Genomic DNA, 57,671 nt, shown 5'->3' on the forward strand with positions numbered 1-57,671 from the left:
TGTATCCTGGCAGTGTAGATGATTTTCAAATATTAAATTAAGGGGATAAAAATGGATATTAAAAAAAATCTTGAAGAAGTTTTAAATAATATTGAACTTGCAGAAAAAAGATCTGTTACAGGAGAAAAAGTTAAACTTATTGCAGTTACAAAAACTCATGGAATTGATATAATAGAAAAAGCAATAGAACTTGGAGTAAAAGATATTGGTGAAAACAAAGTTCAGGAGCTTACTAAGAAGATAGAAGTTTTAAAAGATAAGGTAAATTATCATATGATTGGAAATCTTCAAAGTAATAAGGTAAAATTTATCTATAATAAAGTTAAATTAATTCATTCATTAGATAGATTAAGTCTTGCAAAGGAAATAGAAAAACGTGCAAGCCAGGATGACATTAAAGTTAATTGTCTTATCCAAATTAATATAGGAGACGAATCCACAAAAGGGGGCATTGAGCTTAGAGATACAGAAAAATTTGTTGAAAGTCTTTTGGAATTTAATCATATTAAAATTATGGGTTTAATGGCAATAGCACCTGATACTGATGATGAAAAATTATTAAGGACATGTTTTAAAAATATGTTTAACATTAAAGAAAAAATTAAAAGTAAAGGCTATGAAGGTCTTGAAATGAAATATTTGTCCATGGGCATGAGCAATGATTATGAAATTGCCATTGAAGAAGGAGCAAATATGGTTAGGGTTGGTTCAAAAATATTTGGAGCTAGAAATTATAATATTTAGGAGGAAATATGGCTGATTTTTTTGATAAGTTTAAAAAAGCTATAGGCTTTAGTGATGATTATGAATATGAAGATGAGTATGAAAACGAAGATGTTCAACCTGTAACAAGTGAGGACTCACAACAAGTTCAAAAACCCCAAAGACAAAGATCGAGAGCATCTCTTGGCGGAGCAGATCTTATTATTACCGTTCAAGAACCTCTTTCCTATGATGAATCTGCAAAAGTTGCAGACGATCTTATTAACAATAAAGCTGTTGTTCTTAACTTTGAACAACTTGACAATGATGTTAAGGGAAGAATTTTTGATTTTGTAAGCGGTGCTGTTTATGCACTTAATGGAAAAATGCAAAAAGTTAATAAGGACATATTCATCATAGCTCCGGAAAAAGTGGAAGTTGATGGAGTTAAAGAAGAACTTAAAAATCAAGGAATGTTTCCTTGGTAGAAGAAATATCTCTTGATTTTATCAAAGACTTAGAAATTAAAAATAAGTTAAAAAGAGTCGTTGATAAAATACAAATATGTTTAAAAAGTCATGAACCTGTAAGTACTGATTTTTTAGATCCATATGAGAGACAAATAGCAATTTCATTTATAAAAAAATATCCTCTATCTTATAAAATTGATGGAGGTTGTTTTGATGCAGAAAGATCGATTTTAATAATTTTTCCTGACTATTTAGAATATGAAGGAAATTTGACATACAAAATTCGTATTGATTACAAGGGTAATTTAAAACATAAAGATATCTTAGGTGCTATTTTATCCCAAGGCTTTTCAAGAAATAAACTTGGAGATATTTATGTTTACAATGATTATTCATATGTAATAGCTGCAAAAGAGATTGCAAATTATTTAGTTTATAATTTACAAAAAGTTGCCAATATTAGTGTAAGAGTTTCTCTAATTGATGACGTTTTAAAAATTGATAAGCAATTTACAGATTTTAATATTATATTATCTTCTAAAAGGTTGGATAATTTTATAAGTCAAGTTTTTAAAATAAGGAGAAATCTTGCTAAAGAATTAGTTGAAAAAAATATGGTAAAAGTTAATTTTCAACTTGTTGACAAAAGTTCATTTTTTTTAAATGAAGGAGACTTAATATCTGTTAGGCGATATGGCAGGGCATATCTTAATCAAATATTAAAAGAAACTAAAAAAGGCAATTTGCTTGTCAACATAAAAATTCCACAATAGGAGGAAAAATGCCGATATTTTTTTTGACACTACTTTTAATATTTATAGATCAAATTTCTAAATTTTTTGTGGTAAGTTTTTTAAAAGATACTCCACCTTTAGTTATAATAGAAAATTTTTTGAACTTTTTTTATCTTGAAAATAGAGGAGCTGCCTTTGGAATTTTCCAAGGGAACATGATTTTATTTTCAATAATAACAATTTTGGTTTTAGGATTTTTAATAATATTTTTAATAAAAAATTATAGAAAAAGTTCCATAGTTTTAAAAACTTCAATTGCTTTGATAATTGGTGGAGCTGTTGGAAATTTTATAGATAGAATAAGACTTAATTATGTAGTGGATTTTATAAGTTTTAAAATCTTTGGAAGGGATTTTGCAGTTTTTAATTTTGCAGACTGTTTCATAGTAATAGGTACATTTTTACTTATGCTAATGCTTATATTTCATGAAAATCCACCGTTAAAAAAGGTTGATGAAAATAAATGAAAAAAGAATTAAATATCCGGTCTTTTGATGTTGGCAATAGACTGGATATTTTTTTATCAGATAAAATTGAATATACAAGGTCACAAATAAAAAATTATATAAAAAATGGAAATATACTTGTGAATGGTAAAAAAGAAAAAGCTGGCTACTTATTAAAAGAAAATGATTTTATTTATGTAAACATTGAGGATGAAAATAATACATTAAAAGGTGAAGACATTCCTTTAAATATTAAGTATGAAGATGAAGATCTCTTGGTAATAAGTAAAGATCAAAATATGGTAGTTCATCCAGGTGCTGGAAATTCAAATAATACTTTAGTGAATGCTCTTATTTATAGGTATCCTCAAATAGTGAATGTTGGAGATGAAGAAAGACCGGGCATAGTTCATAGACTTGATAAGGACACATCAGGATTAATGATGGTCGCTAAGACTCAGAGAGCTTATGAGAGCCTCGTAAATCAATTTAAGGACTCATTGGTCGAGAAAAAATATTTAGCCATTGTAGAGGGCAAAATAGAGTCTGAAATCTATATTGATGAACCTATTGGCAGAGATCAAAGAAACAGGATAAAATTTACAGTAACAAACATTAATTCAAAAGAAGCAAGAACTTTATTAAAGCCTATAAAAATTTTTGACAATTACACCCTTGTTGATATTAAATTGGAAACTGGAAGGACTCATCAAATAAGAGTTCATATGAGATATATAGGGCATCCAATTCTTGGAGATTTAATTTATGGAAACAAAAATAAATTTAAAATTGACAAGCAAATGTTGCATTCCTATTCTTTAACCTTTAAGCATCCTTTTACAAATCAAAAGATAAAGATAATTGATGATTTTCCTGAAAGATTTGAAAATTTTTTGAATAGGTTTAAATCTTTCTAAATATTGATTTTTAGAAACTATTACTATAATATTTATTATAAATAGGAGGTCTTATGAAGATACTTTTTGATGGTCTTGGTGGAGATAATTCTCCTCAAGAAATTGTTAAAGGAGCAATCCTTGCAAAAAATGAACTTGGAATTGAAATTGCCATTATAGGTAATAAAGAAGAAATTAATAAAATTTTACTTGAAGAAAATGCTGAGGCTGAAGTAATACACGCCGATGAAAAAATTGAAAATGATGAACAACCAGCTTTTGCCATAAAAAATAAAAAAAATTCATCTATAGTTTTAGGTCTTAAAGCTTTGGCTATGGATAAATATGATGCTTTTGTAAGTGCAGGTTCTACAGGAGCTCTTTTAGCAGGAGGACTTTTTATAGTAAAAAGAATTCCAAATATAAAAAGAGCTGTAATACCTACGCCTATACCTACAATAAAGGGAAGTGTATGTGTTATTGATTCAGGTGCAAATATGGATACTGATCCGGAACTTCTTTTGCAATTTGCTAAAATGGGAAATGAATATGTTAAAACAGCTTTCTCTATAGAAAACCCCAGGATTGGTTTACTTAATGTTGGAACAGAAGCTGGAAAGGGGAATGAACTTACAAAAGAAACTTTTAAACTTTTAGCAAATACTAAACTTAATTTTGTAGGAAATGTTGAAGCAAGAGATATAGCCTTTGATGTTTGTGATGTATTAATTTGTGATGGATTTGTAGGAAATGTTTTATTAAAAACTACTGAAGGTATTGCAGGTTTTTATAATTATTTGCTTAAAGAAAAGGTTATAAAAAATATGTCTAAAGAAGGACAAGTTGAATTTGCAAAAAATTATGAACAAATAAAGAAACGCCTCGATTATAAAGAAATAGGTGGAGCTACACTTTTGGGTTTAAATAAAATTGTAGTAAAAGCTCATGGAAGTAGCAATGCAATGGCTATAAAAAATGCTGCAAAAAATGCTCTTGATTCATTTAATGGAAAAATAATAGAAAATATGAAAAATTGTTTTTAGGAGGATAAGATGAAAGATAGGATTTTAGAACTAATAGCTGAACAATTTGGACTTAATACTGATGAATTAACTGATGATATTGATTTAAGAAATGATTTAAATGCTGACTCGATAGATCTTGTTGAACTTGTAATGAGCCTTGAAGACGAGTTTGGTATTGAAGTAAATGATGAAGATTTAAAAAATATCAATACTATAGGCGATATAATTGAATACGCCAGCGAACTGGAAGAAAAATAATTGGATATAAATTGGAATTTAGATTATAAATTTAAAAATGAAAACTTATTAAAGACAGCTCTAACTCACAGCTCATACACCAATGAGCATTTAAGCGAAAAAATTAAAAATAATGAAAGACTTGAATTTTTAGGAGATGCTGTTCTTGACATGGTAATAGGGGAATATTTTTTTAAGGCTTACAATGTTGCTGAAGGCGATTTATCTCAAATGAGGGCTAAAGTTGTAAATGAAAGTTCTCTTGCTGAAATAGCTAAAGATATAAATTTAGGAGAGCATATTTTACTGGGAAAAGGTGAAATTAAAAGCAATGGTTATGAAAAAGATTCTATATTAGCAGATGCTTTTGAAGCTTTAATAGGCGCTATATATTTAGATTCAAATTTTGAACAAGTAAAAGATGTCATACTTAATATTTTTTCAGATATCTTAAAATTAGCTCACGAAAAAGAATTTTCTATGGATTACAAATCAAGGCTACAAGAAATATGCCAACTTTTAAAGCTTGATATTCACTATAACCTTGATAAAACAGAGGGACCTATTAATAATAGAACTTTTACCTCATCTGTAGTAATAGATGGAAAGTATTTTGGAACAGGTAAAGGAAACTCTATAAAGAAGTCTGAGCAAATGGCTGCAAAAGATGCCTTATCGAAGGGTGAAATTTATGTCTAATAAAAATATAATCCCTATTTTTGTTCCTCACTTAGGTTGTCCTCATGATTGTGTTTTTTGCAATCAAAATAAAATAGCTGGATTAAAGGATATTTCTGTAGAAAATGAAAGAAAAACTATACAGGAATATCTTTCTTATTTTAAAAACAAAAATGATATTCAAATAGCTTTTTATGGAGGAAGTTTTACTGCTATAGATTATAGTTTGCAAAATACCCTTTTAAAAGTAGCTTATGAATATATAGAAAATGGCTCAGTTAAATCTATAAGGCTTTCAACAAGACCAGATTCTATTAACGAAAAAATTTTAAATAATTTAAAAAAATACGGTGTAAAGACTATTGAGCTTGGAGTTCAAAGTTTAAATGAAGAGGTCTTAATATCTTCAGGAAGAGGACATAATGTCCAATGTGTATATGATTCTTCAAAACTTATTAAAGATTTTGGATTCGAATTAGGCTTGCAACAAATGATAGGCTTACCAAGAGATACGGAAGAAAGAGCTATTGAAACTGCAAAAAAATTTGTAGAAATTGGGCCTAATATTGTTAGAATTTATCCAACTCTTGTGGTAGAAGATACTTATCTTGAAAAATTATATAAAAGTGGAAAATATAAACCGCTTACATTGGAAGAGGCCGTCGATTTGTCAGCTAAACTTTTAAAAATTTATAATAGAAACAATATTAATGTAATTAGAATAGGTCTTCAGCCTACTGAAGAAATTAATTATAATGGGTCTATTGTTGCAGGTCCTTTTCATCCAGCTTTTAGACAGTTAGTTGAAAATAAAATAATAATTGATAAAATTTTAAAAACCCTAGAAAATAAAAAAATAAGAAATTTAGAAATTTTTTCAAACAATAAAAATATTTCAACTATAGCGGGACAAAACAAATCAGGTTCTAAAAAACTATATAAAGATCTAAAACTTAAAAGCTTAAAATTTGTAGATAACAAATCAAATGATATAATTTTTTTTGATAGAGACAGTTTGGAAAAAATAAATTTATTGGATTGGTAAGATGTATTTAAAATCATTATATATACAAGGGTTCAAGTCCTTTGCAGATAAAACAAAAATAGAATTTAATAAAAAAATTACCGGAGTTGTAGGTCCTAATGGAAGTGGTAAGAGTAATATCTCAGATGCAATAATGTGGGTTCTTGGAGAAACAAGCGTAAAGACTTTACGTGGAAGAAAAATGGAAGATGTTATTTTTTCTGGCACTAACAAGAGAAAACCCTTGGGATTTGCTGAGGTAACAATAGTATTTAATAATGAGGATAGGGCTCTTAACATTGATTTTAATGAGGTTTCAGTAACAAGGAAGATGTACAGATCCCTTGAAAGTGAATATTTAATTAACTCTAGTAAAGTACGTCTTAAAGACATAAAGGAATTATTTATGGATACCGGAATAGGTAAAGATGGATATTCTTTAATTGGTCAAGGGAAAATTGAATCTATACTTAGCACAAAACCTCAAGATAGACGTGCAATTTTTGAAGAGGCTTCAGGAATAAGTAAATATAAATCAAAAAAACTTGAGGCTGAAAATAAGTTAAAAAGAACAGAAGATAATATCATAAGATTGAGTGATATAATTTCAGAAATTGCTAGCCAAGAAGAAAATTTAAAAATCGAATCTGAAAAAGCAAAGTTATATAATTATTATTTTGAAAAGTTAAAGATACTCGATCTTAACATATCAAAAAGAGATTTAAAAAGACTTTTAAATTATCTTGAGGGCAAAAAAAATGACATTAAAAATTATGAAAAGCAAACTAAATCTTTTAGAGAAAGTTTGGGAAAAAGCCTAGTTAAAGAAAATGAATTTAAAAACCAAATTCAAACAATAAATGAAATTATTGAAGAAAAAAATTCTACAAATCTTGAAAATACAAGACAAGTTGAATCTTTAACAGGAAATATAAAACTTCTTAAAGAAAGAAATAGGGCATTAAACAATTCAATTTTAAGTGCAAATAACAACATAGATGAAATAAAAAGTGAAAACTCCAAATATGAACAATCTATAAATCTTTCAAAAGAAATTATTGATAAAGAAATTATAAAATTTAAAGAGTTAAACAATAGAATCCAAGACATAGATAAAAACATAAATGATTTAGAAAAAAAATATTCTATTAGTAATGAATCTGAAAAATCTTTAGAAGAAAATAGAATAAATTTACTTACAGAAATAACATCAATAACAAGAGATATTGATAATTTAGGAATGTTAATTGATGAAAAAAACTTAAGGATTGACGGCTTAAATGGAAATATTGATAAACTTGAAACTAATATAAAAGAAATTCTTAATTCTTTAGATGATTATAAGGAAAAGTTATCTTCAAACAAGTCTTTATTTAAAAAGTTAGAAGAAGAAAAAAATAAAAATGAAGGTAATTTTAACAATATAAATTTAAACTTAGATGCAATTTCTAAAAAATCTAATGAGCTAAAAAATGAGTATGAATCAGATATTTTAAAGAAAAAAACTCTTATTAATATCATTGAAAATTTTGACGGGTATTCTAAATCAGTAAAACAATTTATGAATTTTACAAAAAAGAGGAATTTATTTTCAAATTCTTTAATTGGACCTGTAGGAGAAAATTTAAGCTTAAAAAAGGAATATGAGATTGCCATAAGCGTGGCCTTAGGTGGAAACATTCAAAATATCATAGTAAAAGATGAAAAATCTGTAAAAAATATGATAGATCTTTTAAATGAAGAATCTTTAGGTAGGGTAACTTTTATGCCTATAGACAGAATAAAATCTTATAGTAATAATTTTGATTTAAGTCCTTTTAAAAACAGTGGAATATTGGGCTTTGCAGATCAGTTGATAACAACAAAAAAAGATTTACAAGAAATCTTTAAATTTCTATTAGGTAAAATAGTAATAGCAAAAGATTACAAATCTGCCTTAAATTTTTCAAATGAGGTAAATAAATCTTATAGGGTTGTTACCCTAAATGGAGAAAGTTTAAATATTGGAGGATCTATTACAGGCGGAAGTTCAAAAAATAATTCTTCTCTTTTATTTAGAACAAATGAGCTTAAACGAATAAATTTAAAAATTGAAAATTTAATAAATGAGATTAAAGAAGGAGAAATTAATATTAAAGATCTTTCAGATTCAGCAAGTAAATTGAGCCTTAAAATTTCAAAAGCTGAAGAGGATTTGCAAGAGATTTCAAACAATAACCAAAAATATGAAAATACAATTTTAAATTTAAAAAATATTTATGAAAATACAAAATACAATTGTGAGAGATATGAGCAAGAATTTAATGAACTTATAGACTCTATAAAAAATGATAAAGATAAAATCGAAAGTTTAAAAAAAGTAAGAGAAGTTAAAAATAAAGAACTAAATGAAATAAATGAGGATTTAAAAGATTATAGAAGCTCTCAGGATTCTCACAATAGTGAAATTAATAAAATAAAGGATTTAAAAGCAAATCTTTCAATTGAAGTGAATGAGATAAATTTAAATATTAAAATTAATAAAGAAAAAATAATTAATTTTGAAGATTTAATAAAGTCTGGAGAATTAAAGTTAAATAGTTTAAATGAAAATATATTTACTTATAATGAAAGTATTTGTGAAAACGAAAATAAAATAAAGGATTTAAACTTAGAACTTGCATCAAGTAGCAAGAAAACTAATTGTGATGTAAAGGAATTACAAAAGGCAAAAGAGGATTTAAAAGCTTTAGAAATTCAACTTAATGATCTTAAAAATTCAAATGATATTGTTAAAGAAAATATTTTTGAAAATGAAAAAAAATTAATTGGAATTAACAATGATATTGAAAGGGCAAAAAATGAATATGAAGATATATGTCTAAGAGTTAAGGAAAATTATGAAGTAGACATTAAAGACTTTGGAGAAGTTCAAATAGATTCTGTTCAAAAGGCAAGAGAAGACATTAAGGATTTAAAGATAAAAATAAAAGATCTTGGAAACGTAAATCTTTCTGCCATAGAAGAATATGAAGATGTATCAAAAAGACTTGAATTTAATATTAAACAAAGAGATGACTTATTAGATTCTAAAAAAGAGCTTAAAAAAATAATAAGTCAGTTGGAAGAATCTATGAGTAAAATTTTTAAAAATTCTTTTACACTTATAACAAAAAATTTTGATGATATTTTCAAAATATTGTTTAAAGGTGGACATGCTGAGCTCATAATTGAAGATGAAGAGGATTCTTTAAATTCAGGAATAGAAATAAAAGCTCAACCTCCAGGAAAGAGATTTCAAAGTTTATCTCTTTTATCAGGTGGAGAAAGAGCATTAACGGCAGTCGCCTTATTATTTGCTCTTTTAAAAGTAAGACCTGCACCATTTTGTATTTTAGATGAAATTGATGCAGCCTTAGATGATTCAAACATTAAAAGATATTGCGAATATTTAATGACATTAGATGACATACAATTTATTTTAATTACGCACAGAAAAATATCAATGCAAATTTGTGATATCCTATATGGTGTAACAATGGAAGAGTTGGGAGTTAGTAAAATTATAAGTACAGCATTAAAGGGGTAATTTATGTTTAAATGGATAAAGGATAAGTTTTCTAAAGATAATGAAAAAGAAAATTCTGAAGACTTAATCGAAGAAAACCTTGAAGAAATATCAGATGAAAATATAGATTTAGAAAATGATCATATGGAAAAAATTTCTGATGAAGAAAAAGAAAAAACGGTAATTCAAGATTTTGACACTCAGTTGGAAAAAGAAACTACTTCAGATGAAGAAATAGAAGAAAATTCTTATGGTTCTAAAAAAGATGAAATTATAGAAGAAGAAAAGCCGTCACTTTTTAAAAGATTAAAAAGTGGTTTATTAAAAACTCGTAAAGAAATGGGAGTTAAAATAAACACAATTCTTGGAGCCTATGTAAAAATTGATGATGATCTTTTAGAAGATTTGGAAGATATTTTAATATCAGCTGATATTGGAATGAATACAACTATGAAAATAATTGACAACTTGAGAGACACAATAATAAATGAAAAAATTAATGATCCAAGCTTAATAAAAGATTTATTAAAAGCTGAAACAAAAAAAATAATGATTACTGAAAAATCTTCTAACTTAAATATTTCTGAAAAATCAGTTATTTTAGTAGTTGGAGTTAATGGAGTAGGAAAAACTACAAGCATAGGTAAACTTTGTGCAAAATTTAGAAATGAAGGTAAAAGTGTTTTAATTGCTGCTGGAGATACTTTTAGGGCAGCTGCTATTGAACAATTGAAAGAGTGGGGCAACAGAGCAAATGTAGATGTTATTGCACAAAGCGAAGGGAGTGATCCTGCAGCTGTAATATTCGATGCGATAAAAGCTGCCAAGTCAAGAAATATAGATGTATTAATTTGTGATACTGCCGGCAGACTACACAACAAGTCTAATTTAATGAAAGAGCTTGAAAAAATTTCTAAAATAATAGACAGAGAGTATCCTGAAGCAACAAGAGAAACTCTTTTGGTTTTAGATGCTACAACGGGACAAAATGCAATGAATCAAGCAAAAACCTTTAAGGAAGCAACAGATATAAGTGGAATAATTTTAACTAAATTAGACGGAACTGCAAAGGGCGGAGTTGTAATAGCTCTTCAATCCGAACTTGATATACCAATAAAATTAATTGGTGTGGGAGAAGGGATAGATGATTTACAAAAATTTGATGTAGATTCATTTGTAGAGGCGATATTTGAATAAAATGATAACAAGACCTGTATACTTAGAAGTAAATTTAGATAATTTAAAACATAATTTAAATATAATAAAAAATCATGTTGATAAAAATTCAAAAATAATTGCAGTTGTAAAAGCAAATGCTTATGGATTTGGAATTCAAAAAATTTCTCAAACTTTAATAGAAGAGGGAATAGATTATTTTGCAGTAGCAACAATGAGTGAAGCCTTGGAAATAAGAAGAAATAATAAAGAAGTTCGAATAATGATTTTAGGCTACAACCATAAAGATTTATATAAAAGAGCTATTGAGAATAAAATTGAGCTAACTATTTTTAATATTCTTGATGCAAAAAATTTAAATGAAGTTGCTAAAAATTTGGGAAAATCAGCAGATATAAATTTGGCTTTTGAAACCGGCATGAACAGAATAGGCTTTATAAAAGAAGATTTAGAGTTATGTATAGAAGAAATTCAACAACTTAAAAATTTAAATATAGTTGGAGCTTTTTCACATTTTGCAGCGTCAGATTCTGACGATAACTATACAAGGTTACAATATAAAAAATTTATTGAAATGGTAAATTTATGTAAAGAACATAAATTGGAAATTCCTCTTAAACATATAAATAATTCTCACGGTATAATAAATTATAGAGAGTTTGATCTTGATGCAGTAAGACCTGGAATTATATTATATGGATCTTGCGAATTTTTACCTCATCCTAATGGTTTTGATTTAAAATATTTAGGAAGCATTAAATCAAAAATTGCAAACCTAAAAACAATTAATCCAGGAGAAAAAGTAAGTTATGGATTAACCTTTGAAGCTAAAAGAAAAACTAAAGTTGCAACAATACCAGTTGGATATGCGGATGGATTTATTAGAAATCTTTCTGGAAAGATTGAAGTTTTAATAAATGGCAAAAGGTGCAAACAAATAGGTAGAATTTGTATGGATCAAATGATGATTGATGTAACAGATGCTTCTTGTAAAGTTGATGATCAAGTTGTTTTGTTGGGAAAACAGGATAATGAAGAGATTACTATTGAAGAAATAGCTGAAAAAGCAGGAGAAATTGCAACTTCATATTCATGCCATTTTAGTAATAGACTCCCAAGAGTTTACATTAAAAATGGAAAAATTGATGAAGTTTATGACGAATTATATCTTTTATAAAAAGTAAAAATTTTAAAATCTATAGTTTTTTATGATTTTATAAAAACTATAGATTTTTTTATAAAAATTTTTAAAAAAAGTTGACAAACTATGCAAATAACCATATAATAACTAAGGTCAAGTAAAAAAGTTGACTCGATAAAAGGTGATTAAATGTTGGAAGATGTTTTTAAAATGAATATGCTTCTTGATTATTATGGAGATTTACTTTCTGAAAAGCAAAGAAAATCAATGAAGCTATATTATAATTTTGATTATTCCTTGAATGAAATTGCAGAAGACTTAAATATATCAAAACAAGCAGTTTCTGAAAATTTAAAAAGAGGAGAACAAAATTTAGAAGAATTTGAAGATAAATTACAACTTATTAAGTCAAGAAAATTTACTGAACAAAAAAATAAAAGGTTAAAAATTTTATTTGAGGAACTTAAAAAAAATTCTAAAGATATAGATTTAGTAACTTTAAATAAAATTTATGATGAACTTTTTAATGGGGAGGTAACTGATGGTATTTGAATCACTCTCTGATAAATTACAAGAAACTCTCTCAAAATTAAGAGGCAAAGGAAAACTTAGTGAAAAAGACATAGACCTTGCAATGAGAGAAGTTAAACTTGCTTTGTTAGAAGCAGACGTAAATTTTAAAGTAGTAAAAGACTTCATCAAAAATGTAAAGACAAGATCTTTAGGTGCGCAAGTTCTTGAAAGTTTAACTCCCGGTCAACAAGTAATTAAAATTGTAAATGAAGAGCTTACATCTTTAATGGGAAAAGGAGAATCAAAATTAGATTTTTCTAAGCATCCAAGTGTAATACTTATGGCAGGTCTCCAAGGTGCTGGTAAAACGACAACATCAGGGAAACTTGCCTACCAGATGAAAAAGCAAGGTAAAAGACCTCTTTTGGTTGCCTGTGACGTCTATAGGCCTGCTGCAATTAAACAATTGCAAGTTGTGGGTCAAAAAATAGAAGTTCCCGTTTTTACTATGGGAGATAAAATAAGTCCCGTTGATATTTCAAAAGCAGCTTTAGAACATGCAAAAAGAAATAATAATGATGTTTTAATTATAGATACGGCAGGAAGACTTCATATAGATGAATCTCTTATGCAGGAACTTCAAGATATAGCAAAAGCTACAGAACCTAATGAGATACTCTTAGTTCTTGATGCTATGACAGGACAAGATGCTGTAAATGTAACAAGTTCATTTGCAAATCAAATAGACTTAACGGGGGTTATTTTAACAAAGCTTGATGGGGATGCAAGAGGCGGTGCAGCTTTATCTCTTAGAGCAGTAACTGATATTCCTATAAAGTTTATTTCTATGGGAGAAAAAATGGATCAGTTAGAAATTTTTTATCCTGATAGAATGGCATCTAGAATTTTAGGAATGGGAGACGTTTTATCTTTAATCGAAAAAGCTCAAAGTGCAGTTGACCAAAAAAAAGCTCAAGAACTTGAACAAAAAATAAGAAATCAAAGTTTTACTTTTGATGATTTTTTAGACCAAATGAATCAAATGAAAAATTTAGGTCCAATTGAAGATTTACTTGCTATGGTACCTGGCATGAACAATAAAATGCTAAAGGGAATAAATGTGGATCAAAAAGATTTTTCAAGAGTTGAAGCTATTATAACTTCAATGACAAAGGAAGAAAGACAGAAACCGGATATCATAGATGTATCCAGAAAAAAAAGAATTGCTTTAGGATCAGGAGTTCAAGTAACAGAAGTAAACAAACTTTTGAAGCAGTTTAAAGAACTTAAAAAAATGATGAAGCAATTTTCAAGCATGGGCAACAAAATGAAAAAGGGAAAATTCAAAATGCCTTTTAAATTTTAATGTTGTATAAATTTGATTTTATTTCACGGGAGGTGAATTAATTGGCAGTTAAAATTAGACTAAGAAGAATGGGTTCAAAGAAAAATCCATTTTACAGAATAGTAGTAGCAGATTCAAGAGCGCCAAGAGACGGAAGATTCATTGAGGAGATAGGCTACTATAATCCACTTACAGAACCAAAAACTGTAGTAGTAAACAAAGAGTCAGTTAACAAATGGATTGGAAATGGTGCTAAACCCACTGATACTGTGGAAAGACTTTTTAAGGAAAATTCTGTTTATTCAATAGAAAAAAAAGTAGAAGAAAAAGTAGAAGTTAACCAAGAGGAAGCTTAATCCGAATGGAGGACCTATGGTTGAATTAGTTGAATATATTGCAAAATCCTTAGTAAGTAATCCTGACCAGGTTAAGGTAAAAGCTGAAAATAAAGACAATGAAATTAATATTTATCTTACAGTTGCAGAAGAAGACATGGGAAAGATTATTGGTAAACAAGGTAGAATTGCAAAGGCTATTAGAGCTATATTAAATGCTATATCTCTTAGAGAAAATATAAAGGTTAATCTACAAATTGAAGAATAATTTGATTATTGTAGGAAAAATTTTAAATACTCATGGAATCAAAGGTGTATTGAAAATAATGCCAATTACATCTGATATAAAAAGATTTTCCAAAACTGATTATCTAATAATAAAAGATGAAATGTATTCCATAGAAAGTGTCTTTTACAAAGATAAATTTGTTTTTATTAAATTTAAAGAATTTGATAATATAAATGATGTTTTAAAATTTAAGAATCAATTTGTTTATATTAAAGAAGAAGATAGGGTTAAGTTAAAAAAAGATACCTATTTTATTTCTGATTTAATCGGCTTAAATGTTTTTGATACTGAAAAAAATAAATTAGGAAAAATTATAAACATAATTGAAAATCCTGCAAATGACTTATATGAAATTGAGGATGAAAAAGGAAACACTCATTTAGTACCCTCAGTAAAAGAATTTGTTAAAGAGATTGATTTAAAAAGTGGAATTATTATTAAACCTATAAAGGGGATGTTTGAATGAAATTTTCAATACTCACCTTATTTCCTGAATTTGTAAACACTATGAAGGAATACAGCATATTAGGCAGGGCAATAGAAAATAATTTAATTTCACTGGAAGCTGTTAATATTAGAGAATTTGCAATTAACAAACATGGTCAAGTTGATGATTACTCTTACGGAGGAGGTCCGGGCATGGTTATGATGGCTGAACCTATTTATAAGAGTATTGAAAGTGTCAGAAAAGATAATTCTTATGTTGTCTATATGTCGCCACAAGGAAATGTTTTAAATCAAGAAAAAGTTAAAGAACTTTCAAAAAAAGAACATTTAGTTATTCTTTGTGGTCATTATGAAGGAATAGACAATAGAATTATAGAAAATTATATCGATGAAGAAATTTCTATTGGCGATTTCGTATTAACAGGTGGGGAATTACCTGCTATGATTTTAGTAGATTCAGTATCAAGACTTATTGATGGTGTTTTATCTTCGAGCGAGTCTTATGAAGATGAATCGCATTATAAAGGTCTTTTGGAATATCCTCAATACACAAGACCAAAAGAATTTATGGGATATAAAGTTCCTGATGTACTTTTAAGCGGAGATCATAAAAAAATTGAAAATTATAGACTTAGAGAATCTGTTTTGAATACTTTAAAAAAAAGACCAGATATGTTAAACAGGACTCTATCAGAAGAAGAAAAAAATATATTAAATGGAGAAGGGAGGTAACTTAAGTGGATATCATTAGAGCAATAGAACAAGAGCAATTAAGATCAGATTTACCGAATTTTAATGTGGGTGATACACTTCAAGTTCACTACAGAATTATAGAAGGTTCAAGAGAAAGAATCCAAGTTTTTGAAGGAACTGTTATAAAAATTCAAGGACAAGGCGTTAGAAGAACTTTTACAGTTAGAAGAATTTCTTACGGTAGTGGTGTAGAAAGGACTTTTGTACTTAACTCACCAAGAATTTCTAAACTTGTTGTTTCAAGAAAAGGTAAAGTAAGACGTGCTAAACTATTCTATCTTAGAGATAGACAAGGCAAAGCAGCTAAAGTTAAAGAAAAAGTTAATTTTTAATGAAATAGGGCTCTTAAGTCCTATTTTTTCTTTTTGTATTTACTTTTATGTTGTATAATTTAGTAAATAACAAAATGAGGTAAAAAATGAAAAAAATATTAATAAGTTTATTATTTATAATAATAATTCTTGCTGGGGGCTTTTTTTATTTATTTAGTAAAAAAGGATCAAGGCAAACAAGCACAAAATATAATGATTTTTCATTTATTTGTGAAGCAGATGATGTTGATAAATCAGACTTTGATAGAATAGATGGACAATTTTATCTATCTCTTGATTTTATTAAAGATAAAATTGATAAAGATGTTTTTTATGATGAAAACGAAAAAGTAATAACATTTACAAATTCTAAAGGAACAAAAAGAATACAAATAGATTCTGACAAAGCAATCTTTAATAATAAAGAAATATTATTAAGAGATCCTGCAATTATAAAAAATTCAAAAGTATATGTTCCAATAGAAGCTTTTATTTATGATTACCCTTTGGACTTAAGATATATTGAAGAACTTAAACTTTTAATTATGGATTATAAAAATGTAAAGCATCCTTTAGGAAAACTTAAAGGATCCGGAACTAATATGAGAGAAGATGCTTCTATGCAATCACCTATAGTTAAAAATTTAAAGGGTGATGAAGAAATAATTGTTTTTGGAGAAGATAAAGACTGGTATAAAGTAAGAATTAAAGATGGATATGCCGGATATATAAATAAAAGTTTGCTTGAAGTTGATTTTAATGGAGATAAATTTTCAAGTGAAGTTGATGTAAAAAAAGAGGCCAAAAGGCCTCTTAATTTAACTTGGGATTACACATACGGACCTCAATCTCAAATAAGCATAAATAATATTACTTATATCCCTGGGGTAAATACTATATGCCCTACATGGTTTTCATTAAAAAATGAAAATGGAGATTTAATAGATAGGGGAAACATAGATTATGTAAATAACTATAAAAATCTAGGAATTGATGTTTGGGGTTATTTAGATAATTCTTTTGATGCTGAAATCACAAACAAAGCCTTAAGCTCAACTACCACAAGAGAAAAAATTATATCAGGAACAATGGAGCTTTTAAATAAATATGGACTTAAGGGTTTAAATATAGATTTTGAACACCTAACTACAAAGGAAAGAGATTTACTTAATCAATTTTTAAAAGAGCTTTATGCTATTTGCAGGGTTAATAAAATAACTTTAAGTGTAGATGTTACACCACAAATTTCAAAAGATGTTAATAAAGAAGTTTATGATAGAAAAGTAATTGCCAATAATTGTGATTATGTCATGCTAATGGCTTATGATCAACACTGGAGTAGCTCTGACAAGGCAGGAAGTGTTGCTGAATATAAATGGGTAGAGGGAAATATAAACAACTTATTAAGGCAAATTCCAGGTGATAAATTTATACTTTGTGTTCCTTTCTACACAAGGGTGTGGTCTATTGATAAAAACAATAAAGTGTCATCCCAAAGTATAGGAATGAAAGAAGTTCAAAATATAATTTCAAGTAAGAATTTAAAAAGTACATTTGATGATGTAGCAAAACAAAATTATGTTGAATATACAGACGGTGATTTAACAAAAAAAATTTGGATTGAAGATGAGTATTCACTTACTCACAAAGCATCTTTAATTAATAAATATAATTTAGCAGGTCTTGCTTCATGGAGAAAAGGCTTTGAAGCTCCTTATATATGGTCTGTAATTAAAGATTCTCTTAAATATTAATATTTGACAAATTTTTTTACTTTAAATATAATAAAAACAGTTTTGAAAGAGGGTGTTTATAATTTTAGCTGAAACACATAAAATCATTGCTGAAAAAATTTATGAAAATGTTCAAAAGAGATATAATCTTAATTTAGATTTAGATAAATTAAAATGGGGAAGCATAGCACCAGATTACCTTCCTTATTATAAACTTCATAGACACTATTATGATGAGAGCATAGAATTTATTGTAAATGAAATTATTTCTTTAATATACATCTCAAGGTATGTTGATCTTTATGAAATGAAACCTGTTTTTAGAAAGTATTTTAGCAAAAAATTAGGAATTATTTCTCATTATATTTGTGATTTTACTTGTTTGCCTCATGCAAATAGAATTACATTTACAAAAAATATGCGTCAACACATAAAATATGAGAATGATTTAAATGAATTTGCAAAAATATTTAAATTTAATAAATCTGAAATCAATATTTATAATATTAAAATTGAAGATGAAGTCACTTTAAGAGAACAAATAGTTTCTTATATTGAAAATGCTATTAGTCTATATAAATCTAAGGAATCTTCTTATTCAAAAGATTTAAATTTTGGACTTTCTTTAAGTAACTTTATTGTAGACTTCATATTAGAAAGTGTATTCTCCTATTGCGGAGAAATTGAAGTTCAACTTGTATAGAATCTTTCACCTTTTTGGTGAAAGTTTTTTATTTTAAATACGGAGGACATATGAGAAGCAATTCAAATGCAACAAAATTAGATTTAAAAGAAACTCAATTAGCAATTAAAACATTAAAAGATTATTTTCAACAAGAACTTGCAAATACTTTAAATCTTGCAAGAGTTTCCGCACCTTTAATGGTAAGGCCGGAAACTGGACTTAATGATAATTTAAGTGGCGTTGAAAAACCTGTAAATTTTAAAGTAAATCAAGGCAAAATAAATGTGGAAATTGTTCAATCTTTAGCAAAATGGAAAAGAAATGCCTTAAAAGAATATGGATTTCATGTATATGAAGGTCTTTATACAGACATGAATGCCATAAGACCTGATGAAACTTTAGATAAAATTCATTCAATTTATGTTGACCAATGGGATTGGGAAAAAATTATTAAAGTTGAAGATAGAAATAAAAATTATTTAAGATTGGTTGTAAAAGAAATATTTGAAGTTTTTAAGATAACTGAAAATTATATTAACCATGTTTATCCATACATTTTGAAGAAAAAGTTACCTGAAGACATATTTTTTATTACTTCACAAGAATTGGAAGATATGTATCCTAATCTTAGCCCTAAAGAAAGAGAAAATGCTATAACTAAAGAAAAAAAAGCTGTTTTTATTGAAGAAATAGGAAATTTTTTGAAATCTGGAAATAAGCATGACGATAGAAGTCCTGATTATGATGATTGGTCTTTAAATGGGGATATTTTATTTTGGAACGAAGTTTTAGGAAGCGCTCTTGAACTTTCCAGTATGGGAATAAGAGTTTCAAAAGAGTCTTTACTTGACCAACTAAAAAAAGATAATAAAATGGAAAGAATTGAAATGCCTTACCACCAAGATATTCTAAATGGAAGACTACCTTATACAATAGGCGGAGGCATAGGTCAATCAAGGCTTTGTATGTTTTTCTTAGAAAAAGAGCATATTGGTGAAGTTCAAGCAGGAATATGGGACGGAGATACAAAAAATTTTGCAAAAGAAAATGGAATTGTATTACTATAAATTTTAAGGAAGATCTTAATATTAAATTTACTTTTCCTAAACAATTACCCCCTTGTTTGTTGTATAATAATAAATACGATAAACAATGGGGGATTTCATTTTGGCAAATAATGCTGCAAGAATAAGGCAAAAAAACAGGTCATACTGCTTCAATAACATAAAAAATTTTTTAATAGATAAATTTTTGTTAGATAATGATGTTGATTCAATAAATATTTTGCTAAACATGTATAATATAGAGAATTCAATAAGTCTTATTGCACCTTCTTACATATCAATAAAAAATTTGAAAAAAGATTTAATTCATTTTTTTAGATATAAGGTTGATAGTGAACTTATGGTAAATAATATTTCAAGTCTTATCCATGACGATATAAATAGATTTGAACTTTCGATTTATCTTGAAGGATACAGGGGTGGCTTTTGCAATAAAGAGTTTACAAATAAACTTGAATGTTTGGCTTTTAAATACCTTGATATCCAAAAAATTTATAATTTAAAAAAACTTTTCAATTATGAATTTTCAAATGAAGAAATTTTGAACTTAAAAAAATATGTTGATAAAGAATTAAATAGGGATTCTGACTTAAAAAAACAAATTAAAAATTTAATTTATAAATTTGATGCCAACCTATTAAAAAAGAAAATTTATGTTCTTAATTCTTATTTAGATAGACAGATAATGATAAATATTAATTCAAACGAAAGTAAATTTATTGATTCTGAAAAACCACTTAATCATGAAGAACTTATGGGCTTAAATAGAAAAATAGTAAAATTTTTATTTAAAGATGCACTTAAGGTTTATAAGATAGGATTTTGGGACGGAGTTAATGATAGAGTTTTAAAAAGATACAAATAACTAAGTTTTAAAACTTAGTTATTTTTTTAAGGTGATTATGAGAATATTAGGAATAGATCCGGGACTTGCTCTCGTAGGTTATGGTATAGTTGATTTTGTTGGAAATACATATAAAGTTCTTGATTACGGAGTTATAGAAACAATTGCAGGAGTTCCATTTCCATCAAGATTAACAGAGATTTATAAAGATTTAAATGGCTTGCTTGAAAAATATAAGCCTGATGATATAGCTTTTGAAGAGTTGTTTTTTAATAAAAATGTAAAGACTGCAATAAAGGTTGCTCAAGCAAGAGGTGTAGAGGTTTTATGTGCAAAATTATTTAGAAAAGAAGTTTACGAATACACTCCTCTTCAAATTAAACAGGCTATAGTAGGATATGGAAGAGCTGAAAAAAAGCAGGTTCAGGAAATGGTAAAAATAATTTTAAATTTAAAGGAAATACCTAAGCCGGACGATGCAGCAGATGCTTTAGCAGTTTGTATTACTCATGGAAGTTCTCTTAAATTTAAAGAAAATTTTATTATGAGGTAAATATGATAGAATTAATAATAGGAAAAATTGAAGAAATAAACGAAAATTCAATATTAGTTGTCAATCAGGGAATCGGATACTGTATATTTCTTAATGGCAGAGAATCTAAAAATTTAGCTATTCATGAGGACATAAAAATTTATACAAGTATGATTGTAAGAGAGGATGATATTTCTCTTTATGGATTTTTATCAAAAGATGAGAGGAAGATTTTTAAACTTTTAATAACAGTATCTGGCATAGGACCTAAAGTTGCTATGGGAATAATGAGTGAGCTTACTCAAAATGATTTAAGAAATGCAATCTTAACTTCTGATATAAATAAGTTACAAAGTGCACCTGGAGTAGGTAAAAAAACAGCTCAAAGAATAATTCTCGAATTAAAAGATAAAATATCTAAAATTAATTTTGAAAATCCTTTAGAATCTTTTATAAGTAATGAGAATGATTTTGATATCACAAGCTCAGATAATGAAGTTGTTGAAGCTCTTGTTAGTCTTGGTTATAATAATAATGAGGTTAGAAATGCCTTAAGGCGTATAGATGCTAATTTGCCTATAGAGATTCAAATTAAAGAAGCTCTTAAGATTATAGGAAGGTAATTATGGAAGATAGACTTGTGGAACCTAGCTTTTCTCCAACAGAAGACCAAACAGAAATAGGTATTAGACCGAAATGGCTTAATGAATATATTGGTCAAGAAAAAGCTAAAGAAAAATTAAAAATTTTTATTGAAGCTGCAAAAAATAGGAAAGAGTCTTTGGATCATTGTCTTTTAAACGGGCCTCCTGGACTTGGTAAAACAACTTTAGCAAATATAATAGCAAATGAAATGGGTGTCAACATTAAGGTTACAAGTGGCCCTGCAATTGAACGCCAGGGAGATTTAGCAAGTATTCTTACAAACCTTAATGAAGATGATGTTTTATTTATAGATGAAATCCATAGAATTAATAAATCTGTTGAGGAAATATTATATCCGGCTATGGAAGATTATGTCCTTGATATAATAATAGGTAAAGGACCCAGTGCAAGATCTATAAGGCTTGATCTTTCAAAATTTACTTTAATAGGAGCAACAACAAGGGCTGGACAACTTTCAAATCCCCTTCGTGACAGATTTGGCGTAATATTAAATTTAGACCTATATGATATTGAAAGTTTAACAAAAATTATTATGAGATCTGCCGACATTTTAAATATAGGGATTGAACCAGAAGGTGCAAAAAAAATTGCAATTAGAAGCAGAGGAACACCAAGAATTGCAAACAGACTTTTAAAAAGAGTAAGAGATTATGCTGAAGTTAAAGAAGATGGAGTTATAACTGAGAAAGTTGCGGAAAGAGGTTTAAATCTATTGGAAATAGATAGATACGGTCTTGATGCATTAGACAGAAAAATAATTCAAGTTATGATAGAAAATTATGGAGGAAGACCTGTAGGCATTGATGCGATAGCTGCATCGGTTGGGGAAGAAAAAATCACTATTGAAGATGCTTATGAACCATATCTTCTTCAAATCGGCTTTATTAACAGGACTCCAAGAGGAAGAGTTCCGACAGAACTTGCCTACAAACACTTTAACATTCCTTATAATAATGATAATGAACAGGAGAAGTTTTTATGAAAAAATTAATTTTTATTTTATCTATTTTATTTTTATTTCAGTTTACATATGCTGAAGAAAATACTTTTTTAAATGTTAAAATAGGTAAAAGCTATAAGCAAAATTCTAAAGTGGAATTAAAAACTGATGGATTATTTTCTCTTGATTATGATGAAAATACAAAGACCCCATTAAACACTAAAGCTTTAATTGTTGTTTATGATGGAACTTCTATAAATGTTTTTAAAGGAAATACAATTATAGTTAAGGATTTTCCTCAAAAAGGAGAAATTTTAATAAGCTCAGATAAGCCAATTAAAATTGGAAAAAGATCTTATAGGGGAAAAATATCTTTTCGTATAAATAATAAGAATTTAGATATCATAAATAATGTAGAAATTGAAGATTATTTAAAGGGAGTAGTGCCAAAAGAATTATCTGCAGAATATCCTTTAGAGGCTTTAAAAGCTCAAGCAATTACATCAAGAAGCTTTGCGATTGCAAATATAAATAAAAATAAGTCTAAAGGCTATAATCTTGATGATACCACATCATGCCAAGTTTATTTCGGCTTTGGAGCGGAAAAGGAAAGAAGCAATAAAGCTGTTGATGAAACTAAGGGAATGTACGCCATGTATGATGGAAAGGTTGCCAATACAATTTTTGGAGCATCTTCAGGTGGACGAACTGCTGAAGTTTCAGAAGTTTGGGGTGGAAAGCAAATTCCATATTTAATAAGTTTTGATGATTCTCAATTTTCATCACATCCATGGACAGTTACGATAAATAAAAATGATTTGAATAAAAAACTTGGAAAAGAAGTTTATTCATTAAGTATAAAAGATTTTGATTCTTCAGGTAGAGTTAAATCTTTATTAATAAATAATTCAGATGAAATGAAAGGCACAAAATTTAGAAACCTACTTGGAAATGTTAAATTTAAATCTACTTTATTTACCATTGAAGATGCCGGGGATTCTTTTGTATTTAAGGGTCAAGGCTACGGACATGGAGTAGGTTTAAGTCAATATGGAGCTGTTCAAATGGCAAAACAAGGCTATAAGGCAGAAGAAATTATGAAATATTATTTTAAAGGTGTAGAGATTATAAAATGAGTTTAAAAACAAGTGATTTTTATTATGATTTGCCAAAAGAATTAATTGCGCAACATCCTCTCGAAGACAGATCGTCTTCGAGACTTTTGATTGCAAATAGATATGACAAAAATTTAAAAGAAGATATTTTTAAAAATATTATTAATTATTTAAATAAAGGAGATGTTTTAGTAATTAATAATACAAAAGTAATTCCGGCAAGGATTCATGGTCATAGAAAGGATAAAGAAGAAAACATAGAAATTCTTCTTTTAACAAGAAAAGGGGACATATGGGAATGTCTTGTCAAGCCTGGTAAAAAGGTTAAAATTGGAACGGAAATAATTTTTAGTGATAAACTTAAAGCAGAAGTTATAGATATAAGTGAAGATGGAAATAGATTTATTAAATTTATCTATGAAGGAATATTTGAAGAAATATTAGATCAACTTGGAGAAATGCCTCTTCCACCGTATATTAAAGAAAAACTTGATGATCAAACAAGATACAATACTGTTTATTCAAAGATAGAAGGTTCGGCAGCAGCTCCTACAGCAGGATTACATTTTACTAAGGAACTTTTGGAACAGATAAAAAATAAGGGCGTTAAAATTGCACCAATAACACTTCATGTTGGCCTTGGAACTTTTAGACCTGTAAAAGTTGAAGATGTTGAAAAACACCATATGCACTCTGAATATTATATGGTATCAGAGGAATCTGCAAGTATAATAAATGATGCTAAAAAAAATGGAAATAAAATTATTGCGGTTGGAACAACTTCAATGAGAACTCTTGAGAGTGTTGCTGATAAAAATGGAATGCTAAAGGAAACAAGGGGTTGGACTGATATATTTATTTATCCTGGTTACGAATTCAAGTGTGTTGATTCTTTAATAACTAATTTTCATTTGCCTGAATCAACTTTGTTAATGCTTGTAAGTGCTTTTTCATCAAAAGATATAATTTTTAATGCTTATGAATATGCAATAAAAAATAAATTTAGGTTTTTTAGCTTTGGAGACGCTATGTTTTTAAGGGGGAAAGATGTTTAAATATGAATTATTAGCTCATTCATCTGAATGTAAAGCAAGAGTCGGAAGGATAACTACAGATCATGGAACTATAGAAACTCCCATATTTATGCCCGTAGGCACAAGAGCCACAGTAAAAACAATGACTCCTGAAGAAGTAAAAGAATTAGGTGCCCAAATAATTTTATCCAATACCTATCATTTATTTTTAAGACCTGGGAAAGATATTATTAACAAAGCTGGCGGTCTCCACAAATTCATGAATTGGGATAAGCCTATTCTAACTGACAGCGGAGGATTTCAAGTATTTTCTTTAAGTAAAAGACGTAAAATAACAGAGGAAGGCGTTGAATTCAGGTCTCACATAGATGGCTCAAAACAGTTTATATCTCCTGAAATTTCTATAGATATGCAAAATACTCTTGGTTCAGATATTATAATGGCTTTTGATGAATGTGCACCTTATCCTGCAAACAGATCATATATTGAGCATTCAATGATGAGAACTAGTCGTTGGGCTAAAAGATGTAAAGAATTTCATAAAAATACTGATAAACAAGCTTTATTTGGAATTGTACAAGGTGGAATGTATAAGGATTTAAGAGAAATATCAGCGAAAAGTTTAGTAGATTTAGATTTTCCAGGATATGCAGTTGGAGGGTTAAGCGTTGGTGAACCTGAAGACTTAATGATAGATGTTTTAAATTTTACAACTGATTATTTGCCAGAAAATAAGCCAAGATATTTAATGGGAGTAGGAAGCCCAGACTATTTATTTGAAGCAGTACAATATGGAATAGATATGGCTGATTGTGTTCTTCCAACAAGAATTGCAAGAAATGGAACTGCAATGACATCAAAGGGAAAAATTGTAATTAAAAACGCTAAATATAAAGAAGATTTTACACCCCTTGATCATGATTGTGATTGTTATACTTGTAAAAATTATTCAAGAGCTTATATAAGACATTTATTTAATGTAAATGAGATTCTTGCATATAGACTTGTAACTATTCACAATCTACATTTTCTTTTAAATTTAATGAAGGGAATAAGAAAGTCTATTATTGATGATAGATTTATGGAATTTAAAAATAACTTTTATAAAAATTATGGATATGAAAAATAAGTGTCAAATAAATGACACTTATTTTTTTTCTAATTTTTTAATTCTATAGTGAACATGATAGTATTTAATATTAAATCCTTCTGAATTTAGGAGCTTTGCAATTTGCCTTGCACCCATACCTAAACTTCGATAATGTAAAATCCTTTCTTGTAAAAAATCTTCATGATTTTTTAATTTTACAATTTTTTTATACTTTTCTTTATAAATCTCAATTAATTTTTTTTCCATTAAATCTAAAATAAATTTTTCTGAATTATCAATATTATCAATAAAAATTTTTGCAAGAGGAAGACATTCATCTTGGGGACCTGGTAAATTTAAAATTGTAGAATTTTGTGTTTTATTTAAACTTATTTTTGAAAACAAATGTCCGTTATCTCCATAAATTTCTCTAAAATTATCTTTAAATTTATTTCCAATAGCAGATTGGACGAAATCCTTACTGAACAAATTATTATACCTATGTCCGCCTCCTGTACCACCTATAAAAATAATAAAATCATAATTTTCATTTAAAACAGAATTTAAAGTATTAGAAATAACCATTTCATCATCAACTAGGGGCTGGAGTTTTTTTATTGTAGAGTCCGGAAATCTTTCTATTATAAGCTTTGAAATTTCAGGAGTATTATTGTCAGAAATGGTACCGTCTAAAATTTCATTTCCTGTAGGAATAAGCAAAAAATTATAAGTTTTATAAAAAGTCTTACCCTTATATTTATTTAAAATTTCTTCCACTCTATTGTAGATTTCTTCAGCTTTTAATTTAAGCTCGTCTTCATCCATATCCAACATTCTAATGATTAGTCCTTTGTCACTAACTCCTATTATTTCAAGATGTGCATTTAATTTTAAACTTAATTCACGTTTAAAATTATCAACCTTTAAATTTTTTATAAGTAAATTTGGAAAAGAAATAATATCATCCTTGATTAAATAATTCATAAATCCCCCTTTCTTGTTATAAATTATACCAAATGTTATAATTTATTATAAGGAGTTGATTGATATAAAAGCTGAAGAATTTTTAAAAAAAGTACAAGATGGTGAAATATCTCTTGAAGAAGGTCTTAAATATTTGCAAAACTTACCTTATCAAGAGCTTAATTACGCCAAGCTTGATTTTCATAGAGAAGTTCGAAATGGTTTTGGTGAAGTTATTTTTTGCCAGGGAAAAGAAGATAAGCATCTATTAGGTATTTTTGAAAATTTTGCTAATAGAGATTCAAATGTCTTAGGGACAAGGGCAAATAAACACCAATACGAACTTATAAAAGAGATTCTACCTGAAATTCAATTTTATGAAGATGCAAAAATATTGAAAATAGAAAAAAATCCAATAAAAAAGATTGGCAATGTTTTAATAGTTACGGGAGGAACTGCTGACATACCTTTTGCTGAAGAAGCAGCTTTTACAGCAGAATATTTTGGATCAAAAGTTAATAGATTATATGATGTTGGAATCTCAGGTCTTCATAGACTTTTAAAAAATCTTGATACATTAAGAAGCGCAAATGTAATAGTAGCAGTTGCCGGAATGGAAGGGGCTCTTCCTGGAGTTGTTGCGGGTCTGGTTGAAGTTCCTGTTATAGCTTTACCAACATCTGTTGGATATGGATCTAATTTTAAAGGCCTCTCAGCCCTTCTCACAATGCTTAATTCTTGTGCTGAAGGTATTAATGTAGTCAATATAGATAACGGATTCGGAGCAGGCTATAACGCAGCTCAAATAAATAGATTAATAGGTGATGAACGTTGACACTTAAAGAAAAAGAAAAGCATTTAGAAGAGATTTTAAAAAAATATAAAAAAATTGTAGTTGCTTTTTCAGGTGGTGTTGATTCAAGTTTTTTACTTGCTAAAGGAATAGAAACCCTGGGAAGTCAAAATGTATTAGCTGTAAATTTAATTTCTTCCATGCAACCTAAACGTGAAGAAGATTATGCAAAACATTTTGCTGAAAAATATAAGGCTAATATTATTTATTTAAAAGCTGATGAATATTCTATTAAGGAATTTGTAGAAAATTCAAAAGATAGATGTTATTTTTGTAAACATGCCATATTTACAAAAATAATAGAAGAGGCTCAAAAAAAAGACTTTAATATTATATGCGACGGAACAAATTATGATGATTTAGATGATTATAGACCGGGACTTCGTGCCTTAAAAGAATTAGATGTAAAAAGTCCTTTAAAAGAAGCTGAACTTACTAAAAATGACATTAGGGAGCTTTCTAAAGAAATGAACATAGAAACTTGGAAAAAACCATCAGCTGCTTGTTTGGCTTCAAGAGTTCCATATGGAACGAAAATAAGTCTTGAAATAATGAAAAAAGTTGAATTGTCAGAGGAATTTTTAAGGCAACTTGGATTTATCAATCATAGAGTTCGATATCACGGAAATATTGCAAGAATTGAGATAAATTTAGAGCAAATAAATTTGCTTTTAGAAAATAGAGAAAAAATTATTAAAAAGTTTAAAGAGATAGGATTTTTATATGTAACAATGGATTTAAGCGGTTATACAATGGGCTCACAAAATTTGGCCATAGGAGGATAATATGGATTTATATCTTGAATGTTTTTCAGGAATTAGCGGAAATATGTTTATAGGAGCTATGATAGACATAGGAGTTCCTTTTGATTATTTAAAAAAAGAATTAAATAAATTAAACTTAGGAGAATATGACCTAATATGCGAAAGAAGAATAAAAAATGGCATTGATGCAAACTATTTTAATGTAATTTTACCTGAAGAAAAATCTGACCATCATCACGAACATGACCACGACCACGAAAATGAGCATCATAATGAACATATTCATGATCATAATCACGACCAAGACCACAATCACGAACATAACCACCATGATCACGATCATCATGGTTTTCATAGAAATCTTTCTCAAATTACAGAAATTATAGATAATTCAAGCCTTAGCAGTTTTGTAAAAGAAAAAGCAAAAGAAATATTTTTACACATTGCAAAAGCAGAAGCTAAAATTCATGGTAAAGGCATAAATGAAGTCCACTTCCATGAAGTTGGGGCAATTGATTCCATAATTGATGCTTGTGGAGCAGCTTTGTGTATAGAATATTTAAAAATAGAAAAAATTTATGCTGGAACAGTTTATACAGGAAATGGATTTGTAAATATAGCCCACGGTAAATTTCCTGTGCCGGTTCCTGCTACTCTTGAGATACTTTCCAACACAAACCTCACTACAGCTAAGAGCAGCGTCATAGGAGAGCTTGTAACTCCAACAGGTGCTGCAATATTAAAAACTTTTTCTGAGCCATTTAAGGGCAATTTGAAGACTTTTAAAACAGGATATGGTTCAGGAAGCAAAGATTTTGAAATTCCTAATGTATTAAGAGCCTCATTAATAGAAATTTCAGAAAATGAAAAGAATATTTCGTGTAAAAAAATAATTGAAACAAATATTGATGATTCTACAGGAGAGGAACTTGGTTTTGCAAGTGAGAAATTATTTGAAATAGGTGCTTTGGATGTTTGGTATTCACCAATATATATGAAAAAAAATAGACCAGCATATAAACTTTCTTGTTTAGTTGATCCAGAATTAGTTGAAAAAGCTGCTTATATAATTTTAAAATACACAAGTTCTATAGGTGTAAGAATTTTAGAAGCTCAAAGAATTGAAATGAAAAGAGATTTTTCAAAAATTGCAGTTAAAGATGGAGAAATTACAGTAAAACATTTATCCTATAAAGATATAAGTAAAAAAAGTTTTGAATATGAAGATTTAAAGAAAATTTCAATAAAAACAGGAAAATCTATACGAAAAATTAAAGAAGAAATATAAAAAAAGACCTCACATGGGGTCTTTTTTTAATGGACATTTTAAAATCTTCTATATAAACCAACTATTAAGCCAAGTATTTGTAATTCTCTTGTGTAAATAGGACTCATTGTATCATTTTCCGGCTGAAGCCTATATCTATCTTCCTCTTTGTAAAAAGTTTTTATAGTAGCCTCATCTCCAAGTAAAGCTAAAACCATATCTCCGTTATTGGCATAACTCCTCTTTTCTATAATTACATAATCTCCATCAAGAATTCCTGCATTTATCATACTTTCTCCACGAACTTTTAAAATAAATAAATCTCTGTCCTTAGCAAAATCAATAGGCAGGGGATAGGTATCTTCTATATTTTCAAAAGCTAAAATAGGGGCTCCTGCAGTAACAGTTCCTACAATGGGAATATCAACGGTTTTTTTCTTTTGTAAAAATAGGTCTGATGATGAATCTAATATTTCTATAGCTCTTGGTTTTGTAGGATCTCTTCTTATGTAGCCTAAAAGTTCCAATTTTTCAAGACTTGAATGAACAGTAGACGTACTTTTAATAGAACACCCTTGGCAAATTTCTCTAACAGTTGGGGGATAGCCTTTGCTTTCTAAAATTTTTTTAATAAACAAGAGTATGTTTACTTGTCGTTGGTTTAAATCTTCGTACATAAATGTCCTCCTTAATAATTTACTTTATTATAACAAAAAAAAACATATATTTCAAACATGTGTTTATTTTTTCTTGACAAAGAACATATTTTCGTTTATCATTAATTCAGAACAATTGTTCAGAACATGTATTCAAAACATATATTCTAAACAAACATTCTTATTTATAAAATTTTGAGGTGTTAAAATGAAAACGAATAAAAAAATAAAATTGAAAAAAAGAATTTATATTAAGAAATTTAGAGTAATATTTTTCTTATTTTTAGCATTTTTCTTTACAAGTGGACTTAAATTATATAAGACACCAATTCAAGATCAAACAATAAAATATGAAATATATACAGTAAAAGAAAATGATACTTTATGGAAGATTGCATCAATTTATATTGGAGATGATTGTGACAAAAGAAATTATATAGATAAGGTTGAAGAAATAAATAATTTAGGAAATAATATTCATCCTGGACAAGAATTAAAAATGCCAGTTATAATAAAATAAAATCAAAAAAACAGCTACAGATCAATTGTTAGTTAATTGTTGGCTGTATTGTTAGCTGTTATTAAAAACAATAAATCCTATATCGTACTTCACAAAATTATTATTTTGTGAAGTATTTTATTTTTTTAAATCCCTCTATTCTTCTAAGGCTTTGTGATATAATTATTTTAAATTATTTTGGAGGATTTATTATTCATTATGGAAAAAAATAGAAAAGTATATGGATTTTCTACAGCCGTTGCCATGGTTGTAGGTATTGTTGTAGGATCTGGCATATTTTTTAAAGCGGACAATATTTTATTGGCAACTGGCGGAAATATAAAAACTGGAATTTTAGTACTATGCATTGGAGCTTTGGGAATTATTTTTGGTTCATTAACTTTAAGTGAACTTGCAATACGTACAAATTCAAGTGGAGGTTTTGTAAGCTATTTTGAGAAATATATAAGTAAAAAATTTGGATCAGGCTTCGGATTTTTTCAAACTTTCATATACTTACCTTCAGTTACTGCAGTTCTTGCTTATGCAACTGTCATGTTTGCGTGCATTACTTTTGAGGTTAATTTAAGTTATGAGGTTAAAATATTTTTAGGATTTATTTTATTAATACTAATAACTCTCCTTAATACTTACAATAGAAAATTAGGCGGTAATATACAATTTATTTCAACTATTATAAAATTGATTCCTATTTTTGCTATTGCTATTTACGGTTTATTTTATAAGGGTGATTATCCCCAAGTACCAAGCCAATATACTCTTATAAGTCCTAAGAATATAGGCTATAAATGGATTGCAAGTTTAGCTCCTATCGCCTTTTCTTTTGACGGATGGCCTATAGTTACAGCTATAGTTCCAGAGCTTAAAAATCCAAAAAGGACAATGCCCTTAGTATTAATATTATCTCCCATACTTATTTTATTATCTTATCTATTATATTTTTTAGGAATTATAAATATTTTAGGACCAACTTACATTATGAGTCTACAAGATGATTCAGTCTATACGGCTTTTAATATTATGCTTGGACCAATAGGAGCAAAATTTTTAATACTTTTAGTAACAATAGCTATATTTGGTGTAATAAATGGTGTAATTTTAGGTGGAATAAGAATGCCTCAAGCTTTAGCGGAAAAAGGAATTGCTTTTGATGAAAGTGTGTCAAAGATTGACGAAAAGCTTCAAGTTTCTAAAAAAAGTGCTTTAATATACTTTTTAATTTCTACTTTTTGGCTTATAGCTTACTATATAACTTCAAAATTTCAACTCTTAGGTGGAAGTGATGTTTCCGAAATTGCCATTGTATTTTCTTATGTAACCTATATTGTTTTATATTTAAAAGTTATGAAACTTTATAAAGACGGCGAAATAAAAAGTTCTTTTAAAGGCATAATTGCACCTATTTTTGCTATAATAGGTTCTTTAATTATTTTAATAGGAGGAATTGTAGCAAGTCCTTTCTATGTTATTTTATACATTTTTATATCCATCTTTATATTCTATTTAGGCTATAGGAAAATTAAAGATGAATGAAGTTTTAAATAAGTGTTTAATATTAATGCTCACAATTTTTACCGGATATTCTATAAAAAGATTTAAAATTTATAGTCCTGAAACAAATGCCGGTATAAACGATCTTTGTTTTTCACTTTTGTTCCCTCTTACTATTTTGATGAGCTTTTATCAAAAGGACATGAATATAGTAAGTATATCTTTTATATTATTTACAATTTTTTTATTTGCAATTAATTTATTTTATAGTATTTTTCTTGCAAATATTTTAGTAAAAGAAAATATAGGAATGTGGATTGTAAGTGCTAATGCTATTTTTAGAGGTAATTTTATAATAATGGGCATACCTATTATTTCTTCCTTAGTTGGAGAAAAAGGTTTGGTCTTAACAGGAATAGCGATAGGCCTTTCTCAAATATTTTATAATTTTGCATCGGTTCTATTTTATTCAAAATTAGATAACACAAAAATAAGTTTAAAAAAAATAATAAGCAATATTTTTAAAAATAATATGATGCTTGGAGGAATTTTAGGAGTTTTTCTTATGATATTTAAGATAAACTTAGGCATATTTGCAGACTTATTTAGAAATGTAGGCAGTATATCCTCTTCCCTTGCCCTTATGTGTATGGGATATAATTTAGGCTTTATAGATATTAAAAAATATTTAAAATCTGCTTTGATAATCTCTTTTTTTAAGTTAGTTCTATTCCCTACTATTGTTCTTGTACTTCTTAAATTTTTTAAATTTCCCTTGGAAGAATCAATAGTTTCTTTAGTTCTTTTTGGAGCTCCTGTTGCAGTTAACACTTTTACTTATGCTAAAAGATATAACACTCAGGTGCAATTAGCAGAATATTATATAATTATAAGTACTCTACTTTTTATATTTACAATTCAATTATTTTTAAGATTTGTAATTTAAAAAATAATAAATTTGTCAATATTTGTCAATATAACCGCTTAATTAGCGGTTCATTTATTTTCAATAAAAAAATAACCGCTGATTTTGCGGTTATTTAAAATTCTATTTTTATGTTCTCCAAAAATTCTTTATTAGTTTTAAATTTTCCTAAATTATCTAAAAGATACTCAGTTATTTTTAATTTTTGTTCATCGCTAGTTGCCCGTCTTATATCTATGGAAAAATCATATTCTTTTTTATTAAGCAACAATTCTTCTTTTCTCGTACCCGATTTAAAGATATCAACGGCAGGAAATATTCTTTTTTCAGATAACATTCTATCTAAATGAATTTCCATATTTCCTGTCCCCTTAAACTCTTCATAAATTATATCATCCATCCTTGAGCCTGTATCCACAAGAGCTGTTGCAAGTATTGTAAGGCTACCGCCCTCTTCTATATTTCTTGCCGCACCGAAAAATCTTTTTGGATTATGAAAAGACAAAGGATCAATTCCTCCAGAAAGAGTTTTTCCACTTGGTGGTGTAATGAGGTTATACGCCCTTGTAAGGCGCGTTAATGAATCGACTAATATAACTACATCTCTTTTTAGTTCTACAAGCCTCTTAGCCCGTTCTATGACCATCTCAGCTACTTTTGTGTGGTTCCTACTAAGTTCATCAAAGGTAGAAAATACAACCTCTCCTTTTACTGATCTTTTCATATCAGTTACTTCTTCTGGTCTCTCATCAATTAAAAGAACAATTAAATCAACATCCTTGCAGTTAGTTGATATTGCACTTGCAATTTTTTTCAAGAGAGTTGTTTTTCCAGATTTAGGTTGAGATACAATTAGACCCCTCTGCCCTTTTCCTATAGGTGCTATTAAATCTATAAGCCTTGTTGCCAGTTCTTCAGGTTTTGTTTCCAAACTTATTTTTTCTTTAGGATATATTGGAGTTAAATTATCAAAGGAAGGTCTATTTATTATATCTTTAGCTTTTAAGTCATTTACTTTATTAATGTAGATTAGAGCATTAAAATTTTCTCCATCTTTTGATGGACGTAAAATTCCTTGAATTTTATCTCCTGTCCTAAGTCTAAATTTTCTAATTTGAGATGGAGATACATATATATCATTTTCGCTGGGCAAATAATTTTCAGTTCTTAAAAATCCGTATCCATCAGGAAGTTGATCTAAAATACCTGTGACATAATTTATTTTTTCAAGTTTTTCTATTTCTTCTGTTGCATTGTCAGATAGATCTTTTGTATCAAGTTTATCTATTTCTTCAACTTTATTAGAAATTTTATGTTTGTTTTTATGCAAATATTTTATCAAATCTTCTTTACTTAATGTGTTTGGATTTTCAAGTCCACATTCTATTGCAAGAGTTTTTAAATCATCCATTGATAATTTTTCTAAATCATCATTTTCCCTTAGATTTTCACTCCAAGAATTGTCTGAAATTTCAAGTATTTTTATTATTAATTCATTTTTCTTATATTTATACGGAGATGTAATTTCCAAATTTTTTGCTATGTCTCTAAGATCTGAACTATTTAAATTTTCCAATTTGTCTTTAGAATATGAAATTTTCGGTATTTGTCCATCTTCAATAAATTTTATATAGTCCTCTTTCTCATAAAACTTATTATCTATAAGACCCATAGAAAGAGCAATTTTTCTTAAATCTTCAATTGTTTTATTTGATAATAATTTTGAAGTAGAATTTTCTTTATTCATATTATTTTGCGTATTCTGGTTTTGTGTTTAAATTGTGAATACTCTTAATAAATCTTACTGTACCGCTGGGAAGTCTTGTAACAAGAGTTTCAGTTGTAGCTTTATTATCTTTTAAAAATTTAACACCTTGTAAAATTTCTCCAAAAGAAACACCTGTAGCTGAAAAAATAACATCATTACCCTTTACAAGATCATCTATATGGTAAATCTTTTCAAGGTCATTGTGAAAAGACTTACATCTTTCCATTTGTTCTTCATCAGAAGGAACAAGTTTACCTTGAAAATCTCCTCCTAAACATTTAAGAGCAGCAGCTGCAATAACTCCCTCAGGAGCTCCTCCAATACCCATAATCATATCTACTCCAGAATCTTCAAAACAAGTTTCTATAGCAGTTAAAATATCTCCATCACTTACCATTTTTATTCTTGCGCCTGTTTTTCTGATTTCTTCTACAAGTTTGTCATGTCTTTCTCTTTTTAAAACAGAAACTGTAATTTCTTCTATGTTTTTATTAAGAGCTTTTGCAACTCTTTTTATGTTGTTTTCAGTTGTATCTTCAAGATCTATACATCCTTTGGCTCCTGGACCACATGCTATTTTATCCATATAAATATCAGGAGCATGAAGTAAGCATCCTCTTGGAGCTGCAGCAAGAACTGCAATTGAGTTATTCATTCCATTTGCAATTGATGTAGTTCCATCAAGAGGATCTACTGCAATATCAATTTCATCAGAGCCAGGAACCTTAGTCCCAACTTCTTCTCCTATATAGAGCATAGGAGCTTCATCCATTTCTCCTTCCCCTATTACTACTATACCATTTACATCAACTGTATCAAAAAGCTTTCTCATAGCTTCTACTGCTGCACCATCTGCATCATTTTTCTTACCCTTACCTAACCATTGAGCAGCAGATAGAGCTGCAGCTTCAGTAGCTCTTGCTAAATTTAATGCTAAATTTCTGTTCATTAAAAATCTCCTTTTGTTTTAACATTACTAAAATCATTTAAAAATTTATCCAACCCATTATCAGTTAATGGATGTTTAACCATTTGTTTAAAAACCTTATAGGGAACTGTGGCAATATCACATCCTGCAAGCAGTGAATCAAGTATATTGTTAGGTGTTCTTATACTTGCAGCTATAATTTCTGTTTTTATATCATAAATTTCAAAAATCTTTGATATATTTCCTATAAGGTCTTTACTATTTACACCAATATCATCCAATCTTCCTAAAAAAGGACTTATATAAGTTGCTCCTGCTCTTGCCGCAAGAATTGCTTGAGAAACGCTGAAAACAAGAGTAACATTAGTTTTTATTCCCTTTTTAGATAAAAAGCTAACAGCCTTCAAACCTTCTTCAGTCATTGGAATTTTAATAATTACATTATCTCCTATATCTTTTAATTTCATTGCTTCATTAATCATTCCCTGACTATCTGTTGATATTACTTCTGCAGATACAGGTCCTGAAACGATTTTTGCAATTTCTGAAATTACATCTTCAAAAACTTTACCTTCTTTAGCGATTAAAGTTGGATTTGTTGTAACTCCACTTAAAATTCCCCAAGAATTTATTTCCTTAATCTCATCTATATTTGCTGTGTCAATAAAAAATTTCAAAACGCATCAACTACCTTTTCATTTAATAATACTACTGCATGGCTTGCTATGCCCTCTCCTCTTCCTATATAACCAAGTTTTTCAGTTGTAGTTGCCTTTACAGATACATTGTTAACATTCATCTCAAGGGCACTACTTATTTTACTTCTCATATCATCTATATAGGGTGCAAGTTTAGGATTCTCAGCTACTATAACAGAATCTATATTTTCAATAAAATAACCCTTACTTTCCATTATATCTTTTACTCTATTTAAGAGTATAAAAGAATCTATATCCTTGTATTTAGGATCCGTATCAGGAAATTCATGACCTATATCATAATGTCCCAATGCACCTAAAATTGCATCCATTATAGCATGTATTAAAACATCTGCGTCAGAATGTCCTTCCAGTCCTTTTTCATATGGTATTTTTATACCTCCAAGTATAAGATTTCTACCTTCAACTAATTTGTGTACATCAATTCCAATTCCGATTTTCATGTTTACTTCCTTTCTTGACTTTCTGATTTAGCAATTGCTTCTGCAATAATTAAATCTTCTTGAGTTGTAATCTTTATATTTTTATAATCACTAGGTATTATTTTAACCTTGACTCCTATTTTTTCAACAAGAGCACAATCATCAGTTGCAGTATATCCTTCTTCTTCTGCAATCTTATATGCTTTCAACAATAAATCTGTTTTAAAAACTTGAGGAGTTTGTATAGCAAAAAGCTCATCTCTTTTAGGAGTATAGTCTACATAGCTCCCATTTTTTGAAACTTTAACAGTATCTTTTACAGGTACTCCCAAAACTGAGGCTCCTGTAAAAAATACATTTTCTATTGCTTCTCTAATTTTTTCTTCACTTACAAAGGGCCTAACTCCATCATGAGTCAAAACAATGCTTGTTTCTTTAGGTATATTTTTTAAGCCATTTAAAATGGAGTCACTTCTTTCTTTTCCCCCATATACAATTTTAAAATCTTTTTTTAATTTATTTTTATTTAAAATAAAACTCAAATAAGGGATGTCACTTTCTTTAATTAAGATTAAAATAAAATCAACATATGCACAATTATCAAATTTTTTTAAAGTATGAGCTAATATAGGCAAATCATTTATAGATAAAAATTGCTTATTTAAGCTTTTTTTCATTCTTCTACCCATACCGGCAGCTGCTATTATTGCAGTAACAAAATTTTCATTATACATAAATTTTTAATTACACTCCCAAATCCAATGCATACTTCATAATAGTTCCTGCAATTGGGGCTGCTATTTTTCCACCATGGTCTTCTACATCTTCTAAAACAACAGCTACTGCTATTTTAGGATTTTTTGCAGGAGCAAATCCTATAAACCAGGCATAATTTTCAGTTCCTTCTGTAGATTTTTGTGCAGTACCAGTTTTACCTGCAATTTTATATCCTCTTCTATAAGCGGCAGAACCTGTCCCATTGCTTACAACACTTAACATATATTCTTTTAATTCGTTTGCTGTATCTTCAGAAATTGCTGAAGATAAAACTTTAGGTTCTGCATTTAATAAATTTTCACCATCAGATGTATTAACTTGAGAAACTAAATAGGGCTTCATAATATTTCCGTTATTTGCTATTCCGGCCGCAACCATACACATTTCAAGCGGAGTAGCTTGAACATTTCCCTGCCCTATTCCTGAAGAAGCAAGGTCCGTTTTAGATATATTATTATAATCAAAAATAGATTCATGAAATGGTAAATCAAATTTAAAATTTTGATTAAACATAAATTTATCTGCACTTTTTCCAAGATGTTCAGACCCCAAATCAACAGATTTTTTAACAAAATAAGTATTTATAGAATTTACTAAAGCAGTTTTTAAATTTACATTTCCGTAAGCATTATCTTTTCCACCGGCATTTGTATAAACTCTACCATCAATTTCTTGCGTACCTTCATCTTTGTAATTTTGATCTAATTTATTTTCTATAATTGATGCAGCAGTTATCACCTTAAAAGTTGAACCAGGTGGATATTTTGTCCAAAGAGCCCTATTATATTGAGCTCCCCTATTTTGTTCTATAAGAGCCTTATTATCCTGAGCAATTGATTGAGAATTAAAATCAGGCAAAGATACCATAGCTAATATTTCTCCAGTATTAGGTCTTATAGCAACAAGAGCACCAGCAGCTCCAGTTTCATTTAGTAAATCTCTTGCTTTTTGCTGAATGTCTGAATTTGTAGTCAGCACAACATTATTCCCTATATTTAATTGAATATCAGGGTTGAAAAAAGATTTTAAACTTTTTAAAGCTTTTGAGCTTTCTCTTCCTAATAGATATTTATCATAACTCTTTTCAATCCCTGTCTTTCCCATGATTTTATCAGAGTAGCCAATTATGTGTGAATAAGTTATTGGATAGTTATAGTGTCTTTGATACTTACCCTCTTTTCCATCTGAATAAGCAAGGATATTTCCCTTTGAATCCAAAATTGATCCACGTAATATTTTATTTTCATCAATAGTTTCTCTCCTATTTGCAGGGTTATCAATAATTTTTTGAGCTTTAAATACAGTAAAATAACTCAAATAAACAATTAGAGATAAAAACATGCAAATAAGGCCTACTAAAACAATTATAATTTTATTTTTATCTTTTAACATTTTCCTCACTCATATTTATAAGTTAAATCTTCACTTGCCACTTGTAAAATTCCAAGAGAAATAAAACTTGTAACCATAGATGAACCACCATAGGAAACAAATGGTAAAGTTATACCAGTCATTGGAATAAATTTAATAAAACCGCCTATATTTAAAAAACTTTGAATTCCAAAAAGGCAAGCAACGCAAATTGCTAAGATTCTATAAAACAAATACTCTTGATTAAGGGCGATTTTCATTCCCCTATAAGTCAAAAGCATATTTAGCATTATTATCCCTATACCTATAAAAATTCCCATTTCTTCACAAATTACAGGAAAAATTGCATCACTTACGGGCACAGGAACAAGCTCAGGATATCCTCTTCCTATTCCTGATCCGAAAAACCCTCCTTCTGCTATAGCAAATAGAGATTGAACAATTTGTCTTGCATCATTATAAGGATCGGTCCAAGGATCTAACCAAACAGAAACCCTTAATCTTACATGGGAAAATTTCAAATATCCTATAGTGGCTCCAAGTAAAATTAAAAACAAATTTATAAAAAACATATTTTTATTATCTTCATAAATAAAAAGAGTTACAGTATAAATAGTTAAAAACACAACACTCATACCTAAATCTCTTTCAATAAATAAAACTCCTATAAACAAATAAGTGACAAACATAAGAAGTAAAGGAGGGTTTTTAAATTTTTTAAGATTGTTGGAATATCTGAATTTAGTATAGTAACTTGCAAGTAAAAACATCATCAAAATTTTTGCAAATTCCGATGGTTGAATTGAAAAACTTCCAAATCTTATCCAGTTATATGCTCCCTTTTCTCTACCTCTTTTAAAAATAAGGCTATAAACTAAAGTTGAAATAAGTAATATAAAAATTCCTATAGCATATAGCTTTGTGTAGTCATCTAAATTCTTAAAAGCTCTAAGACAAAAATAGGTAACATAAAAAGCTGTGAGTCCAACTAAAATCCATACAAGTTGTAAAAGACCCAAAGACGGATTTATCCTATAAATAGTAACAAGTCCAAGAGAAAGAAGCATGGAAACAATTAAAAATATATAATTATCTCCAGAAGATATTTTTCCAAGAATAAAATTTGAAATGTATATAATTAAGACGAGGCCAAGAAAAAGTATACAAATATAAGTGTCTACATGTTTATTGTTCTTAAAAAACAATAATAAAAAGGCTAAAAGTTCAAAAATAAGTAAAAGATCTCGAGGCCTTCTAAATTTAGTAATATAATTTAACATTCAGATCTACTGCCCCCTAGTATCTACATAAATAAATTGGATTAAACCTATTCCGATTTTATCTCCATTTTGAAGTTCGATTATATCTTCAATTTTTTCGCCATTTAAAAAAGTTCCATTTGCAGAATTTAAATCTTCTATAAAATAAGAACCCTTATCCTCGAAAATTTGAAGATGAAATTTACTTACAAATTTATCTTTAATGCAAATTGTATTTTTAGATGATCTTCCCATTGTCAATTTTTTATTTAGGACATAATATTCTTGCATTTTGAAATCTAAAGAATCCAATCTGTTTACAACTTTTAAATAAGCGGAATCTATATTAGCTCCCTTTGAGCCCATAGACTTAATGTCCAAGTACATAAGCCTTATAATACTAAAAATAAAAAGATAAATTATAAGTATGAATACATATTTTAGTACTTGTGAAACTATCTCAAACATTTAACACCCCTTAAAATTACTATTCATATATTATCACAAAACTTAAAATTGGTATAGAGTTTTACTACTTTATGGAACTTATGCTAAACTATCTATGAGGTAAAAAATGATTATTAAAAAAATTGATTATGATAAAAAAGAAAAATTATATACAGTTTATTTTGAAAATAAAAATATAGAAGTAAGACAGGGAACTTTAATTAAATTTAATCTCTATGTGGGAAAAGAATTAGACAGAGATATGACAGAAGAATTTAAATATTTTGATCAGTATGATACTGCAAAAAATCTTGCTCTTAGATATTTAAAAAACATGAAATCAGAATATCAGGTTCGCTTCTACTTGAAAACTAAAGATTTTGAAGAAAATATAATAGACCAAGTTATAGATTATTTATACTCCATAAAATATTTGGACGACTTGGATTACGCAAGAGCTTACAGCTTGGATAGACAAAATATTTATAAATATGGAAAAAATAAAATTATTTTTAAATTAAGGGAAAAACAAATCCCAGAAAAATTTATAGATATTGCCCTTATGGAATTATCTGAAGATGTTGAAATAGAAAATTTAAGAAAATCCATAGCTGTAAAGAAAAAGACTTTGAAAAGTACTGACAAAAATTACTACTACAAGCTAGTAAATTCTATGTTTAATAAAGGATTTGATATAGATTTAATAAAAAAAGTTTTAAGGGAAGATTTTGATGAATAATTATTTTGTCTACATGGTAAGATGCAGTGATGATTCAATCTATACAGGCATTACAAATGATTTAGAAAAAAGAATGAAAATGCATAATCTAAAAAAAGGTGCAAAATACACAAGATCAAGAACTCCTGTAAAATTAATTTATTTTGAAAAATGTCTTGATAGGTCTCAAGCTTTAAAAAGAGAAATCGCCATTAAAAATTTAAAAAGAGATGAAAAAATAAAATTAGCACGTAAATTCACGTGCTAATTACTTAATATACCTAAAATAAGAGCCAATAATAAAGACACTATTCCGGCAGAAATAAATATAATAAAAATTAAAATATTATTTAAGCTATTTGATTCAAAAAGCCTTCCCATAACTGAAAAAATAGAAAAAAGTCCAATAAATGTAAAAACAAGACCTGGAAGATATTTTACAAATTTTAGTTTTCTTGCAATAAAATTTATTACAAGAGTTATTATAATAGCTGCAACTATTATTAAAAGTGCTATGGTCATATATTCTGAATTATTTTTTAATATATCAATTAGCTCAGTGACTAATTTGCTCATGGTTTCCTCCCAAAGATTTAATATATTTTTCCCAAATATTTGTGTAGTTTCCAATACTCCACTCAGTCATTACAACTCTTCCATTTTTAATTTCCAGGGAATATATAGGCTTGATATTTATCTTGCCCTTTTCAATATTATAAGCTTTTATGAAATTATTTTCCAAGGTAATTAAAATTTTATTGTTAGGAGATGTGAAGGCATCTTTAACATTTGGTAAACTGTTTTTAATACTTATCATTGGAATAGATAAAACTTCATGTTTTATAATATTTTTCGGTAAAATAGTATTTACATCAAAATCAACATACTTTTCGGATTCGTCAAAATTTATTCTTCCGAACAATTTCCAATATCCATTATCTCTTTTTAATGCAATATTTGCAATATCAATTGTAGCTTTAATATCTTCTCTTTCAATTGTTTTTAAATGATCTTTAAAAATCTTAAGCCCGTTTTTTGCAATATCATCTAAATCTATTTTAGTAAGATTTCCAACATTTTCAAATTTAAAAGTTGAAAATTTTTTATTTTTATCTTTATCAAGACTTTCATATGAAAAATAATCTCCGGTAATAAAAGATAATTCTTTTGAACTTGATTTATTATTATCTTTATAAATTGCTTCATTGGTTTCATTTGAAATAAATTTTAATATATCATTTCCATCTTCATTTTCTATTTTAAGTTTTAAAAATTCATTATTTTTCGGAAAAATTAAATAATTAAGACTATCTACCGACTGTAATTTATTTCCTTGAATATTAAAATAAAGGGTTTTATATTGATTTTCATCAACTTTTAATCCAAGTAAAAATCCATTTTGAGATTCTTTACTTTCTTTAGCTGTCTCAGACCCTCCAAGTAATGCAACTATTTTTTGAAAATCTTCTTCTGAAATATCATCTTTGACTAAAGAAAGTTTTAAAAATGTATTTCCCATACCATTAAAAATAAGATAAACATTTTCAGAATTTTCATACAAGATTTCACAAAAAAGCTCATTTTTTTCATAGACATCAATTATATTTACCATATCTTCTTTGATACCAAGTTTTTCTGCATCGAGATTATATTTACTATTTAAAAATTTGTTAGATTTAACTAAACTTGTTTTATAAGTTGGGTCTTTTATATAATAATCCCCTATTACAGCACCAGATACAGTAAAGGCACTTTCTTTTCCTATATAATTTTTAATTCCGAAGCTATCTTCCAATTTATCATTTCCAAAAATAATTTTAGAAATTGTCCACTTTCCCTTAATTGGAGATTCGGTTAAAGTGGGTGGAACTATTTTATTCGAAGTTTCTTCCATGAAAGAACAAGATGTAAGAATAAAAAATGAAAGTATAATTAAAATAAATTTTTTCATATTGTCTGTCCTTCTTTAATTATTGGAATCGTTACCTTTACTACCGTACCAAGATTTAATTCGGAAAAGATCTCCAGTTTTCCACCATGTAGTTTTGCAATTTCATCTGATATGGAGAGACCTAATCCGCTATGGGATTTAGAATGTTTTCCTTTATAAAACTTTTCTTTTACATGTAGCAACTCTTCTTTTGACATTCCTAAACCATTATCTGAAACTGAAATTAAAAAATTATCTTCTTCAAGTTTTGTTTCCAACTTTACCCAGCCATTTTCTGAGGTAAATTTTATGGCATTGTCAATTAAATTTATTATTATTTGTCTGATTCTATTTTCATCACCTATTGTAAGAACAGGTTCGCTATATAAATCACTTATAAATTCAATTTTATTAAGTTCTGCTCTTATTCCCATTTGTTTTTGAACTTCTATACAAGTTTGACTTATATTAAAAGGTTCTTTTTCAAGCTTTATTCTTCCTGAAATATATCTTGAAAAATCTAAAAGCTCTTCAACCATCTTTGAAAGCCTATCAGATTCTTTCTCGATAATATTAAGTCCATCATAAATTAGTTCCTTATTTAATGGGTCTGAATCTTTTAAAACTACAGCCCATCCTTTTATGGATGTTAATGGAGTTCTAAGCTCATGAGAAATTGAAGAAATAAAATCATTTTTAATTTTATCCTTGTTTACAATTTCTTCTCCTAATTTATTTATGGAGTTTGAAAGTTCTTCCAATTCATCATTAGTATGAATATTTGCCCTTGATTTATACTGACCGTCCGTCAGTTTATTTGCTACTGCAGTTACTTCATTAATCGAATTAGTTATTGATTTGCTAAAAATCAAACTGAAAAGACCGGCTATAATAACAATAAGAGCACTTACGGCTATTATGATAAAAAGGCATCTTACTATAGCCTTATTGGCAATTTCCAAAGATGCTAAATGACGAATATACCCGTTTATTTTATCTCCTTTATAAATTGCACTTGTAACTGCTATTACCATTTCATTTGTTGAATTGGACTTTCCAATCCAAGTTCCTATGCTTTCATTTTTCGCATTTCGTATATCGGGAGTTGAAATTTTTTCGTTAGATATTACCCCTATTGTGTCATATAAAAGTCTTCCATTTTCATCAATTATCTGAACTTCAGAATCATTTTCATAAATAGTTAATTCGCCTTCTTCAGTAACTATTTCTAAAAGGCTTTTATCAGAATAATTTTTATAGAAAAAATCCATGCTTATTTTGATTCTATTAATTAAAGTATTTTCAATAGATTTATAATAAAACTCTCTTATGCCAAATATAAGCAAGGCATCAGTTATAATTATAATTGTAATTAGTATAAGTAAAAATGATTGAGTTATTCTTTTTCCTAAACTTTTTTTCATTCCTCATTTTTCCATCTGTATCCAAGTCCCCAAACGGTTTCTATATATTTTGGTTTTGCTGGATTTTCTTCTATTTTTGACCTTAATCTTCTTATATTTACATCTACTATTTTAGAGTCTCCAACAAAATCATCTCCCCAAACCATATTTAAAATTTCATTTCTTTTCATTGCACGTCCTGGATACTCCATAAAATTTTTAACAATTTGAAATTCTGTTGGGGTTAACTCTATTTCTTTATCTTCTTTATAAAATTTTCTTGAATATACATCCATTTTAAAAGGATGATCATAAATGATTTTTGAATTTGCAGTTTCATCAGGGTTTACACGACGTTCCAAGGATTTTATTCTTAAAGTAAGTTCTGTAGGATTAAATGGCTTTGTCATATAATCATCAGTTCCATATTGTAAGCCCATAATTTTATCATAATCCTCTGCCTTTGCAGTAAGCATAATAATTCCTAAATCCGGAAATTCTTTTCTTAAAGTATTGCAAACCTCAAAGCCGTCAATTCCAGGTAACATTACATCAAGAACAACAATTTGAGGATTTTCTCTTCTTGCTATTTCAATTCCAATTTCTCCGGATTCAGCTTCATAAACATTATAGCCTTCTCTTTCAAGATTTATTTTTACAAATTTCCTTATTGATTCTTCATCTTCTACAAGTAAAATTTTTGTTTTCATAATATCACCCTCTTCATTAATTATAGAGAAATAAAATTAAAAACTCAAACATTTGTATTGATTTAACTTATTTGTTGAAATTAAATTTTTATTAAAGTATTATAAATTCATGGATTATAAAAAAATTGATAAAAAATTGACAAAAAATATATGGAATCTCGCTTATCCTTCAATGATTTCATTTTTACTTGAAACTCTCTATGATCTTGTTGATATGATTTGGATAGGAAAAATTTCAAAAACAGCCCTTGCGGGAGTTACAATATTTACTACGGTATTTTGGCTATTCACCTTTTTTAACGAACTTATTGGTGCAAGCAGCGTTTCTTTAATTTCACAATATCACGGTAAAAAAGATTATGATAGAACAAGAATTGTTTCCGAACAAACCATAAGTTTCAAAATGATTATGGGAATTTTATCAGGATTTCTGCTTTTTATTTTTTTAAAACCAATTCTCGGATTGTATTCTAAAAACCCTGATACAATTAAGTGCGCAATGGATTATGGTTATTTAAGGATTTTTTTCATTCCTTTTATGTTTGCATCTTATTCTATAAATACTATTTTCAGATGCCATGGAGATTCAAAAACTCCAATGCAAATAATGACTATAGCAACTATTTTTAATATTATATTGGATCCTATTCTTATGTTTGAAAAAGTCCCCTTCATTGGAATTAAAGGTTTTAATTTAGGTGTATTCGGAGCTGCTCTTGCCACAGTATTATCTACAATTTTAACTGTTATTATTGGAGGATATTTTCTTTATAGCAATAAAAATAATATAAAAGTATCTTTAAAAGGACTTTTAAAAATGAATAGAGATATTGATAAAAAACTTTTAACTATAGGATTTCCCAGTGCAGTAGAAAACTTCACAAGAAGCTTATTTTTGGCTGTATTAATGAAATTTATAGCCCACTACGGAGATGCCGAAATAACAGTTATAGGAATTATATCAAAACTTATGATGTTTGCCTTTATGCCCCTTGAAGGATTTATGATGGGAGGCAGTGTTGTTGTAGGACATTTAATCGGAGAAAAAAATATTGATTATGCTAAAAGAGCCGCTGATATTTCTGCAAGGTTAAATGCTTATATTATGTCTGTTTTTACTTTTTTATTTATAATTTTTTCAAAGCAAGCATTTATGCTTTTCAGTCATGATCAAAATATTTTAAATATAGGAGTTTCTATCGCCCCTTATGTAAGTATAAGTCTTCCTCTTGAGGCATACTCTTTGGGCAAGAGTGTTGCTTTTATGGGATCTGGTTATACTAAACCTCTTTTAATAGCAACCCTTGTACCTCAGTGGTTAATTCAACTTCCATTTGCGGCTTTCGTAACCTATGGATTAAATTTACCATTTAAATTTATAACTTTTTCCTATCCCTTATATGATTTAACTTTTTTAATAATTATTTTATATTTTTATAAAAAAGATACTTGGAAAACAAATAAAGTTACCTATTAAAATAACCATTCTAAATTTAGAATGGCTATTTTTTATTTGTATTGAATTTTCTATTTGCTTATATAATTTGGAGATTCTCTTGTGATAGTAATATTGTGTGGATGATTTTCTTGTAATGTTGCAGGAGTGATTTTCATAAACTTTGTATTAGTCTTTAGTGCATTTATATCCTTAGCACCTACATATCCCATTCCTGAGCGCAGTCCGCCCATAAGTTGATATATTACCTCTCCAACCTTGCCTTTAAATGGCACACGACCTTCTACACCTTCAGGCACTAGTTTTTTAGTATTGTTTTGGAAATATCTGTCCTTACTGCCTGCATTCATAGCACCTATGGAACCCATTCCTCTGTAAGTTTTAAATCTTCTTCCTTCAACGAAGATTTCTTCTCCTGGTGATTCGTCTGTTCCGGCAAAAAGTGACCCTATCATCACTACATCTCCACCAGCAGCTATTGCTTTTGTAATATCTCCTGAATATTTTATACCTCCATCTGCAATAATTGGTATATTAAATTCACGAGCAGCTTTAGCAGCTTCGAGAATAGCTGTAATTTGTGGAACTCCAACACCTGATACGACTCTTGTAGTACAAATTGATCCAGGTCCTATACCGATTTTTACACAATCAGCTCCAGCTTTTATTAAATCAACTGTTCCCTGATAAGTTGCAACATTTCCAACAATTAATTGTATTTCAGGATAGGCTTTTTTTATTTTTTTTACAGTTTCTAAAACACCTTGTGATTGACCATGAGCTGTGTCAATAACAATTACATCTATTTTAGATTGAACAAGTGCCTTTACCCTATCTAAAACGTCTTTTGTAACTCCTACGGCAGCACCCGCAAGAAGTCTTCCTGTTTTATCTCTTGCTGAATTTGGATATTGTTCAATTTTTTCTATATCTTTTATTGTTATTAAGCCTGTTAATTTATTTTCCTTATCAACTAGTGGAAGTTTTTCAATTTTATATTTTTTTAAGATTTTAAGTGCCTCGTCCATAGTAATATGTTCGTTGCCTGTTATTAAATGATCTTTAGTCATAACTTCCTCTATAGGCTTTTCCATATTATCTTCAAATCTGATATCTCTATTTGTTATTATTCCAATAAGTTTTCCATTTTCTTCAACAATTGGAACTCCACTTATTTTATAGTGACTCATTATATCAGAAGCATCTTGTATGGTATGATTTCTTGAAAGGTAAAATGGGTCTGTTATAACACCATGTTCACTTCTTTTTACCTTGTCCACCTCAATAGCTTGTTCTTCAATAGACATGTTTTTGTGAATAATACCTATTCCGCCTTCACGTGCCATTGCTATTGCCATTTGTGATTCAGTTACAGTATCCATACCTGCACTTATAAGTGGTATGTTTAACTGAATTTCATTTGTAAGTTTTGTTTTTAAGTCTACTTCATTTGGAAGAACCTTTGAAAAACTTGGCATTAATAAAATGTCATCAAAAGTTAAACCCTCTCCAATATATTCCATCACTACCTCCTAATTTAAAACATTATTTATTACTGAAAATTTTACTACAAATTTAGCTTCATGTTCAACCAAACTTACACCTTCAGGCAAATTTAATTTTACATCAGCTATACCATCTTCAATATCACTTAAACTTATAGGTTTAGTGGATATCTCAGATATTTTATTTAAAACCGCAGTATTTCCCTTTATGGAAACTGCATTTGGCTCTATAGTTACACCATTTTCCGATACCTTATTAGAAAATCCATAAGTTTTAAGTTTAACCGGTACAGTTTTTGTCATTAAAACAGGAACTTCTACATCAATAGTATTCGGATTTATTTTTATATTGTTTAATTCTTCTCCGTTCTTATCATAGGCAACTACTTTAACAGGAAGAACAGTTGATTCGTCTCTATTTGCTATATTTACAAGAGCTGTAAGTTTTTCTATATTTTCAACAAAAGTTTTTGCGCCGCTTACTTCAACATCAAATGATTTTTTTATTTTTCCTAAAATAAAATCTTCTTTAAGATTGCCTTCTGTTACTATTTCAACAGTCATTTTCTTTTTGATATTTTCATCAATTTTAAAAACAACACTTTTAGGATCAAATCTATCAACTGATATTCCAGGATCCAAAGTATTTATAACAATTGGAACTGTGTGCTCCCCTGCGTTATATCCGGATAAATCTACTCTTGCAATTATAGCTTCTCTCCTTAAATTTCTCATAGCCGAATTTTTACCTTTTACAATTACATTGGTAGTTACTTCAGTTGGAGAAATTAAAGCTAAATTATTTTCTCTTAGAGATGCTATATTCTCAATCCTTACATTAATATTTCTTTCCATATCAGTTCTTTCAGGGTCAACTTCATTAATAACATAAGACCAAAGAAGCAATGCAAAAATTACTGAAAATAATTTTAACATAAAATTTTTGCTTATAGAATTTTTTATAAAATTATCTTTCATCTTCTTCTACCTTACTTTCATTACCTTTAATAAAGTTAAATACTTTAGAGTTTTCTATATCAGAAGTGTATAAATCTGTTAAAACTTTTTTAAGAGTTTCAATGTCCAAGTAACGAGAGATTTGACCATTTTGAGCTATAGATATCGAGCCTGTTTCTTCACTTACTATTAGGGAAAGTGCATCACTTCTTTCTGTAACTCCTATGCCTGCCCTATGCCTTGTTCCAAGTTCCTTAGATAAAGTGTTATTATCCGTTAAAGGTAAAAAACAAGCAGCGGCTTTAATTCTGTCGTTTTTTATTATTACCGCTCCGTCATGAAGAGGAGTATTTGGGATAAAAATATTAATTATAATTCCGCTTGATACAAGAGAATCGAGACGTGTTCCAGTATCTGCAATATCTTCAAGACCTGTCTTTTTTTCAAAAACTATTAAAGCGCCTATTTTTTGTCTGCTTAAAGAAGCTACAGCATCACAAATTTCATTTACTGTATTTGAAACATTTGTAAATGAGTTTTGTATGGTATTTTTTATAGACGATGTTCTTCCTAAAAATTCAAGACCCTTTCTAAGTTCAGGCTGAAAAACTATTAATACTGCTATAAGGCCAAAATTCATTATATTGGAAAAAATCCACTTTACTGTATAAAGTTGAAGGGCATCGCTTAATTTTGTAACTATAAGTAAAACAACTATTCCTTTACTTAATTGCTCAGCTCTTGTTCCCTTTATTATGTTCATTACATAATAAAACAGTATTGCTACTATTATAATATCTATTATGTCCCTAAATCTTATTAAGTTAAAAAAATTTAAAAGTGGATTCATTTTTCACTCTCCTCTATAAATAAAATATACAAAAAACTTGAAATGGATATTAAAATATCTCCAAAACTTATTACTCTTGAATAAATATAAGTTTTTGGAATTGGAATTATATCAGACAATATAAAAAGTTTTGAATTTTCAAAAAAACCATGACTTAAAGAATATCCATTTTTTATTAAATCAAATTTTTCATCAGATAAGGCTATTTTGGCAGCAGCCATATCAACTGGCATTTTCCCGTTAAAGGAAAAAACAATAGTATTTAAAATTATTCCTAAGGCCAGTATTTTAATAAAATTATTTTTCTGTAAAAAACAAAATATAATAAGAAATATATTTGCTGTTAAATTTAAGATAAAATAATTTTTTATAAAAAATTTATTATTTAAAAAATTTATTCCTATAAAAATGCTAAGACTTAAAAATAGAAGCAAGTAATATTTAAATTTAACTTTATAAAGAAAGTCAAAGTTTTTGGTTTTTATAAATTTTAAAATTATTGCAAGAAATATTAGTTCAATCGACATTTTCTCTCCATAAAAAAAATAAAAAGAGATATTACTATCTCTTTTTAATATAACACATTGGTAGATTTTGAACAATTATTTATAGAATTTTAATAATTGTTTAATTAAAAGTACATTAGTTAAAGGACCCACTCCCCCTGGAACAGGGCTTATTGCTTTTGCCTTATCCACAACATTATCAAAGTCTATATCTCCGCATAATTTTCCACTTTTATTTCTACTAAAACCTATATCTATTATTACGCTATTTTCCGTAAAATATTCCATGTTCAACATTTCAGCTCTACCCATTGCTGTAAAAACAAAATCTGCATTTTTACATTTTTCCTTTAAATTTTTTGTTTTTGAATGGGCGATAGTAACAGTTGCACCTTTTGATAAAAGTAACATGGTTAGAGGTTTACCCACTACTGTTGATTTATTAATTATAAGACAATCTTTACCTTCTAAATCAAATCCATAATAATCAAGCAAAAAAGATGCCGCCAAAGGAGATAAAGGCATAAATCCATTAGTTTCTCCAATATAAAGTTTTGCTTTATTTAAAGGGTTCATACAGTCAATATCTTTTTGAGGGCTAATTGTGTTATTTATTAAATCTTCATCTAAGGATTTTGGCAAGGGTCTGAATATTAAGATCCCACCGATTCTATGATCATTGTTAAGTTCTAAAATTTTATTTTTTATAATTTCAGTTGTTTCATCTCTTTTAAATTTATAAATATCAAGTTTAATATCTAACTTTTCACAATTTTTTCTTAGCATATTTTCATAAGATATATCAGCAACCTCATCTCCTAATCTTATTATTGCTAAAGTAGGTATAATATTTTTATTTTTAAGATTTTCAACATCTGCCTTTATTTCAGATCTTATTAAATCTGCAAGTTCTTTTCCTTTTAATATCATATCTTCTCCTAAAAAAAACTTCCCTTCAAAGGGAAGCTTTTAGATTATTTTGTTACATCGTTTAAATCGATGTTTATTAAATCTCCAATTGTTGTATTGAAATCATCTTGTTTAATTTCAGGTGCTTTATTTTCCTCGCTTTTTTCAAAATGTCTTTCTTTAACTCTTTCTTTTGGTTTTTCTTCTTTAACTTCTACCGGTTTTTCTTTTTTTTCTGGTTCAGGTAGAAGGGCTTTTATAGAAAGTGATATTTTTTTATTTTCTTCATCTATATCTGTAACTTTAACCGTTACTTCATCACCTATATTCAATACATCTGATGGTTTTTCTATATGTTCTCTTGCAATTTGAGAAACATGAAGAAGTCCATCAACGCCGGATTCAAGTCTTACAAAAGCTCCAAAATCAAGAAGGTTTACAACGTGTCCATTAACTGTATCTCCAACTTCTACAGTTGAAACAAAAACATCCCACGGTCTCTTAGTAGTTTGTTTTAATCCAAGAGCGATTCTATTTTTATCTTCATCAAGGTTTAAAACTTGAACTTCTACAACTTGTCCGGGAGAAACAATGTCTGCTGGATGTTTTACTCTATTCCAGGAAAGTTCTGAAATATGAATTAAACCATCAACTCCTCCAACATCTACAAAAGCTCCAAAATTAGTTAATCTTTGAACAGTTCCTTTTATTACATCGCCTTCATGAAGATTTTCATATACAGCTTTTCTTTTAGCTTCAAATTCTTCATTTTCTACATTTTTTCTTGAAAGAACAACTTTTCTTTTAGCTTTGTCGAAATCTATAATTTCGCATTCAAAGTCTTGACCTATGAATTTTGAAAGATCCTTTTGGAATCTAATTGAAGCATGTGATGCAGGAATAAAAGCATTAACTCCATCAAGATCAGCAGTTAATCCTCCTTTTACAACTGATTTTACAGTTGCATTAACATGTTCTTTGTTTTCAAATTTTTCACCAATTTCGTCCCAGATTTTCATGTTTTCTACTCTTCTATATGAGAGAACAACATTTCCGTCGCCATCATCCATTTTTACAACACAAACTTGAATGTGATCGCCGGGTTTAAACAAATCAGATGGTTTTACATCAGGATTAGATGATAGTTCTTCCTTTGAAATAATTCCATCAGATCTGTACCCGATATTTACCATTATTTCATTGTCGGTAACGTATAATACTTCTCCTTCTACAATTTCGCCTCTTCTAACTCTTTTAAAAGAATTTTCGATAGCCTCCATCATTTCATTGTTGTCATAATTTTCCATACTACTAACAGCCTCCTTGATTACTGAATCCGGAGTCGATGCTCCGGCAGTAATACCTATTTTATTAAAATTTTTTAAAATACTTAAATCAATGTCTTTTATTGTCTCTATCAGATAAACATATTTGCAATTAATCTCAGACACTTGAGCAAGTTTTTTTGTATTAGATGAATTTTTACCACCTAATATAATCATAGCGTCAACTTTTTTAGATAATTCAACAGCTTCATCCTGTCTTGTTTTAGTCGCACTACATATAGTATTATAAACTATAATATCGTCATTTAAAATAGATTTTATCATATTTATTGCATTTTCGAAAAAATTTTGATTACTTGTAGTTTGACTTACTATAAAAGTAGGTTTATTTTTTATATATTTTATATCTTCTAAGGTTTCAATAATTATAGCTTTATCATCTGCGTAAGAATTTATCCCTATTACTTCCGGATGATTTTTCGATCCTATAATTACAATTTGGTAATTATCTTTATGATCTTCCACAAGCTTATAGACATATTTAACTTTTGGACAAACACAATCTATCACTTGGTTTTCACTTTTTATTTTATCTAATAATTTTTTATGGATTCCGTGGCTTCTTATAATAACTTTTTTGTTTGTTATATTTTCATTATAAGGTTTAACCCCAATTTTTTTTAAATTTTCTACAACAATAGGATTGTGAACAAGATCTCCAATGCAATAAGTTTCTTCATCTGAATCTTCAAAAGCCATTTTCACTGCCCTTTTAACTCCAAAACAAAACCCTGCACTTTTAGCTAATATGATTTCCATTTAATCTCCAAAATATACTTTTTTCATTAAATCAACAGAAAGCTCTCTATAGCCTTCATTGGACAGCTTTGGCATCTCTTTAAAGCTTATAGGTTTTCTTACTTTAATTTTCATTTGCTTAAAAAGTTTATAATCTCCTTCAATATAAATTGGCACTACAATTGAGCCTGTTTTTTGAGCAATCATTCCAGTTCCCGATTTAATCATTGACTCATCAAATTTTTTTACTCTAGTTCCCTCAGGAAATATTCCTAAAACTTCGTTATTTTTTAATATTCTTAAAGATTTTTTTACAGCGTCTATATCTGCAGATTTTCTATTTACAGGAAATGCCCCTAAAGAATCTAAAAAAAATGCAAGAAATTTATTTTTCCAAAGCTCTTCTTTCCCCATCCAGTGAATTTTTCTATTTTTAACATAACTTGTTAAGAAAATGGGATCCCATAAAGATTTATGATTTCCAACTATTATAAGAGAACCTTGGTCTGGAATATTTTCTATTCCTATTATTTCTGGATAATACACTATGTTGTGAATAAATCTTGCAACCACTCTTAAGATATTATAAAGCATTATTACTCCTTACTATCTTTATTATTTTGTCAATAACATTTTCTATACTCATATAAGATGTGTCAATATATTTTGCATCTTTTACTAAAGTTAACGGTGAATTTTTTCTTGTTTTATCATTTTTATCTCTTTTTATTATGTCTTCTTCAATATTTTTTAAATCTGCTGAAATTCCTTTTTCCTTTAATTGTTCATATCTTCTTTTGGCTCTTATTTCAGGTGAAGCATCAACATAAAATTTATTATTTGCATTTGGTAAAACTACAGAACCTATGTCACGGCCTTCCATTACAACAGATTTTGATTTTGATAAATTTCTTTGAATGTCTACTAATTTTTCACGAACAGAATTATTTTTAGATATCTCCGATGCAAGTTTTGAAATTTCTTCAGTCCTTATAAAATTTGAAATGTCTTTTTCATTTAAAAAAATTTTTCCTTTTTTATAATCAATATTTATATTGTTAAGATTTTTTATAAGTTGATCAAGAGATAAATTATTTTCTTTTTTATAAAGAGCCACTGCTCTATACATAGCTCCTGTATCAATATATTCAATATCCAACTTTTCAGCTATAAGTTTTGCTATTGTGCTTTTGCCGCTTCCTGCCGGTCCGTCAATTGCTATAGAAATCATTTTTCCTCCAAAAAAATCACTAACAAAGTTAGTGATGTTATTTAACAATTATAATTTAAAAAAATTTTTTAATCAAGATAATCCACCTGCAACAAACCCAGTAGACCAAGCTATTTGTAAATTAAATCCTCCTGTCAAAGCATCAATATCTAAAACTTCTCCGCAAAAGTAAAGTCCATCAACAATGTTGCTTTCCATGCTTTTAGGATTTATTGATTTTAAATCCACTCCGCCTCTTGTTACAATTCCTGTATCTAAATCATAAAGATCATCATATTCAATTTTAAAATTTTTTATTTCTTCTACAAGTTTTTGTCTTATTTCTTTTTTTAATTCACTTGTAATTATATCTTTTAAATTTGCTCTATCTGCAACTATTGGAATTAAAGATTTAGGTAAGAGTTTATCTAAGGAATTTTTTGCCATCTTCCCCGTATTTTCGTTAAAATCTCTTAAAATTCTAAGATCCAATTTTTCATAATCAAGACCTGGTTTTAAATCTATATACATTTTTATTTTATCTTTTCCTGAAATAAATGCTGAAGCTGAAAGAACTAATGGCCCTGTTATTCCAAAATGCGTAAACATCATTTCCCCTATTTCAGTATATATAATTTTTTTATTTCTTTTTACAGTAAGCCTTACATTTTTTAATGAAAGACCCTGCAAACTCTCTTCTACATTTTTTAGTTTTATTCCAACCAAAGATGGATATATTTTATTTATTTTGTGATTAAAGTTTTTTGCAAATTCATATCCATCACCAGTTGAACCAGTAGATTTATAAGTTAAGCCTCCTGTTGCAATAATTACCTTATCAAACTCTTCTTGGTCAACAAGAAAAATATCATTATTTTTACTTATTTTTTTTACTTGATGATTTAATCTTAAATCTATATTTTTACTTTTTATTTCTTTTTCAAATATTTTTATTACGTCAGAGGATTTATCACTTTTTGGAAAAACCCTATTTCCTCTTTCAACTTTAAGATTTAATCCTCTGTCTTCAAAAAATTTCATAGTATCAAAGTTGTCAAAATTAGAAAATGCTGAATACAAAAACTTATTATTTTTACAAACATTATTTAAGAGTTCATCTAAGCTACAATTGTTTGTAATATTGCATCTCCCTTTTCCTGTTATAAATAATTTTTTACCTATTTTTTCATTTTTTTCGAAAATTGTAACTTGATTTTTTTCCGAAGCACGAACTGCCGCAATTAAGCCTGCTGGTCCTGCTCCTATTATTGCAATTTTACTCATATTTCTCTCCAATATAAATTATGGGCGGATTGTTAATTTGATTAAAAAATTGTGTTTTTATAACCCTATAATTTTTCTGATTTAAGCTTTTAAAAAATTCATCTACAACTTGAGCTTCTTCAAAGGATCCTTCATGACCGACATATTGAACAAAAAAAATAATACCATTATTATTTAAAATTGAAATTGATTTTTCTAAAGCTTTTAAAGTGGTTTCTTTGTTTGTTTTTATTTTTTTATCAGACTTTGGTAAATAGCCAGTATTAAACATTATTAAGTCAGCTTTTTTAATATAATTGTCCATTTTTTCATGACCATCTAAAATTAATTTATAGTTTGAAAAATTATTTTCCCGCAAAAGTTTTTCAGTATTTTTAATGGCTATTTCTTGTATGTCAAATCCGTATACAAATCCATTTTTAAATTTTTTTAAAAGTTTTAGAGTATCATGTCCATTTCCTATGGTTGCATCTACACATATTAAATCGTCTCTTAGACTTTCTAAAAGACGATCTTGCATTTGTTTAAAATTATAATAAATCATAAATTTTTTAATTCCTTAACTTCATTTTCAGTTAAATATCTATAATTTCCTATTTCTAAATCAAGTAGTTCTATGGGACCCATCTTTATTCTCTTTAATTTCTTTACAGGATTTCCGATTTTTTCAAACATATTTTTTACTTGATGATTTTTACCTTCATGAATTTCTATTTCTACTATACTGTCATCTTCAAAACTTTTTAAAATTTTAACCTTGGCAGGAGCACACTTATATTCCTTAATTGTTGCACCTTTTCTTAAATATTCCAAGCCTCTTTTTGTAGGAGTTCCATTTACTGTTGCTATATAAGTTTTTGAAATTTTGTTAGATGGATGGGTAAGTTTTTGTGCAAGTGCTCCATCATCAGTTAAAAGTAAAAGTCCTGTTGTATCTATATCAAGTCTACCTATAGGATAAAGTCTTTTTTCCGTATCTATCAAATCAATAACAGTTTTTCTATTTTTTTCATCAGAAACCGTTGAAACATATCCTAAAGGTTTATTTAAAATTACATAAGTATTTTTTATTATTAATTTTATTCTCTTAGAATCAAAATATACTTTATCTTTTTCGGGATCTACTTCTGTGCCCAGTTCTGTAATTATTTTATCATTCACTTTGACTCTTCCCTGACATATATACT

64 protein-coding genes (2 of these 64 running past the window's edge) are annotated in these 57,671 nt (G+C 28.1%); 39 read left to right on the forward strand and 25 right to left on the reverse strand.

Annotated elements, in window-relative coordinates:
* The 30 genes from J2S72_RS00570 to tgt form a co-directional block, all read left to right on the forward strand.
* A protein-coding gene (locus J2S72_RS00570; RefSeq protein ID WP_307494823.1) for a biotin/lipoyl attachment domain-containing protein crosses the window boundary here: on the forward strand, positions 1-41 show its 3' portion. The gene continues 1,219 nt to the left of window position 1, outside the view; only the last 41 of its 1,260 coding nucleotides appear in the window; its start codon lies beyond the left edge, outside the window; its stop codon occupies positions 39-41.
* A 10-nt stretch (positions 42-51) separates the two neighbouring features.
* Positions 52-744 (forward strand): YggS family pyridoxal phosphate-dependent enzyme, encoded by a 693-nt coding sequence (locus J2S72_RS00575; RefSeq protein ID WP_023056361.1) that lies wholly within the window; start codon positions 52-54, stop codon positions 742-744.
* 8 nt (positions 745-752) lie between these two features.
* Positions 753-1,190 (forward strand): cell division protein SepF, encoded by a 438-nt coding sequence (locus J2S72_RS00580; protein ID WP_023056312.1) that lies wholly within the window; start codon positions 753-755, stop codon positions 1,188-1,190.
* On the forward strand, positions 1,184-1,945 hold the full coding sequence (locus J2S72_RS00585) for a YlmH family RNA-binding protein (protein ID WP_023056417.1): 762 nt from the start codon (positions 1,184-1,186) through the stop codon (positions 1,943-1,945). Before J2S72_RS00580 ends, J2S72_RS00585 begins: the two co-directional genes overlap by 7 nt.
* Before the next feature lie 8 nt (positions 1,946-1,953).
* Positions 1,954-2,433, forward strand: a complete 480-nt coding sequence (lspA, locus tag J2S72_RS00590; protein WP_023056421.1) for a signal peptidase II — start codon at positions 1,954-1,956, stop codon at positions 2,431-2,433.
* Positions 2,430-3,329 carry an RluA family pseudouridine synthase gene (locus J2S72_RS00595; RefSeq protein WP_023056309.1) on the forward strand — a complete coding sequence of 300 codons (900 nt, stop codon included), beginning with the start codon at positions 2,430-2,432 and terminating at the stop codon, positions 3,327-3,329. Before lspA ends, J2S72_RS00595 begins: the two co-directional genes overlap by 4 nt.
* A 53-nt stretch (positions 3,330-3,382) precedes the next feature.
* Positions 3,383-4,351, forward strand: coding sequence for a phosphate acyltransferase PlsX (gene plsX / locus J2S72_RS00600; protein WP_307494824.1), 969 nt, complete (start codon positions 3,383-3,385; stop codon positions 4,349-4,351).
* Between the two features lie 9 nt (positions 4,352-4,360).
* Positions 4,361-4,591, forward strand: a complete 231-nt coding sequence (locus tag J2S72_RS00605; protein ID WP_023056367.1) for an acyl carrier protein — start codon at positions 4,361-4,363, stop codon at positions 4,589-4,591.
* Positions 4,592-5,269 carry a ribonuclease III gene (gene rnc / locus J2S72_RS00610; RefSeq protein WP_023056430.1) on the forward strand — a complete coding sequence of 226 codons (678 nt, stop codon included), beginning with the start codon at positions 4,592-4,594 and terminating at the stop codon, positions 5,267-5,269.
* Complete coding sequence (locus J2S72_RS00615; RefSeq protein ID WP_023056373.1) at positions 5,262-6,293, forward strand: elongator complex protein 3; 1,032 nt, start codon at positions 5,262-5,264, stop codon at positions 6,291-6,293. The genes rnc and J2S72_RS00615 overlap by 8 nt, the downstream gene beginning before the upstream one ends.
* Position 6,294: 1 nt before the next feature.
* Positions 6,295-9,840 (forward strand): chromosome segregation protein SMC, encoded by a 3,546-nt coding sequence (smc, locus tag J2S72_RS00620; protein WP_023056396.1) that lies wholly within the window; start codon positions 6,295-6,297, stop codon positions 9,838-9,840.
* 3 nt (positions 9,841-9,843) lie between these two features.
* A complete protein-coding gene (gene ftsY, locus J2S72_RS00625; protein WP_023056370.1) occupies positions 9,844-11,016 on the forward strand; it encodes a signal recognition particle-docking protein FtsY in 1,173 nt (390 codons plus the stop codon).
* Between the two features lies 1 nt (position 11,017).
* On the forward strand, positions 11,018-12,172 hold the full coding sequence (gene alr / locus J2S72_RS00630) for an alanine racemase (RefSeq protein WP_023056331.1): 1,155 nt from the start codon (positions 11,018-11,020) through the stop codon (positions 12,170-12,172).
* Positions 12,173-12,325: 153 nt separating this feature from the next.
* On the forward strand, positions 12,326-12,688 hold the full coding sequence (gene ylxM / locus J2S72_RS00635; RefSeq protein ID WP_023056418.1) for a YlxM family DNA-binding protein: 363 nt from the start codon (positions 12,326-12,328) through the stop codon (positions 12,686-12,688).
* Positions 12,678-14,015, forward strand: coding sequence for a signal recognition particle protein (gene ffh / locus J2S72_RS00640; protein WP_023056316.1), 1,338 nt, complete (start codon positions 12,678-12,680; stop codon positions 14,013-14,015). The genes ylxM and ffh overlap by 11 nt, the downstream gene beginning before the upstream one ends.
* Positions 14,016-14,056: 41 nt before the next feature.
* Positions 14,057-14,350, forward strand: coding sequence for a 30S ribosomal protein S16 (rpsP, locus tag J2S72_RS00645; RefSeq protein WP_307494825.1), 294 nt, complete (start codon positions 14,057-14,059; stop codon positions 14,348-14,350).
* Between the two features lie 16 nt (positions 14,351-14,366).
* Positions 14,367-14,597: a KH domain-containing protein gene (locus tag J2S72_RS00650; protein ID WP_023056357.1), complete on the forward strand. Its 231-nt coding sequence runs from the start codon at positions 14,367-14,369 to the stop codon at positions 14,595-14,597.
* Between the two features lies 1 nt (position 14,598).
* Complete coding sequence (rimM, locus tag J2S72_RS00655) at positions 14,599-15,084, forward strand: ribosome maturation factor RimM (RefSeq protein WP_052648955.1); 486 nt, start codon at positions 14,599-14,601, stop codon at positions 15,082-15,084.
* Positions 15,081-15,797: a tRNA (guanosine(37)-N1)-methyltransferase TrmD gene (gene trmD, locus J2S72_RS00660; RefSeq protein WP_023056420.1), complete on the forward strand. Its 717-nt coding sequence runs from the start codon at positions 15,081-15,083 to the stop codon at positions 15,795-15,797. The genes rimM and trmD overlap by 4 nt, the downstream gene beginning before the upstream one ends.
* A 5-nt stretch (positions 15,798-15,802) precedes the next feature.
* Positions 15,803-16,150: a 50S ribosomal protein L19 gene (rplS, locus tag J2S72_RS00665; protein ID WP_023056339.1), complete on the forward strand. Its 348-nt coding sequence runs from the start codon at positions 15,803-15,805 to the stop codon at positions 16,148-16,150.
* A gap of 86 nt (positions 16,151-16,236) precedes the next feature.
* Positions 16,237-17,883 carry a glycosyl hydrolase family 18 protein gene (locus tag J2S72_RS00670; protein WP_023056386.1) on the forward strand — a complete coding sequence of 549 codons (1,647 nt, stop codon included), beginning with the start codon at positions 16,237-16,239 and terminating at the stop codon, positions 17,881-17,883.
* Between the two features lie 52 nt (positions 17,884-17,935).
* Positions 17,936-18,565, forward strand: coding sequence for a zinc dependent phospholipase C family protein (locus tag J2S72_RS00675; RefSeq protein WP_023056383.1), 630 nt, complete (start codon positions 17,936-17,938; stop codon positions 18,563-18,565).
* A 50-nt stretch (positions 18,566-18,615) separates the two neighbouring features.
* Positions 18,616-19,614, forward strand: coding sequence for an aspartate--ammonia ligase (asnA, locus tag J2S72_RS00680; protein ID WP_023056372.1), 999 nt, complete (start codon positions 18,616-18,618; stop codon positions 19,612-19,614).
* Between the two features lie 100 nt (positions 19,615-19,714).
* Positions 19,715-20,476, forward strand: a complete 762-nt coding sequence (locus tag J2S72_RS00685; protein ID WP_023056355.1) for a hypothetical protein — start codon at positions 19,715-19,717, stop codon at positions 20,474-20,476.
* Between the two features lie 37 nt (positions 20,477-20,513).
* Positions 20,514-21,008: a crossover junction endodeoxyribonuclease RuvC gene (gene ruvC / locus J2S72_RS00690; RefSeq protein ID WP_023056340.1), complete on the forward strand. Its 495-nt coding sequence runs from the start codon at positions 20,514-20,516 to the stop codon at positions 21,006-21,008.
* A 2-nt stretch (positions 21,009-21,010) separates the two neighbouring features.
* Positions 21,011-21,610 carry a Holliday junction branch migration protein RuvA gene (gene ruvA, locus J2S72_RS00695; protein WP_023056307.1) on the forward strand — a complete coding sequence of 200 codons (600 nt, stop codon included), beginning with the start codon at positions 21,011-21,013 and terminating at the stop codon, positions 21,608-21,610.
* Between the two features lie 2 nt (positions 21,611-21,612).
* On the forward strand, positions 21,613-22,635 hold the full coding sequence (gene ruvB / locus J2S72_RS00700; protein WP_023056358.1) for a Holliday junction branch migration DNA helicase RuvB: 1,023 nt from the start codon (positions 21,613-21,615) through the stop codon (positions 22,633-22,635).
* Positions 22,632-23,729 (forward strand): SpoIID/LytB domain-containing protein, encoded by a 1,098-nt coding sequence (locus tag J2S72_RS00705; RefSeq protein WP_023056332.1) that lies wholly within the window; start codon positions 22,632-22,634, stop codon positions 23,727-23,729. The genes ruvB and J2S72_RS00705 overlap by 4 nt, the downstream gene beginning before the upstream one ends.
* Positions 23,726-24,763 (forward strand): tRNA preQ1(34) S-adenosylmethionine ribosyltransferase-isomerase QueA, encoded by a 1,038-nt coding sequence (gene queA / locus J2S72_RS00710; protein ID WP_023056362.1) that lies wholly within the window; start codon positions 23,726-23,728, stop codon positions 24,761-24,763. Before J2S72_RS00705 ends, queA begins: the two co-directional genes overlap by 4 nt.
* Positions 24,756-25,871 carry a tRNA guanosine(34) transglycosylase Tgt gene (tgt, locus tag J2S72_RS00715; RefSeq protein ID WP_023056352.1) on the forward strand — a complete coding sequence of 372 codons (1,116 nt, stop codon included), beginning with the start codon at positions 24,756-24,758 and terminating at the stop codon, positions 25,869-25,871. The genes queA and tgt overlap by 8 nt, the downstream gene beginning before the upstream one ends.
* 18 nt (positions 25,872-25,889) lie before the next feature.
* Here tgt and J2S72_RS00720 read toward each other — a convergent pair whose 3' ends face one another.
* Complete coding sequence (locus J2S72_RS00720; protein WP_023056395.1) at positions 25,890-26,816, reverse strand: molybdopterin-binding protein; 927 nt, start codon at positions 26,814-26,816, stop codon at positions 25,890-25,892.
* A 55-nt stretch (positions 26,817-26,871) separates the two neighbouring features.
* Between J2S72_RS00720 and larB the strand changes: the two genes are divergently transcribed.
* The 3 genes from larB to larC are packed head-to-tail and all read left to right on the forward strand — an operon-like array spanning position 26,872 to position 29,700.
* Positions 26,872-27,630, forward strand: a complete 759-nt coding sequence (larB, locus tag J2S72_RS00725; protein WP_023056347.1) for a nickel pincer cofactor biosynthesis protein LarB — start codon at positions 26,872-26,874, stop codon at positions 27,628-27,630.
* Entirely contained in the window at positions 27,627-28,433 is an 807-nt protein-coding gene (larE, locus tag J2S72_RS00730) for an ATP-dependent sacrificial sulfur transferase LarE (RefSeq protein ID WP_023056365.1), read from the forward strand. Before larB ends, larE begins: the two co-directional genes overlap by 4 nt.
* 1 nt (position 28,434) lies before the next feature.
* Complete coding sequence (larC, locus tag J2S72_RS00735) at positions 28,435-29,700, forward strand: nickel pincer cofactor biosynthesis protein LarC (RefSeq protein ID WP_023056425.1); 1,266 nt, start codon at positions 28,435-28,437, stop codon at positions 29,698-29,700.
* 38 nt (positions 29,701-29,738) lie between these two features.
* On the opposite strand, the gene lexA is transcribed toward larC, so the two are convergent.
* Positions 29,739-30,356 carry a transcriptional repressor LexA gene (lexA, locus tag J2S72_RS00740; RefSeq protein WP_023056431.1) on the reverse strand — a complete coding sequence of 206 codons (618 nt, stop codon included), beginning with the start codon at positions 30,354-30,356 and terminating at the stop codon, positions 29,739-29,741.
* Between the two features lie 187 nt (positions 30,357-30,543).
* Here lexA and J2S72_RS00745 point away from each other — a divergent pair, with 187 nt between their 5' ends.
* The 3 genes from J2S72_RS00745 to J2S72_RS00755 all read left to right on the forward strand — a co-directional run bounded on the left by J2S72_RS00745 (position 30,544) and on the right by J2S72_RS00755 (position 33,292).
* Positions 30,544-30,855 carry a LysM peptidoglycan-binding domain-containing protein gene (locus J2S72_RS00745; RefSeq protein ID WP_023056364.1) on the forward strand — a complete coding sequence of 104 codons (312 nt, stop codon included), beginning with the start codon at positions 30,544-30,546 and terminating at the stop codon, positions 30,853-30,855.
* 198 nt (positions 30,856-31,053) lie between these two features.
* Positions 31,054-32,388, forward strand: a complete 1,335-nt coding sequence (locus tag J2S72_RS00750; protein WP_023056404.1) for an APC family permease — start codon at positions 31,054-31,056, stop codon at positions 32,386-32,388.
* The gene (locus J2S72_RS00755; protein ID WP_307494826.1) at positions 32,381-33,292 is read left to right on the forward strand and encodes an AEC family transporter; all 912 of its coding nucleotides are present in this window, start codon (positions 32,381-32,383) and stop codon (positions 33,290-33,292) included. The genes J2S72_RS00750 and J2S72_RS00755 overlap by 8 nt, the downstream gene beginning before the upstream one ends.
* A gap of 94 nt (positions 33,293-33,386) precedes the next feature.
* Here J2S72_RS00755 and rho read toward each other — a convergent pair whose 3' ends face one another.
* Genes rho through J2S72_RS00795 form a run of 8 tightly spaced genes read right to left on the reverse strand, consistent with a single transcriptional unit; the run spans position 33,387 to position 40,983 of the window.
* The gene (gene rho, locus J2S72_RS00760) at positions 33,387-35,018 is read right to left on the reverse strand and encodes a transcription termination factor Rho (protein ID WP_023056329.1); all 1,632 of its coding nucleotides are present in this window, start codon (positions 35,016-35,018) and stop codon (positions 33,387-33,389) included.
* Between the two features lies 1 nt (position 35,019).
* Positions 35,020-35,988: a class II fructose-bisphosphatase gene (gene glpX / locus J2S72_RS00765; RefSeq protein ID WP_023056333.1), complete on the reverse strand. Its 969-nt coding sequence runs from the start codon at positions 35,986-35,988 to the stop codon at positions 35,020-35,022.
* A complete protein-coding gene (gene fsa / locus J2S72_RS00770; protein ID WP_023056380.1) occupies positions 35,988-36,644 on the reverse strand; it encodes a fructose-6-phosphate aldolase in 657 nt (218 codons plus the stop codon). The genes glpX and fsa overlap by 1 nt, the downstream gene beginning before the upstream one ends.
* A complete protein-coding gene (gene ispF, locus J2S72_RS00775; protein ID WP_023056408.1) occupies positions 36,641-37,129 on the reverse strand; it encodes a 2-C-methyl-D-erythritol 2,4-cyclodiphosphate synthase in 489 nt (162 codons plus the stop codon). Before ispF ends, fsa begins: the two co-directional genes overlap by 4 nt.
* Positions 37,130-37,131: 2 nt before the next feature.
* Positions 37,132-37,842 carry a 2-C-methyl-D-erythritol 4-phosphate cytidylyltransferase gene (gene ispD, locus J2S72_RS00780; RefSeq protein WP_023056412.1) on the reverse strand — a complete coding sequence of 237 codons (711 nt, stop codon included), beginning with the start codon at positions 37,840-37,842 and terminating at the stop codon, positions 37,132-37,134.
* A gap of 10 nt (positions 37,843-37,852) precedes the next feature.
* A complete protein-coding gene (locus J2S72_RS00785) occupies positions 37,853-39,277 on the reverse strand; it encodes a peptidoglycan D,D-transpeptidase FtsI family protein (RefSeq protein WP_023056419.1) in 1,425 nt (474 codons plus the stop codon).
* Positions 39,278-39,282: 5 nt separating this feature from the next.
* Positions 39,283-40,536: an FtsW/RodA/SpoVE family cell cycle protein gene (locus tag J2S72_RS00790; RefSeq protein ID WP_023056325.1), complete on the reverse strand. Its 1,254-nt coding sequence runs from the start codon at positions 40,534-40,536 to the stop codon at positions 39,283-39,285.
* A gap of 6 nt (positions 40,537-40,542) precedes the next feature.
* Positions 40,543-40,983, reverse strand: coding sequence for an FHA domain-containing protein (locus tag J2S72_RS00795; RefSeq protein ID WP_036739922.1), 441 nt, complete (start codon positions 40,981-40,983; stop codon positions 40,543-40,545).
* Positions 40,984-41,089: 106 nt separating this feature from the next.
* On the opposite strand from J2S72_RS00795, the gene J2S72_RS00800 reads away from it, so the two are divergent.
* Both J2S72_RS00800 and J2S72_RS00805 read left to right on the forward strand, forming a co-directional pair.
* A complete protein-coding gene (locus J2S72_RS00800) occupies positions 41,090-41,701 on the forward strand; it encodes a regulatory protein RecX (RefSeq protein WP_023056377.1) in 612 nt (203 codons plus the stop codon).
* The gene (locus J2S72_RS00805) at positions 41,694-41,948 is read left to right on the forward strand and encodes a GIY-YIG nuclease family protein (protein ID WP_023056336.1); all 255 of its coding nucleotides are present in this window, start codon (positions 41,694-41,696) and stop codon (positions 41,946-41,948) included. Before J2S72_RS00800 ends, J2S72_RS00805 begins: the two co-directional genes overlap by 8 nt.
* On the opposite strand, the gene J2S72_RS00810 is transcribed toward J2S72_RS00805, so the two are convergent.
* The 4 genes from J2S72_RS00810 to J2S72_RS00825 are packed head-to-tail and all read right to left on the reverse strand — an operon-like array spanning position 41,945 to position 45,723.
* On the reverse strand, positions 41,945-42,256 hold the full coding sequence (locus J2S72_RS00810; RefSeq protein WP_023056391.1) for a hypothetical protein: 312 nt from the start codon (positions 42,254-42,256) through the stop codon (positions 41,945-41,947). The two genes, J2S72_RS00805 and J2S72_RS00810, sit on opposite strands and share 4 nt — an antisense overlap.
* A complete protein-coding gene (locus tag J2S72_RS00815; RefSeq protein ID WP_023056337.1) occupies positions 42,237-43,631 on the reverse strand; it encodes a hypothetical protein in 1,395 nt (464 codons plus the stop codon). The genes J2S72_RS00810 and J2S72_RS00815 overlap by 20 nt, the downstream gene beginning before the upstream one ends.
* Positions 43,628-45,034: a sensor histidine kinase gene (locus tag J2S72_RS00820; RefSeq protein WP_023056426.1), complete on the reverse strand. Its 1,407-nt coding sequence runs from the start codon at positions 45,032-45,034 to the stop codon at positions 43,628-43,630. Before J2S72_RS00820 ends, J2S72_RS00815 begins: the two co-directional genes overlap by 4 nt.
* A complete protein-coding gene (locus J2S72_RS00825) occupies positions 45,031-45,723 on the reverse strand; it encodes a response regulator transcription factor (RefSeq protein WP_023056376.1) in 693 nt (230 codons plus the stop codon). Before J2S72_RS00825 ends, J2S72_RS00820 begins: the two co-directional genes overlap by 4 nt.
* 109 nt (positions 45,724-45,832) lie before the next feature.
* Between J2S72_RS00825 and J2S72_RS00830 the strand changes: the two genes are divergently transcribed.
* Positions 45,833-47,200 (forward strand): MATE family efflux transporter, encoded by a 1,368-nt coding sequence (locus tag J2S72_RS00830; RefSeq protein ID WP_023056394.1) that lies wholly within the window; start codon positions 45,833-45,835, stop codon positions 47,198-47,200.
* 50 nt (positions 47,201-47,250) lie between these two features.
* Here J2S72_RS00830 and guaB read toward each other — a convergent pair whose 3' ends face one another.
* The 11 genes from guaB to J2S72_RS00885 all read right to left on the reverse strand — a co-directional run.
* Positions 47,251-48,702, reverse strand: coding sequence for an IMP dehydrogenase (guaB, locus tag J2S72_RS00835; RefSeq protein WP_023056379.1), 1,452 nt, complete (start codon positions 48,700-48,702; stop codon positions 47,251-47,253).
* A 9-nt stretch (positions 48,703-48,711) separates the two neighbouring features.
* Entirely contained in the window at positions 48,712-49,662 is a 951-nt protein-coding gene (locus J2S72_RS00840) for a CdaR family protein (protein WP_023056403.1), read from the reverse strand.
* A complete protein-coding gene (gene cdaA / locus J2S72_RS00845; protein ID WP_023056375.1) occupies positions 49,652-50,491 on the reverse strand; it encodes a diadenylate cyclase CdaA in 840 nt (279 codons plus the stop codon). Before cdaA ends, J2S72_RS00840 begins: the two co-directional genes overlap by 11 nt.
* The gene (locus J2S72_RS00850; protein ID WP_023056414.1) at positions 50,488-51,018 is read right to left on the reverse strand and encodes a DUF5317 family protein; all 531 of its coding nucleotides are present in this window, start codon (positions 51,016-51,018) and stop codon (positions 50,488-50,490) included. The genes cdaA and J2S72_RS00850 overlap by 4 nt, the downstream gene beginning before the upstream one ends.
* Positions 51,019-51,093: 75 nt before the next feature.
* Positions 51,094-51,927 (reverse strand): bifunctional 5,10-methylenetetrahydrofolate dehydrogenase/5,10-methenyltetrahydrofolate cyclohydrolase, encoded by an 834-nt coding sequence (locus J2S72_RS00855; protein WP_023056399.1) that lies wholly within the window; start codon positions 51,925-51,927, stop codon positions 51,094-51,096.
* 44 nt (positions 51,928-51,971) lie between these two features.
* Positions 51,972-54,011, reverse strand: coding sequence for a bifunctional 4-hydroxy-3-methylbut-2-enyl diphosphate reductase/30S ribosomal protein S1 (locus J2S72_RS00860; RefSeq protein WP_307494827.1), 2,040 nt, complete (start codon positions 54,009-54,011; stop codon positions 51,972-51,974).
* The gene (locus J2S72_RS00865; RefSeq protein WP_023056346.1) at positions 54,012-54,584 is read right to left on the reverse strand and encodes a lysophospholipid acyltransferase family protein; all 573 of its coding nucleotides are present in this window, start codon (positions 54,582-54,584) and stop codon (positions 54,012-54,014) included.
* The gene (gene cmk / locus J2S72_RS00870) at positions 54,574-55,221 is read right to left on the reverse strand and encodes a (d)CMP kinase (RefSeq protein WP_023056369.1); all 648 of its coding nucleotides are present in this window, start codon (positions 55,219-55,221) and stop codon (positions 54,574-54,576) included. Before cmk ends, J2S72_RS00865 begins: the two co-directional genes overlap by 11 nt.
* Before the next feature lie 72 nt (positions 55,222-55,293).
* Positions 55,294-56,484, reverse strand: coding sequence for a BaiN/RdsA family NAD(P)/FAD-dependent oxidoreductase (locus tag J2S72_RS00875; RefSeq protein ID WP_023056321.1), 1,191 nt, complete (start codon positions 56,482-56,484; stop codon positions 55,294-55,296).
* Positions 56,477-57,028, reverse strand: coding sequence for a tRNA 5-(aminomethyl)-2-thiouridylate-methyltransferase MnmM (gene mnmM / locus J2S72_RS00880; RefSeq protein ID WP_023056400.1), 552 nt, complete (start codon positions 57,026-57,028; stop codon positions 56,477-56,479). Before mnmM ends, J2S72_RS00875 begins: the two co-directional genes overlap by 8 nt.
* On the reverse strand, positions 57,025-57,671 hold the 3' portion of the coding sequence (locus J2S72_RS00885; RefSeq protein WP_023056310.1) for a pseudouridine synthase. Its footprint extends 58 nt past the window's final position; the window shows 647 of its 705 coding nt (coding positions 59-705); its start codon lies off the right edge, out of view — the gene reads right to left on this strand; the stop codon is at positions 57,025-57,027. Before J2S72_RS00885 ends, mnmM begins: the two co-directional genes overlap by 4 nt.

This window comes from Peptoniphilus koenoeneniae (genome assembly GCF_030812875.1).
In the GTDB taxonomy this organism is placed as follows: Bacteria; Bacillota; Clostridia; order Tissierellales; family Peptoniphilaceae; genus Peptoniphilus_B; species Peptoniphilus_B koenoeneniae.

Excerpts from the sequence above, each read along its gene's own strand:
- J2S72_RS00575 (WP_023056361.1), top strand. The coding sequence starts at position 52 with ATGGATATTAAAAAAAATCTTGAAGAAGTTTTAAATAATATTGAACTT.
- J2S72_RS00580 (WP_023056312.1), top strand. The coding sequence starts at position 753 with ATGGCTGATTTTTTTGATAAGTTTAAAAAAGCTATAGGCTTTAGTGAT.
- lspA (WP_023056421.1), top strand. The coding sequence starts at position 1,954 with ATGCCGATATTTTTTTTGACACTACTTTTAATATTTATAGATCAAATT.
- J2S72_RS00595 (WP_023056309.1), top strand. The coding sequence starts at position 2,430 with ATGAAAAAAGAATTAAATATCCGGTCTTTTGATGTTGGCAATAGACTG.
- plsX (WP_307494824.1), top strand. The coding sequence starts at position 3,383 with ATGAAGATACTTTTTGATGGTCTTGGTGGAGATAATTCTCCTCAAGAA.
- J2S72_RS00605 (WP_023056367.1), top strand. The coding sequence starts at position 4,361 with ATGAAAGATAGGATTTTAGAACTAATAGCTGAACAATTTGGACTTAAT.
- J2S72_RS00615 (WP_023056373.1), top strand. The coding sequence starts at position 5,262 with ATGTCTAATAAAAATATAATCCCTATTTTTGTTCCTCACTTAGGTTGT.
- smc (WP_023056396.1), top strand. The coding sequence starts at position 6,295 with ATGTATTTAAAATCATTATATATACAAGGGTTCAAGTCCTTTGCAGAT.
- ftsY (WP_023056370.1), top strand. The coding sequence starts at position 9,844 with ATGTTTAAATGGATAAAGGATAAGTTTTCTAAAGATAATGAAAAAGAA.
- alr (WP_023056331.1), top strand. The coding sequence starts at position 11,018 with ATGATAACAAGACCTGTATACTTAGAAGTAAATTTAGATAATTTAAAA.
- ylxM (WP_023056418.1), top strand. The coding sequence starts at position 12,326 with ATGTTGGAAGATGTTTTTAAAATGAATATGCTTCTTGATTATTATGGA.
- ffh (WP_023056316.1), top strand. The coding sequence starts at position 12,678 with ATGGTATTTGAATCACTCTCTGATAAATTACAAGAAACTCTCTCAAAA.
- J2S72_RS00650 (WP_023056357.1), top strand. The coding sequence starts at position 14,367 with ATGGTTGAATTAGTTGAATATATTGCAAAATCCTTAGTAAGTAATCCT.
- trmD (WP_023056420.1), top strand. The coding sequence starts at position 15,081 with ATGAAATTTTCAATACTCACCTTATTTCCTGAATTTGTAAACACTATG.
- J2S72_RS00670 (WP_023056386.1), top strand. The coding sequence starts at position 16,237 with ATGAAAAAAATATTAATAAGTTTATTATTTATAATAATAATTCTTGCT.
- asnA (WP_023056372.1), top strand. The coding sequence starts at position 18,616 with ATGAGAAGCAATTCAAATGCAACAAAATTAGATTTAAAAGAAACTCAA.
- ruvC (WP_023056340.1), top strand. The coding sequence starts at position 20,514 with ATGAGAATATTAGGAATAGATCCGGGACTTGCTCTCGTAGGTTATGGT.
- ruvA (WP_023056307.1), top strand. The coding sequence starts at position 21,011 with ATGATAGAATTAATAATAGGAAAAATTGAAGAAATAAACGAAAATTCA.
- ruvB (WP_023056358.1), top strand. The coding sequence starts at position 21,613 with ATGGAAGATAGACTTGTGGAACCTAGCTTTTCTCCAACAGAAGACCAA.
- J2S72_RS00705 (WP_023056332.1), top strand. The coding sequence starts at position 22,632 with ATGAAAAAATTAATTTTTATTTTATCTATTTTATTTTTATTTCAGTTT.
- queA (WP_023056362.1), top strand. The coding sequence starts at position 23,726 with ATGAGTTTAAAAACAAGTGATTTTTATTATGATTTGCCAAAAGAATTA.
- tgt (WP_023056352.1), top strand. The coding sequence starts at position 24,756 with ATGTTTAAATATGAATTATTAGCTCATTCATCTGAATGTAAAGCAAGA.
- J2S72_RS00720 (WP_023056395.1), bottom strand. The coding sequence starts at position 26,816 with ATGAATTATTTAATCAAGGATGATATTATTTCTTTTCCAAATTTACTT.
- larC (WP_023056425.1), top strand. The coding sequence starts at position 28,435 with ATGGATTTATATCTTGAATGTTTTTCAGGAATTAGCGGAAATATGTTT.
- lexA (WP_023056431.1), bottom strand. The coding sequence starts at position 30,356 with ATGTACGAAGATTTAAACCAACGACAAGTAAACATACTCTTGTTTATT.
- J2S72_RS00745 (WP_023056364.1), top strand. The coding sequence starts at position 30,544 with ATGAAAACGAATAAAAAAATAAAATTGAAAAAAAGAATTTATATTAAG.
- J2S72_RS00750 (WP_023056404.1), top strand. The coding sequence starts at position 31,054 with ATGGAAAAAAATAGAAAAGTATATGGATTTTCTACAGCCGTTGCCATG.
- J2S72_RS00755 (WP_307494826.1), top strand. The coding sequence starts at position 32,381 with ATGAATGAAGTTTTAAATAAGTGTTTAATATTAATGCTCACAATTTTT.
- rho (WP_023056329.1), bottom strand. The coding sequence starts at position 35,018 with ATGAATAAAGAAAATTCTACTTCAAAATTATTATCAAATAAAACAATT.
- glpX (WP_023056333.1), bottom strand. The coding sequence starts at position 35,988 with ATGAACAGAAATTTAGCATTAAATTTAGCAAGAGCTACTGAAGCTGCA.
- ispF (WP_023056408.1), bottom strand. The coding sequence starts at position 37,129 with ATGAAAATCGGAATTGGAATTGATGTACACAAATTAGTTGAAGGTAGA.
- ispD (WP_023056412.1), bottom strand. The coding sequence starts at position 37,842 with ATGTATAATGAAAATTTTGTTACTGCAATAATAGCAGCTGCCGGTATG.
- J2S72_RS00785 (WP_023056419.1), bottom strand. The coding sequence starts at position 39,277 with ATGTTAAAAGATAAAAATAAAATTATAATTGTTTTAGTAGGCCTTATT.
- J2S72_RS00790 (WP_023056325.1), bottom strand. The coding sequence starts at position 40,536 with ATGTTAAATTATATTACTAAATTTAGAAGGCCTCGAGATCTTTTACTT.
- J2S72_RS00795 (WP_036739922.1), bottom strand. The coding sequence starts at position 40,983 with ATGTTTGAGATAGTTTCACAAGTACTAAAATATGTATTCATACTTATA.
- J2S72_RS00800 (WP_023056377.1), top strand. The coding sequence starts at position 41,090 with ATGATTATTAAAAAAATTGATTATGATAAAAAAGAAAAATTATATACA.
- J2S72_RS00805 (WP_023056336.1), top strand. The coding sequence starts at position 41,694 with ATGAATAATTATTTTGTCTACATGGTAAGATGCAGTGATGATTCAATC.
- J2S72_RS00810 (WP_023056391.1), bottom strand. The coding sequence starts at position 42,256 with ATGAGCAAATTAGTCACTGAGCTAATTGATATATTAAAAAATAATTCA.
- J2S72_RS00815 (WP_023056337.1), bottom strand. The coding sequence starts at position 43,631 with ATGAAAAAATTTATTTTAATTATACTTTCATTTTTTATTCTTACATCT.
- J2S72_RS00820 (WP_023056426.1), bottom strand. The coding sequence starts at position 45,034 with ATGAAAAAAAGTTTAGGAAAAAGAATAACTCAATCATTTTTACTTATA.
- J2S72_RS00825 (WP_023056376.1), bottom strand. The coding sequence starts at position 45,723 with ATGAAAACAAAAATTTTACTTGTAGAAGATGAAGAATCAATAAGGAAA.
- J2S72_RS00830 (WP_023056394.1), top strand. The coding sequence starts at position 45,833 with ATGGATTATAAAAAAATTGATAAAAAATTGACAAAAAATATATGGAAT.
- guaB (WP_023056379.1), bottom strand. The coding sequence starts at position 48,702 with ATGGAATATATTGGAGAGGGTTTAACTTTTGATGACATTTTATTAATG.
- J2S72_RS00840 (WP_023056403.1), bottom strand. The coding sequence starts at position 49,662 with ATGAAAGATAATTTTATAAAAAATTCTATAAGCAAAAATTTTATGTTA.
- cdaA (WP_023056375.1), bottom strand. The coding sequence starts at position 50,491 with ATGAATCCACTTTTAAATTTTTTTAACTTAATAAGATTTAGGGACATA.
- J2S72_RS00850 (WP_023056414.1), bottom strand. The coding sequence starts at position 51,018 with ATGTCGATTGAACTAATATTTCTTGCAATAATTTTAAAATTTATAAAA.
- J2S72_RS00855 (WP_023056399.1), bottom strand. The coding sequence starts at position 51,927 with ATGATATTAAAAGGAAAAGAACTTGCAGATTTAATAAGATCTGAAATA.
- J2S72_RS00860 (WP_307494827.1), bottom strand. The coding sequence starts at position 54,011 with ATGGAAATCATATTAGCTAAAAGTGCAGGGTTTTGTTTTGGAGTTAAA.
- J2S72_RS00865 (WP_023056346.1), bottom strand. The coding sequence starts at position 54,584 with ATGCTTTATAATATCTTAAGAGTGGTTGCAAGATTTATTCACAACATA.
- cmk (WP_023056369.1), bottom strand. The coding sequence starts at position 55,221 with ATGATTTCTATAGCAATTGACGGACCGGCAGGAAGCGGCAAAAGCACA.
- J2S72_RS00875 (WP_023056321.1), bottom strand. The coding sequence starts at position 56,484 with ATGAGTAAAATTGCAATAATAGGAGCAGGACCAGCAGGCTTAATTGCG.
- mnmM (WP_023056400.1), bottom strand. The coding sequence starts at position 57,028 with ATGATTTATTATAATTTTAAACAAATGCAAGATCGTCTTTTAGAAAGT.